General features: G+C 31.1%; 43 protein-coding genes, 1 pseudogene and 2 other annotated features. Of the genes and pseudogenes, 9 read left to right on the top strand and 35 right to left on the bottom strand.

Annotation, left to right across the window (positions count from 1 at the left end; translation table 11 throughout):
- Positions 1 to 216 precede the first annotated feature (216 nt).
- Together ABV008_RS10090 and ABV008_RS10085 are read left to right on the top strand one after the other, a co-directional pair.
- Positions 217 to 696 (top strand): Lrp/AsnC family transcriptional regulator, encoded by a 480-nt coding sequence (locus ABV008_RS10090; RefSeq protein WP_352419699.1) that lies wholly within the window; start codon positions 217 to 219, stop codon positions 694 to 696.
- The gene (locus tag ABV008_RS10085; RefSeq protein WP_352419698.1) at positions 693 to 1862 is read left to right on the top strand and encodes an aminotransferase class I/II-fold pyridoxal phosphate-dependent enzyme; all 1170 of its coding nucleotides are present in this window, start codon (positions 693 to 695) and stop codon (positions 1860 to 1862) included. Before ABV008_RS10090 ends, ABV008_RS10085 begins: the two co-directional genes overlap by 4 nt.
- Positions 1863 to 1920: 58 nt before the next feature.
- Here ABV008_RS10085 and ABV008_RS10080 read toward each other — a convergent pair whose 3' ends face one another.
- Complete coding sequence (locus ABV008_RS10080) at positions 1921 to 2205, bottom strand: hypothetical protein (protein WP_352419697.1); 285 nt, start codon at positions 2203 to 2205, stop codon at positions 1921 to 1923.
- Positions 2163 to 2408, bottom strand: a complete 246-nt coding sequence (locus tag ABV008_RS10075) for a pyridoxamine 5'-phosphate oxidase family protein (RefSeq protein WP_352419696.1) — start codon at positions 2406 to 2408, stop codon at positions 2163 to 2165. The genes ABV008_RS10080 and ABV008_RS10075 overlap by 43 nt, the downstream gene beginning before the upstream one ends.
- Positions 2409 to 2587: 179 nt before the next feature.
- Between ABV008_RS10075 and ABV008_RS10070 the strand changes: the two genes are divergently transcribed.
- Positions 2588 to 3535 (top strand): Na/Pi cotransporter family protein, encoded by a 948-nt coding sequence (locus ABV008_RS10070; protein ID WP_352419695.1) that lies wholly within the window; start codon positions 2588 to 2590, stop codon positions 3533 to 3535.
- Between the two features lie 151 nt (positions 3536 to 3686).
- On the opposite strand, the gene ABV008_RS10065 is transcribed toward ABV008_RS10070, so the two are convergent.
- Positions 3687 to 4811 carry a polysaccharide deacetylase family protein gene (locus ABV008_RS10065; protein WP_352419694.1) on the bottom strand — a complete coding sequence of 375 codons (1125 nt, stop codon included), beginning with the start codon at positions 4809 to 4811 and terminating at the stop codon, positions 3687 to 3689.
- Positions 4812 to 5180: 369 nt separating this feature from the next.
- On the opposite strand from ABV008_RS10065, the gene ABV008_RS10060 reads away from it, so the two are divergent.
- Complete coding sequence (locus ABV008_RS10060; RefSeq protein WP_352419693.1) at positions 5181 to 5384, top strand: alpha/beta-type small acid-soluble spore protein; 204 nt, start codon at positions 5181 to 5183, stop codon at positions 5382 to 5384.
- A 159-nt stretch (positions 5385 to 5543) separates the two neighbouring features.
- Complete coding sequence (locus ABV008_RS10055) at positions 5544 to 6074, top strand: DUF4364 family protein (protein WP_352419692.1); 531 nt, start codon at positions 5544 to 5546, stop codon at positions 6072 to 6074.
- A 14-nt stretch (positions 6075 to 6088) separates the two neighbouring features.
- Here ABV008_RS10055 and ABV008_RS10050 read toward each other — a convergent pair whose 3' ends face one another.
- The 7 genes from ABV008_RS10050 to pgsA all read right to left on the bottom strand — a co-directional run bounded on the left by ABV008_RS10050 (position 6089) and on the right by pgsA (position 16952).
- Positions 6089 to 8725, bottom strand: coding sequence for a calcium-translocating P-type ATPase, PMCA-type (locus ABV008_RS10050; RefSeq protein ID WP_352419691.1), 2637 nt, complete (start codon positions 8723 to 8725; stop codon positions 6089 to 6091).
- A gap of 15 nt (positions 8726 to 8740) precedes the next feature.
- Positions 8741 to 9673 carry a YncE family protein gene (locus ABV008_RS10045; RefSeq protein ID WP_352419690.1) on the bottom strand — a complete coding sequence of 311 codons (933 nt, stop codon included), beginning with the start codon at positions 9671 to 9673 and terminating at the stop codon, positions 8741 to 8743.
- Between the two features lie 388 nt (positions 9674 to 10061).
- Positions 10062 to 11360, bottom strand: coding sequence for a bifunctional folylpolyglutamate synthase/dihydrofolate synthase (locus ABV008_RS10040; protein ID WP_352419689.1), 1299 nt, complete (start codon positions 11358 to 11360; stop codon positions 10062 to 10064).
- Positions 11361 to 11447: 87 nt separating this feature from the next.
- Entirely contained in the window at positions 11448 to 13085 is a 1638-nt protein-coding gene (locus ABV008_RS10035) for a hypothetical protein (RefSeq protein WP_352419688.1), read from the bottom strand.
- 147 nt (positions 13086 to 13232) lie between these two features.
- Positions 13233 to 15872: a valine--tRNA ligase gene (locus ABV008_RS10030; RefSeq protein ID WP_352419687.1), complete on the bottom strand. Its 2640-nt coding sequence runs from the start codon at positions 15870 to 15872 to the stop codon at positions 13233 to 13235.
- A gap of 47 nt (positions 15873 to 15919) precedes the next feature.
- Entirely contained in the window at positions 15920 to 16093 is a 174-nt protein-coding gene (locus tag ABV008_RS10025) for a hypothetical protein (protein WP_352419686.1), read from the bottom strand.
- Between the two features lie 43 nt (positions 16094 to 16136).
- Positions 16137 to 16359, bottom strand: a binding site (T-box leader).
- Between the two features lie 47 nt (positions 16360 to 16406).
- The gene (gene pgsA / locus ABV008_RS10020) at positions 16407 to 16952 is read right to left on the bottom strand and encodes a CDP-diacylglycerol--glycerol-3-phosphate 3-phosphatidyltransferase (protein WP_352419685.1); all 546 of its coding nucleotides are present in this window, start codon (positions 16950 to 16952) and stop codon (positions 16407 to 16409) included.
- A 306-nt stretch (positions 16953 to 17258) separates the two neighbouring features.
- Between pgsA and ABV008_RS10015 the strand changes: the two genes are divergently transcribed.
- Positions 17259 to 18263 (top strand): ABC transporter substrate-binding protein, encoded by a 1005-nt coding sequence (locus ABV008_RS10015; protein ID WP_352419684.1) that lies wholly within the window; start codon positions 17259 to 17261, stop codon positions 18261 to 18263.
- 25 nt (positions 18264 to 18288) lie between these two features.
- On the opposite strand, the gene ABV008_RS10010 is transcribed toward ABV008_RS10015, so the two are convergent.
- The 10 genes from ABV008_RS10010 to ABV008_RS09965 form a co-directional block, all read right to left on the bottom strand.
- Positions 18289 to 20514, bottom strand: a complete 2226-nt coding sequence (locus tag ABV008_RS10010) for an ABC transporter substrate-binding protein (protein WP_352419683.1) — start codon at positions 20512 to 20514, stop codon at positions 18289 to 18291.
- Positions 20515 to 20637: 123 nt separating this feature from the next.
- The gene (locus ABV008_RS10005) at positions 20638 to 21738 is read right to left on the bottom strand and encodes an ABC transporter ATP-binding protein (RefSeq protein ID WP_352419682.1); all 1101 of its coding nucleotides are present in this window, start codon (positions 21736 to 21738) and stop codon (positions 20638 to 20640) included.
- A 22-nt stretch (positions 21739 to 21760) separates the two neighbouring features.
- Complete coding sequence (locus tag ABV008_RS10000) at positions 21761 to 23161, bottom strand: ABC transporter permease (protein WP_352419681.1); 1401 nt, start codon at positions 23159 to 23161, stop codon at positions 21761 to 21763.
- 18 nt (positions 23162 to 23179) lie between these two features.
- Positions 23180 to 24460 carry an efflux RND transporter periplasmic adaptor subunit gene (locus ABV008_RS09995; protein WP_352419680.1) on the bottom strand — a complete coding sequence of 427 codons (1281 nt, stop codon included), beginning with the start codon at positions 24458 to 24460 and terminating at the stop codon, positions 23180 to 23182.
- Positions 24461 to 24475: 15 nt separating this feature from the next.
- Complete coding sequence (locus tag ABV008_RS09990) at positions 24476 to 25339, bottom strand: carbohydrate ABC transporter permease (RefSeq protein ID WP_352419679.1); 864 nt, start codon at positions 25337 to 25339, stop codon at positions 24476 to 24478.
- Between the two features lie 15 nt (positions 25340 to 25354).
- Positions 25355 to 26227 carry a carbohydrate ABC transporter permease gene (locus ABV008_RS09985; protein WP_352419678.1) on the bottom strand — a complete coding sequence of 291 codons (873 nt, stop codon included), beginning with the start codon at positions 26225 to 26227 and terminating at the stop codon, positions 25355 to 25357.
- A 54-nt stretch (positions 26228 to 26281) separates the two neighbouring features.
- The gene (locus tag ABV008_RS09980; protein WP_352419677.1) at positions 26282 to 28510 is read right to left on the bottom strand and encodes an ABC transporter substrate-binding protein; all 2229 of its coding nucleotides are present in this window, start codon (positions 28508 to 28510) and stop codon (positions 26282 to 26284) included.
- Between the two features lie 310 nt (positions 28511 to 28820).
- Complete coding sequence (locus tag ABV008_RS09975) at positions 28821 to 30254, bottom strand: HAMP domain-containing sensor histidine kinase (protein WP_352419676.1); 1434 nt, start codon at positions 30252 to 30254, stop codon at positions 28821 to 28823.
- Between the two features lie 4 nt (positions 30255 to 30258).
- Positions 30259 to 30927, bottom strand: a complete 669-nt coding sequence (locus ABV008_RS09970) for a response regulator transcription factor (protein ID WP_352419675.1) — start codon at positions 30925 to 30927, stop codon at positions 30259 to 30261.
- A gap of 38 nt (positions 30928 to 30965) precedes the next feature.
- Positions 30966 to 32240: a hypothetical protein gene (locus tag ABV008_RS09965; RefSeq protein WP_352419674.1), complete on the bottom strand. Its 1275-nt coding sequence runs from the start codon at positions 32238 to 32240 to the stop codon at positions 30966 to 30968.
- 343 nt (positions 32241 to 32583) lie between these two features.
- Here ABV008_RS09965 and ABV008_RS09960 point away from each other — a divergent pair, with 343 nt between their 5' ends.
- Positions 32584 to 33321, top strand: a complete 738-nt coding sequence (locus tag ABV008_RS09960) for a DUF6199 family natural product biosynthesis protein (protein ID WP_352419673.1) — start codon at positions 32584 to 32586, stop codon at positions 33319 to 33321.
- Between the two features lie 241 nt (positions 33322 to 33562).
- Here the strand turns inward: ABV008_RS09960 and ABV008_RS09955 are convergent, their stop codons facing one another.
- The 4 genes from ABV008_RS09955 to ABV008_RS09945 form a co-directional block, all read right to left on the bottom strand.
- On the bottom strand, positions 33563 to 34336 hold the full coding sequence (locus tag ABV008_RS09955; RefSeq protein ID WP_352419672.1) for a CAP domain-containing protein: 774 nt from the start codon (positions 34334 to 34336) through the stop codon (positions 33563 to 33565).
- Positions 34337 to 34457: 121 nt separating this feature from the next.
- On the bottom strand, positions 34458 to 34763 hold the full coding sequence (locus ABV008_RS16300) for a GlgC family sugar phosphate nucleotidyltransferase (RefSeq protein WP_502929772.1): 306 nt from the start codon (positions 34761 to 34763) through the stop codon (positions 34458 to 34460).
- A 140-nt stretch (positions 34764 to 34903) separates the two neighbouring features.
- Positions 34904 to 35842, bottom strand: a complete 939-nt coding sequence (locus ABV008_RS09950; protein WP_352419671.1) for a hypothetical protein — start codon at positions 35840 to 35842, stop codon at positions 34904 to 34906.
- 18 nt (positions 35843 to 35860) lie between these two features.
- The gene (locus tag ABV008_RS09945; RefSeq protein WP_352419670.1) at positions 35861 to 39094 is read right to left on the bottom strand and encodes a DEAD/DEAH box helicase; all 3234 of its coding nucleotides are present in this window, start codon (positions 39092 to 39094) and stop codon (positions 35861 to 35863) included.
- Between the two features lie 206 nt (positions 39095 to 39300).
- On the opposite strand from ABV008_RS09945, the gene ABV008_RS09940 reads away from it, so the two are divergent.
- Complete coding sequence (locus ABV008_RS09940; RefSeq protein ID WP_352419669.1) at positions 39301 to 40377, top strand: UvrB/UvrC motif-containing protein; 1077 nt, start codon at positions 39301 to 39303, stop codon at positions 40375 to 40377.
- A gap of 88 nt (positions 40378 to 40465) precedes the next feature.
- Here the strand turns inward: ABV008_RS09940 and ABV008_RS09935 are convergent, their stop codons facing one another.
- The 4 genes and pseudogenes from ABV008_RS09935 to trpS all read right to left on the bottom strand — a co-directional run bounded on the left by ABV008_RS09935 (position 40466) and on the right by trpS (position 43203).
- On the bottom strand, positions 40466 to 40849 hold the full coding sequence (locus ABV008_RS09935) for a metallopeptidase family protein (RefSeq protein WP_352419668.1): 384 nt from the start codon (positions 40847 to 40849) through the stop codon (positions 40466 to 40468).
- Between the two features lie 249 nt (positions 40850 to 41098).
- A pseudogene (locus ABV008_RS09930) lies at positions 41099 to 41152 on the bottom strand (Fe-Mn family superoxide dismutase); the annotation flags it as partial.
- Positions 41153 to 41259: 107 nt separating this feature from the next.
- The gene (gene arsM / locus ABV008_RS09925; protein ID WP_352419667.1) at positions 41260 to 42045 is read right to left on the bottom strand and encodes an arsenite methyltransferase; all 786 of its coding nucleotides are present in this window, start codon (positions 42043 to 42045) and stop codon (positions 41260 to 41262) included.
- Positions 42046 to 42207: 162 nt separating this feature from the next.
- Positions 42208 to 43203 (bottom strand): tryptophan--tRNA ligase, encoded by a 996-nt coding sequence (gene trpS / locus ABV008_RS09920; protein WP_352419666.1) that lies wholly within the window; start codon positions 43201 to 43203, stop codon positions 42208 to 42210.
- Positions 43204 to 43282: 79 nt separating this feature from the next.
- Positions 43283 to 43491: a binding site (T-box leader), on the bottom strand.
- Positions 43492 to 43638: 147 nt separating this feature from the next.
- Between trpS and ABV008_RS09915 the strand changes: the two genes are divergently transcribed.
- The gene (locus ABV008_RS09915; protein WP_352419665.1) at positions 43639 to 44496 is read left to right on the top strand and encodes a DegV family protein; all 858 of its coding nucleotides are present in this window, start codon (positions 43639 to 43641) and stop codon (positions 44494 to 44496) included.
- Between the two features lie 15 nt (positions 44497 to 44511).
- Here ABV008_RS09915 and pyrE read toward each other — a convergent pair whose 3' ends face one another.
- From pyrE to pyrB, 7 genes are read right to left on the bottom strand one after another with little or no spacing between them, the layout of a single operon-like run.
- Positions 44512 to 45075, bottom strand: a complete 564-nt coding sequence (gene pyrE / locus ABV008_RS09910; RefSeq protein WP_352419664.1) for an orotate phosphoribosyltransferase — start codon at positions 45073 to 45075, stop codon at positions 44512 to 44514.
- Position 45076: 1 nt separating this feature from the next.
- Complete coding sequence (locus tag ABV008_RS09905) at positions 45077 to 45982, bottom strand: dihydroorotate dehydrogenase (RefSeq protein ID WP_352419663.1); 906 nt, start codon at positions 45980 to 45982, stop codon at positions 45077 to 45079.
- Positions 45975 to 46715 (bottom strand): dihydroorotate dehydrogenase electron transfer subunit, encoded by a 741-nt coding sequence (locus ABV008_RS09900; RefSeq protein WP_352419662.1) that lies wholly within the window; start codon positions 46713 to 46715, stop codon positions 45975 to 45977. The genes ABV008_RS09905 and ABV008_RS09900 overlap by 8 nt, the downstream gene beginning before the upstream one ends.
- Positions 46690 to 47562: an orotidine-5'-phosphate decarboxylase gene (pyrF, locus tag ABV008_RS09895; RefSeq protein WP_352419661.1), complete on the bottom strand. Its 873-nt coding sequence runs from the start codon at positions 47560 to 47562 to the stop codon at positions 46690 to 46692. Before pyrF ends, ABV008_RS09900 begins: the two co-directional genes overlap by 26 nt.
- Positions 47552 to 48757, bottom strand: a complete 1206-nt coding sequence (locus ABV008_RS09890) for a dihydroorotase (RefSeq protein ID WP_352419660.1) — start codon at positions 48755 to 48757, stop codon at positions 47552 to 47554. The genes pyrF and ABV008_RS09890 overlap by 11 nt, the downstream gene beginning before the upstream one ends.
- A gap of 3 nt (positions 48758 to 48760) precedes the next feature.
- On the bottom strand, positions 48761 to 49192 hold the full coding sequence (locus ABV008_RS09885) for an aspartate carbamoyltransferase regulatory subunit (RefSeq protein WP_352419659.1): 432 nt from the start codon (positions 49190 to 49192) through the stop codon (positions 48761 to 48763).
- Entirely contained in the window at positions 49192 to 50118 is a 927-nt protein-coding gene (gene pyrB, locus ABV008_RS09880; RefSeq protein ID WP_352419658.1) for an aspartate carbamoyltransferase, read from the bottom strand. Before pyrB ends, ABV008_RS09885 begins: the two co-directional genes overlap by 1 nt.
- Positions 50119 to 50325 lie beyond the last annotated feature (207 nt).

Below are 50325 nucleotides of genomic sequence, written 5' to 3'. Positions count from 1 at the left end.
GGATGACAATTCCTTTCTAGGTTTTTATTGTTTTCGTCGACGATATTATAACCAATGAACGGAGATTTGTCATCCATTTTTGTTTATAAAGATATTAAAAAGATATCCCTTATGGGGGTAACTATTTTAATCAATATAAATATTCAAAAATCAAGGGTTGTTAGAAATCTCTATTAAGATTTTTGACAATACCCTTAAAAATAGGAGGAGTTAAGTATGGAAGAAATTCTAGAGATTTTAGAGGAAAATTGTAAGTATACTGATGAGCAAATAGCTGTCATGACTGGCAAAACAGTTGAAGAGGTAAGAGAAGCTATTCAAGATTTCGAAGAAAAGAGTATTATTGCTGGGTATACTACTCTTATTAATTGGGAGAATACTGGTAAAGAAACTGTCACCGCTTTGATAGAAGTAAAAATTACTCCACAAAGAGGAGTTGGATTTGATAAGGTAGCAGAAAGAATATACAAATTTCCTGAAGTTAAGGCTTGTTATTTAATGTCTGGTGGCTTTGATTTGACAGTTATTGTTGAAGGAAAGACCATGAAAGAAGTAGCACTTTTTGTATCTCAAAAGCTGGCAGTACAAAAATACGTTCTTAGTACAGCTACACATTTCATCCTTAAAAAATATAAGGATTATGGCACAATATTTAAGTCAAAACAAATAGATAATAGGGAGGTATTGATTATATGATAATAGAAAACATGATTTTAGATAATGTAAAAAACATGCCTCCATCTGGTATAAGAAAATATTTCGATATGATTAATGAAATGGAAGATGTCATATCTTTAGGAGTTGGAGAGCCTGACTTTGTGACTCCTTGGAATGTAAGAGACGCAGGAATATACTCTCTTGAAGAAGGACATACTCACTATTCATCTAATGCAGGATTCATTGAATTACGTAGTGAAATTTCAAAATATTTAAAAAGAAGATTCAATCTTTCTTATTGTCCTGAAAATGAAATGATAGTTACTGTAGGTGGTAGTGAAGGTATAGACATAGCACTTAGAGCTTTAGTAGGTCCTGGAGATGAGGTTATTATTCCAGAACCAAGCTTTGTCGCTTATAAAGGATGTACAGCTTTTACAGGTGCCACTGCAAAAGTATTAAATCTTAGGGCAGAAGACGAATTTAAGCTTACACCTAAAATGTTAGATAAGGCTATTACGTCAAAAACTAAAGTAGTTATAATTCCTTTTCCAAATAATCCAACAGGTGCCATTATGACAAAAAAAGAGCTAAGTGAAATTGTAGAAGTCTTAAAGCATAAAGATATAATAGTAATTTCAGATGAAATATACGCTGAACTTTCATACTCTGGAGAACATGTTTCTATAGCAAGTTTCCCAGAAATGAAAGAAAAAACTATAGTCATAAATGGGTTTTCTAAAGCCTATGCTATGACAGGCTGGAGACTTGGATACGTATGTGGGCACCCTGTTTTAATAGATGCAATGAAGAAAATTCATCAATATGCAATAATGTGTTCTCCAACAGTTTCACAGTATGCTGCAATCGAATCTTTAAAAAATGGTCACAATAGCGTAAAGAAAATGGTTAAAGAATATAATAGAAGAAGAAAAGTCATGGTTGATGGCTTTAGAAAAATAGGACTAGACTGTTTTGAACCTTTAGGAGCTTTTTATGTTTTTCCAAGCATTAGGTCAACAGGCATGACCTCTGATGAATTTTGTGAAAAACTTCTTATGACAGAAAAAGTGTTGGCAGTTCCAGGTAATGCTTTCGGAGACTGTGGAGAAGGATTCATCAGGGCTTGCTATGCTTCTTCTATGGATAATATAGTTGAAGCTTTAAAAAGAATAGAAAGATTTGTTACTAGTCATAAGCATTAGTAAATTAGCTAGGGACAGTTTTATTAATTTTAATGCAAAAAACGTCCCTAGCACATCCCTAATGAATTGATAATATTTTGTCTTCTTTTTCTATTACTTCATCATTTACTAATATTTGTTTTGTTCTATCTCCATTTAAGGCATCTAAATATACTATTTTATCTGGTACTATTTTAATTATGTTTATATAATCTTTTTGAATCTCTAATAATTGTTTATGAGGAGCAAATTTCTTAGCTTCATCTATAAGTTCTGAATGCTTTAGGCTAGTGTGAGCCTGCCCAAATACCTGTACTCCTTTTATTTTTTGTAATCTAAATACTCTGTATTTACTAGTAGACAAACATTTGGATTGTCTTGGATATTGTTGAATTTGTCTCCTCCACAAGACATTACATATATATCCATTTCATTCCCAGTAAAATATTGTACTGGACTACATCTAGGTATATTGTTCCCACATGTAGCTAATGAAGCCTCCTTGTGTTCATTTAAAAAACTTTTAATACATTGCTTTAATTCTGCAGTATTAAGCCTCTTTTCCATTCTTACACCTCTTCATGTATTGTTTTTATCACAATTATTATTTGCATTTCAAACAAATTTAATCTAAGTTTGCGATAAAAAAGGTTTATGATCTATCTTGCTCCTTTTTGTATTAGCAAAAAAAAATAAACATATACATTAAATAATACGCTTATTACAAATCAGTATAGGAGGAAGATATGTTATTTGAAAACATCTATTTTGTTTCTTTATTAGGGATATCTAGCGGACTCGCATTATTTTTATATGGTATACGACTCATGTCTAAATCCTTTGAAAAAATAATCTCATTTAAAATAAGACATAGAATAAATAAAATCACATCCAGTAAGCTTGGTGGTGTTTTCATTGGTATTTTTATGACAGCACTTCTTCATAGCAGTAGTACTACTACTATTATTGTAATTAGTTTAGTTCACGGAAACTTGCTGAGTATATACAATGCTATTCCTATAATAATGGGTGCAAATATTGGTACCACTTTTACAGCCCAATTATTAGCGTTTAAAATACAAAATCTTTCATTATATCTTTTAATTTTAGGAACAATGTTAATGTTTTTTTTAAGAAAGAAAAAGTACCATATTATATGGAAAACTGTATTTAGCTTAGCTTTAATTTTTGCAGGCATGGACGTTATTACGTATTCCATATCTAGAATAAAGACTACTAAATTCTTTTTTGATCTAATTCAGTATCTTAGCCATAGCAAGGGTATGAGTATATTAGCTGGATTTATATTAACTGCGGTTATTCAAAGTAGTACAACGGGTATTACTATTCTTCAAATTATGACTGCTAGTAATATAATAAATATTTATTCTGCAATTCCTATTATTTTAGGCCAAAACATAGGCACTTGTGTAGATACTGTAATTGGTAGTTTAGCAACTAATAGATTTGGTAAGCAAGCAGCTTTAGTTCATGTGTTATTTAATATATTTGGTGTTCTTATTTTTTATTTTTTTACAGATTATTTTTCCGCACTTATAATTAATTTGTCTCCTGATAACCCTACTAGACAAATAGCTAATGCTCATACAATCTTTAATGTAACTACTACTATTATTCTACTTCCTTTTTCTTCTGTATTATTAAATGTTGCGCAAAGAATAATAAAAGAATGATGGGAATTCATTCTAATTCAAGCTTATATATGAAAAACAAGAGACCCTTAGTTACACTCAGGGTGACAGGACTATTGTCGTACTAAATATATTAAAGAACCTCAAATTTGCTTTATAGTATTTTTTAACATTTTAAAAGGAGTAGATAAACCTACTCCTCGTAAATATAAAGTTCTTTTTCATTTAATTTTTCAGTATCTACTTTTTCTTCGAATTTCTTTGGAACTGTTACTATGTCAGGATTACCATCACTTATATATCTACGTTCTGGATTTTTATCGAATACTGCAAGCCAATCATACATTCCAACGCCATCTACCTTTGTTTCACTTGCCCTTATTCTATGTATTGAATAAGGATCAAAGGACTTATCTATAGGCGATACAGATGGATCCCAACCAACGTTTAAGACTGCAATGTTTTCATATGTCATTCCTTCATACTGTCCCTTTTGAAGGTATGGATATAATGTCTTATCCTTTGGTCTTGCACCATAGCTTAAAGCATAGGTATTTACTTTATAATCAGGTATATAACTTTCTAAAAATGAAGCTTGTTTTCCTAAAACTTTCTGTATTTCACTTGCATCCTTAATTTTTGACATATCATTATGTCCCAATGTATGGTTACCTATATGGAAGCCTTTTTCAACTAAATAATTTAGCTTATATTCTAATAATTCCTCTTGCCTAAAAGGATTTGAACCAAATACGAAAAAAGTTGCATTTAGTGAGAAATCTGGATTTTCTTTGTTGAATTCTTCTAAAATACCTACTGCACAATTAGGGTCAACTATTTTTTCTCCATCTTTTTCTATTATATTAAAATTGTTTTGATTTCCATCATCAAAGGTTATTACTATAGGTGTAAGTCCAGCTTCAACGTTAATATTATTATTAACAAAATCTTCAAGACTAATAGGTCGATAACCCTTATCATATAAAGTTTTTAAGTCTTTTTTGAAGTTTTCAGCAGTTCTAACCCATTCTGCTTCTTCTTCTCCTATATTATGGTACATGAGAACCATTATTTGCCCTGCTTCATTTGGTTTAAGGGACAAATCGATTTTTTCTTTTGAATCAATATTGTTTTTTTCTTCAATAGCTTCTTCTTGCTGATTCTCATTGTTATCTATTTTTTCTTCTTTATCTAGCTGAACCAGTTTATCTGATGTCTGGGTATTATCTGTACTTACTTTATTAGTATTCTCCGAGCATCCTGACAAGAATAACAAAAGAATTAGTGCAATTGGAATGAATTTAAAAGTTTTTTTCAATGTTTATCTTCTCCTTTGTAATAAATTGTGTAATAAATCTAAATAACTATATCTAATTATATTTGAAATTTGTAGGATAATCTATATTATATTAATGACAATTCGGTTACATTTCCAGAATCTATAGCATTTAATTACTTTTTTACCTTAACTTATAAATATAAATGTAATAAATGTAATTCTTTAAAGAAATAATATTAATATAGTGCTTTTATTCTATTTGATAATTGCTAAATCTTGTGAAGATTTTCTAAATACTGTCCTTACTTAGTATTAATTACTAGCATATAGAGTATTGTTGCAGGTTATATTAATAATACAACATCAAGATGATGTTGTATTATAAAAAATCTATTTGGAGGGAAAGACATGGCAAGATCAAATAGAATAGTTGTTCCTGAAGCAAGAATGGCTTTAAATCAAATGAAAGCTGAAATCGCTAGCGAACTAGGGTTAACTAATTATGAATCTATAGATAAAGGAAATCTAAGTTCAAGACAAAACGGATACGTTGGCGGTTATATGACTAAGAGATTAGTTGAATCAGCACAAAGAACTTTAGCAGGCAAATAAATAATATATAAAAAAAGAGAAGTGGCATAATACCGCTTCTCTTTTTTTTATGATATAATTACTTTATATTGCTATCTTTGCTTTTAGCATAATTCATTATCAGATGTATAAATGTTTTTGTTTTAAAAATATATCATAATAGTTTAGAAGGTGATTAATATGTTTATAGATAATAGTAAAGAACTAGCACAGTATAAGCTTCTTATTTTATACATACTAGATAATGCTGAAATTCCTATGAACAATTCAGAAATTACTCAGTTTCTACTAGAAAATAATTATATGAATTATTTTTTAGCTCAGCAATTTATAAGTGAGCTTGTAAGCTCAAAATTTATTGAGTTTTCTACTGAAGATGGACAAGAATACTATCATCTGTCAAAAGCTGGTAAAGATACTCTCAGCTTTTTCAATGACAGAATACCACACACACTAAAAGAGGAAGTAGATAAAAAATATCAAAAGAAAAAAGAAGAAATGGTAAAAGATAGCCAAATCATTGGGAACTATTACAAAAAAAATGATTCTGAATATATAGTGAACTTAAAAGTAATAGAAAAAGATATAACCCTATTTAGTATGTCCTTGAACGTGGTTTCAAATAAACAAGCTAAAATGATTTGTAATAACTGGAAAGAAAATCCTCAAGAAATCTACAAAAAAATTATTGACCTGCTAATAGATGAATAGCCTGCTAAAGCAGGCTATTCATTTCTAGCATTTTTAATTATCTTAACTAACTCTACTACTAATAAAATTATAAAGGATAAACCTACTACTATTCCCCATTGTGATGATGTTAATAATCCAAGCTTAAATATTTCCCTTAGAGCAGGAATTATTATTATACCAACCATCAATATCAGGGAGATAAAAATTGCACCTATTAATTTCATATTAGTAAAAAGCCCAATCTTAAATATAGATTTATCAATTGATCTAGTATTTAATGTATGAACTAGCTGAGATAATGACAAAGTTGCAAAGGCCATAGTTCTACCAGTAGTTAAACTAATATTGCTTCCAATAATAAAAGCAACTAGCGTAAGAACACCGATTAAAATTCCTTCTACAGCTAGCATTAATCCAAGTCCATCACTAAAAATACTTTTTCTAGGATCCCTAGGTTTTCTTTTCATAATATCCTTTTCTGCAGGATCTACTCCAAGAGCTAAAGCAGGAAGGCTATCAGTTACTAAATTAATCCATAAAATATGTATAGCTAATAAAGGTATTGGCATTTTTAAAACAATTGACACAAACAATGCCACAATCTCTCCAAAGTTACAGGATAATAAAAAGTGTATTGATTTTTTGATGTTATCAAATATTGTTCTTCCTTCTTCTACAGCGGCAACAATAGTTGCAAAATTATCATCTGTAAGTATCATATCTGCTGCTTCTTTTGATACATCTGTACCTGTTATACCCATAGCACAGCCTATATCAGCTTTCTTTAGTGCTGGAGCATCGTTGACACCATCTCCAGTCATGGCTACTATTTTCCCTTTCTTCTGCCAAGCCTCTACTATTCTTACCTTGTGTTCAGGAGAAACCCTCGCATAAACAGAATATTTTTCTACATTATTGAACAATTCATCAGCACTCATATTTTCCAAAGTTCTGCCTTCAATAGCTTCTTGATTTTCTTCTAAAATCCCAAGCTCTTTAGCTATGGCCATTGCAGTTATTTTATGATCTCCAGTTATCATAATTGGCCTAATGCCAGCTTCTTTACTTCTCTTAACTGCTAGCTTAACCTCTTCTCTAGGAGGGTCTATCATTCCTTGTACCCCAACAAAAATAAGGTCATTTTCAACTATTTCTGAACTAATAGTATCTGGGATACTAGAAATGTCTTTATAAGCAAGAGCTAGTACTCTTAATGCATTTGATGACAATTCTTCATTTATTTCTTTTATCTTTTCTACTATTTCTCTCGTCAATGGTACAACATCTTTTTCAACTAGCACTTTATTACAATGCTCTAGCAATACATCTAATGCTCCTTTAGTAAATACTCTATATCCATTTTCATAGGTATTTATAGTAGTCATTAATTTTCTATCAGAATCAAATGGAATTTCTTCTACTCTCTTAAATTGCTTCTCCTGTTCTTTTTTAAATAAACCATGCTGTCTGGCAGAAACTATTAAAGCTACCTCTGTTGGATCACCAAGAGTCTTTTTTTCACCCTTGTCCTCTTCAATTGAAGCATCATTACATAATAGACCTATTGTTATAGCAGCTAATTCAGCATTATTATCCATATCTGCATCATTTATATCCACTAATCTATCATAAGTGTAGAGTTTAGTAACTGTCATTTTATTCTGAGTAAGTGTGCCTGTTTTATCAGAACATATTACAGATGCAGTTCCTAAAGTTTCAACTGCAGGTAGTTTTCTAATGATTGCATTTCTTTTTATCATATTTTGAACGCCTATAGATAGTACTATAGTTACTATTGCAGGGAGTCCTTCCGGAATTGCAGCTACTGCAAGGGATACAGATGTCATGAACATGTCTATAACTGGCCTCTTTTGGAAAAATCCAATGAAGAATATAATAGCACAAACAATTATTGCACCAATCCCTAGTAGTTTACCTAGTTCATCCAGTTTAGCTTGCAGAGGAGTTCTAACTTCCTCTTGACTTTGGATCATTTCAGCTATTTTCCCAAGCTCAGTATTCATCCCAGTACCTGTTACAATAATCCTTCCTCTACCATTGGTCACTAAGCTAGAAGTATACGCGAAGTTTTTTCTATCTCCTAGAGGTATATTATCTCCTTCTAAAGTATGGCTGTTTTTTTCTACTGGAACTGATTCACCTGTAAGTGAAGATTCTTCTATCATAAGGCTTGCACTCTCAAAAATGACACCATCAGCTGAAACAAAATCTCCTGCTTCTACTATTAGAATATCTCCTGGTACTATTTCTTTAGATTTTATTTCCATAATCTTTCCTTCTCTAATAACCTTTGCAATAGGTGCCGAAAGACTTTTTAAAGCCTCTAATGACTTTTCAGCCTTATTCTCTTGAATAACTCCTAATAGTGCATTTAATATAACTACTAGGAGAATAATGATAGTATCGCTTATTTCCCCTAAAAATCCTGATATTATAGATGCTATGATTAAAATAATCACCATAAAATCCTTGAATTGCTCTATAATCATCATAAATAAAGACTTTTTTTCTTTTGTTTGAATACTGTTTTCACCATATTGGACTTTTCTTTTTTCAACTTCCTCATTATTTAGTCCAATACTAGTTTCTACATTTAACTCTTTGGTAATCTCTTCACCACTCATTTTATACCATTGTTTTTCTTCCATATGTTCCTCCTATGGCTAAATTATTATTAATCCATTAGGTTCAATGCCAACATTTATGCTACATATTATTCTACCCTGTTTATAGTTAAAAATTGCAACCCTTTTATTTAAAGCATCGGAGATAAAGAGTTCATCACCTCTTCTCACTATATTACTTGGCATTCCACCTATGAAGTGTGTAGTTCTTATTTTATATTCTACTAAATCAATTTCATACAAATTACCATCCTCTACATTAGTTACATAGGCTGTCTTTTTATCTTCTAAAGTGACTAAATCAACAATAACGCCTTTTACATCAATTTCTTTAAATATTTTTTGCTCATTTATTGAATATAATACTAGCTTACTATCAATCATGCCATTTGATGGTGGAGATAATACAAAAATAGTACTGTCCTCTACTACAATATGGACCGGATTATACTTTAATTCTATTCTTCTTTGAATATTTAGATTTAAATCAATCATATCTATACTGTACCCATTATTATTCGAAATATAGAGTTTATTATATAAGTAATCAAGCTTTATATCATGAGGTCTTTCTCCTACAGGAATATTCTCAATTACAACAAACTCCTTTTCATCTATTACAGAAATCGAATTTGAATCGCTATTGGTGACAAATATATAGCCCTTATGAAGAATTAAATGGCTAGGGAAGCTACCTACATAAACCATATCTTCTACTTTTTTAGAATAAAAATTTATTCTATATACACTATTATTATAGGAGTTAGCTGAGTAAATAATATTATCTTTATAAAAACATATGTGATGAGGACCTACCACTGGCCCTTTAGAGGTTTTTTTGTCCTTAATTTTTGTTGTTTCATATTCACAAAGGAATATGGTATCTGACAAAGTATAAGAATCAATATCAATTATTGATAATGAATCACTACCCGTATTAGCAACTACAAGCTTATTTTCAAGCAACTCCATACCTATCTCCCCCCTCACATTTCGCTTATATATCAGTTTATGCATTTAATTTATTTTTGTGATGAGGTGAAATTCAAAAAAAATAGATGCTAATAGCATCTATTCAAAATCTAAAAATATCTTTTTTATGATTAAACTCTTTTCAATAACCATACTTCTCAACTTGATTTCTTTTATCATACTGTTGAGAATTGTAATCTTTAACATGTATTTATTATCATCATATTCATAAGGTAACTGTTTTATTTCATTAATTCCTGTAAGAGTTTTTTCTAGTAATGCAGCATCGCTAAATTTCTTATACGGTCTAAATTCTAATACGATTTCTGTCCCCTCCCCATTGAATAAAATACATTATTATTTTATTCAATAGAAAGAATAAATATATTTACTTCATATTATTTACTATGGTTCTCACATCTCCAATTAAATAAAGTGAACCTGAGAATACAATAATGTCATTTTCACTTGCCATATCAAAGGTTTTTTGAACTGCTTTTTCTATATTGCTTTCTATAGTTATACTTTCATTGTATTTTCTAATCTTTGTAGCTAATTCCTCTGCCTTCATTGCTCTGAATATATTAGCTTCAGTAACCACTATCTTATCTGCAATCGGAGTCAACTCTTCTATCATGTGATCTACATCTTTATCTGCAAGTATAGCTACTCCAAGTATTAGTTTGTCATAATTGAAGATTTCTTTTAAAGTCTTTTTAAGTGCTTGTATACCTTGAATGTTATGGGCACCATCTATTAAAAACGTTGGTTTCCTATTTAAAACCTCTAATCTCCCACTCCATTTTGTATCTTTTAATCCTTTTTTAATAGCTTCTTCTGTTATAGAAATAATCTCTTCTTCTTTAAGAGCTAATATGGTTGTCAATGCAGTTACTGCGTTGTAAGTTTGATGTGCTCCTATGAGTTGAATTTCTAAATTAGTCATCCTAATGTCTTTATACCCAAAATTGAATCTACTACCAAATTCAGTAGTTTCAATAATCTCTAGTCTCTCAGTAGGAACTATTGTGACTCTAGCATTGTTCTTCTCTGCTACATCAGCTATTACCTCTTGTGCTTCTTTTTCTTGTGGATAGCTAATTACAAGCCCATTGTTCTTTATTATACCAGCTTTTTCATAGGCAATTTTTCCTATAGTATCACCTAATATATCTGTATGGTCCATTGAAATAGTTGTGATAACAGAAGCTAAAGAGTCTTCAATAACATTTGTTGAGTCATATCTTCCACCAAGGCCTACTTCAAGAACAACAAAGTCTACATTTTCTTCTTTATAATATTGCATTGCAATGGCAGTCACTATTTCAAACTCAGTAGGATGATTCATGCCTTTTTTAAGCATTTCCTCTACTTTTTCTTTTACTTTACAAGTTATTTTTGCTAAGCTTTCATCACTTATATCTATATTATTTATTTTCATTCTCTCATTAAAAATTTCTAAGTAAGGTGATGTAAATAACCCTACTTTATATCCTCCTTCTATAAGGATATTTGCAATAAATGATGATGTAGAGCCTTTGCCATTTGTTCCCGCTACGTGGATAAACTTAAGATCATTATGTGGATTACCTAATAATCTTAATAGCTCTCTAACATTATCAAGCCCAAGCTTACTACCGAATTTTTTTGTCCCATGTATATAATCTAAAGCTTCTCTGTAGTTCATTTTCTCACTCCTGTAAATTTAATCTACTATATTGTATACCTAAATATTATTTTGTACAAGATAGAAAAACACTAGTTTGATCAGAGTTTAAAATAAGTAAGGAACAAATAAGTAATTAATCATAACATGAAAATAAAGTAAATACATAACATATGTTTTATAAATTTCTGGTTCATCTGACTCTTTATTGTAAATATTTGCAAAAATAGTTGCTAACACTGCAAATAACAATAGTATCACATATTTAGATACACCTGTAGTAAGATACTCAGGCATTATATGAATTTTTTGATAGTAAAAATCCATGGAAGCAAGTTGAGATAAAAGGTAAATAATTATACCAACAAATAAGTATAAATTACTTCTTTTCTCTATTTTGCTATACCAGAAAAACATACATAAAGTCCAAATTATTGAAGGGAGAATACTGAAAAATCTTGCACCAACTAGAACAATTAAAAGGTTAGCTAAAAACGGGATTTCCTCTTCAATAGATTGCTTAATATCTTCAGTAGTTACCTCAGTATTGTTCTTTAAAACAATGTTATTATTACTTGTTCCCATGATTATAGTTGAGCCAAAACCACCAGCTTCATTCCATAATACATAATCACCATTATTATTTCTCAAGACAGTTACTTGATTAGACCATTTTTTTGTATTTGATACTAACTCAGCACTGTTAAATCCATTCTTTGTGAGATTAAGTTTAATTACATTTGAATTAGTAGCTCTAATATCTAAACTACTTGGTGCTGTAGTAAATACTGTTACCCCTTCTTTATTGCTGTCAAACATAACAGGCTTACTAGAAAAATCTTGAATCTTTAAATCCATTGCCCATCGTGTTTTTAGCTCATCAAGGAGTTCTTTACTTTCTTTATTGTATCCATTAATTATGTAAGCATAACTAGTTTTGACATCCCCTTGAATAGATGAAATAGAATATACATAGTCACTATCCATTGCAAAATCTATATCTTTTATCTGGTTCTTTAACTCAAGCATAGATGTCATATACAATGAATTATTCCATTTATTATTCTTATATTCAGTTATATACACTTCTTTTTTCGAGTTATTCTTATTAAATGTAGCGGTTTGTAAATAAACAATATTATCATTAACTTTGAGATTAACCATCTCTACCTTTCCTAAGTCAGAAGGTCCTCCTAGGTCATTATACTCTCCATTTACTTCTTCATACAAATTTACATTGCCATCTAAGAAAGCAACTGCCAAATATTTATTATCTTCTGTAACATCAAAGTCTATAATATTATGTTGAACTCTATCTACTCTGCTAATTTTTTTGTTTTTATTGTCTAAAATTGATGTGTATAATATGTTATCTTTATTGTCTCTCCAATAAAGTTTTTCTCCTACAAGTAAAATATCATCAGAGCTAATTCGGTTTATATTTAACTTATCTATAATTGCCTCATATTCCTCTTTAATTTGCATGTTTTTTCCGAGTTTTGTTACCTTCAGTATTTCTTTACCATCTTTTACGGGGGAAAGAATTATAATATCACCCTCTTCAGTAATATCAGCAACAATTTCTCTTGTATAAGAAAATGAACTAATAGCAAAGCTCCTACTCCAATTTGGTGATGGTTGCCTAGACATTATAGTCGCATTGAAGCTAATATGCATAAATGCAATAATTAAGAAAGAAATCATAAAAAATAAAAACAGCTTTAATGAAAATTTTCTTTTCTTCATTTTACCCCCTCCTTCACTATATTTTATCATCACTGGAGTTTTTTGAAAATTTAAAAATTAAAAATATAATATTAAGTTTTATTAATAACAAAACCCATTAGCTTAAAATTAAACTAACGGGTTTTGTATATAGCTAAAGTTTATCCTCTACTTTCTTAAACTTGCTAGCCTATCTAATACCTTCTCCATCATTTGCTGATATTTAATTTCTTTTTCTCTCTCTTGTTCAATTACTTGTTTTGGAGCCTTGCTAACGAATCCTTCATTTGATAGCTTACCTTTAACTCTTTTTATTTCACCCTCAAGCTTTTCTCTTTCTTTTTCGAGTCTTTCAATTTCCTTCTCAAAATCTACTAACTCTTCTAATGGTAAGAATATAGTACAATTACCTACTACTGCTGACATAGCATCATCGCTAATATTGTCTTTGCTTTCTACTATCTCAATTTCAGAAGCAGATGCAAGTGTCTTGAAAAATCTTTCGGATGTATTTAATATATTTCTCAGTTCATTGTCAGCTGTCATAAATATAGCTTTTGCCTTCTTTGAAGGAACTACGTTCATCTCAGCTCTAATATTTCTTATACTTTTAACTGCTTCCATAATAAATTCTATAGATTTTTCTGCATCCTTATAGTCTTTGTTTTTATCATATACAGGCCATTTTTCAACAATCAAGTCATTAGTTTTTCCTGGTAAGTGATCCCATATTTCTTCTGTAATATATGGGATAAATGGATGTAGAAGTTTCAATATATCTTTTAGAACTGCTAGAAGAACATATTTTGCTGTTTCTTTATCAGCTATATCATCGCTAAATAATCTTGGTTTAACCATTTCTATATACCAGTCACAGTACTCATTCCAAGTAAAATCATATATCTTTTGTGCTGCTATACCTAGCTCATATTTTCTCAAATTCTCAGTAACTTCTTTTGCCACAGAATTAGCTCTTGAAATAATCCATTTATCTTCTTCTGAAAGGTGGAGATTTTTTTCTTCTGCTATACTGCCTTCTTCTAGATGCATTAAAACAAATCTAGATGCATTCCATAGTTTGTTTGCAAAGTTTCTACTTGATTCAACTCTTTCAATATAAAATCTCATATCATTTCCTGGTGTATTTCCAGTTACTAAGGAAAATCTCAAAGCATCTGCTCCATATTGGTCTATTAAGTCTAATGGGTCAATTCCATTTCCAAGAGATTTGCTCATCTTTCTTCCCTGTGAGTCTCTTACAAGTCCAGTAATAAATACATTTTCAAAAGGTATTTCTCCAATATACTCCAAACCTGAGAATACCATTCTTACAACCCAGAAAAAGATTATATCATATCCTGTTACTAATACATCTGTAGGATAAAAATACTTTAACTCTTCAGTATTCTCTGGCCAGCCTAATGTTGAGAAAGGCCATAATGCAGATGAAAACCATGTGTCAAGAGTATCTGGATCTTGAACAATATTTGTGCTTCCACAGCTACATTTTTCTGGTTTTTCTCTTGAAACTATAACTTCATTACAATCTTGACAATAATATACTGGAAGTCTATGCCCCCACCACAACTGTCTTGAAATGCACCAGTCTCTTATATTTTCTAACCAGTGTAAATATATCTTTCCAAACCTATCAGGTATGAATTTGAGTTTTTCCTCTTTTAGTGCTTTAATTGCAGGCTCAGCTAAAGGTTGCATTTTAACGAACCATTGCTTTGATATAATTGGTTCTACAATAGTATTACATCTTTCACAATGACCTACATTATTAGTGTGATCTTTTATTTCTACTAAATATCCTTGCTCCTCTAAGTCTTTTACTATTGCTTTTCTAGCTTCATATCTTTCAAGACCTTGGTACTTTCCGCCATTCTCATTGATATGCCCATGGTCATCCATTATTTTAAGTTGACCAAGATTGTGTCTTGCTCCAACTTCAAAATCATTAGGATCATGAGAAGGTGTTATTTTAACTGCACCTGTTCCAAACTCCCTTTCAACGTATTCATCAGCAATTATTGGTATTTCTTTATTTACTAATGGAAGAATCAATGTTTTACCTACTAAATTACTATATCTTTCATCTTCTGGGTGTACTGCTACCGCTAAGTCACCTAGCATAGTTTCTGGTCTTGTTGTAGCTATAACAATATATTCTTCACTATCTTTAACAGGATATTTAATATGCCAAAGCTTTCCTTGTGATTCCTCATGCTCAACTTCTGCATCAGAAAGGGCAGTTCCACAACTAGGACACCAGTTGATTATCCTATCTCCTCTATATATTAAACCCTTATAATAAAGTCTTATAAAGGCCTCTTCAACAGCCTTGCTTAGTCCTTCATCTAAAGTAAATCTTTCTTTTGACCAATCACAGGAAACTCCAAGCTTTCTTAACTGATTTCTAATATTTCCTCCATATTTCTCTGTCCAATCCCAAGCTTCTTCTAGGAATTTTTCTCTTCCTAGCTCGTATTTGCTCTTTCCGTCAGATTCTATTTTAGCAACTACTTTTGCCTCTGTAGATATACTTGCATGGTCTGTTCCTGGAAGCCAAAGAGCCTCATAACCCTCCATTCTCTTCCATCTAATAAGAATATCTTGTATTGCACCATTTAAAGCATGACCCATATGAAGATTACCAGTAACATTTGGTGGTGGCATCATTATTGTAAATGGTTTTTTCTCCTTATTTACATCTGCTCTAAAATGCCCTTTTTCATTCCAATATTCATAAATTCTTTCTTCAAAATCCTTTGGATTATAAGTTTTAGCTAAACTTTCGCTCATACGAAAACCTCCTTTTGTAAATCTGTATCATTAATTTTATGAATAATCTATTTCCCGAAAATCATTAATATAGTTGCAGTAATAGTTAAGCCTAAGCCAATTAATTTAGTTACTAGCAATGACTCTAATGTAGTTATTTTCCCTTGCTTAGATAATATGTCTGCACCAAATATAAAGACTGTCCCTGCAATTAAAAATGCTACCCCTAATTTAAACATCATACACATCACATCCTTGGCAAAATAAAAAACCCTTCGTCATATATATAAGGACGAAGGGCCGTAATCGCGGTACCACCTTATTTCCAGATAAGAAAAACATCTGGCTCTCATTAGAATAACGGTCTTAACCGTTCAAGCTTACTATATTTTCAGCTTGAAAGCTCAGAAGCTACCTTCAGTAAACATTGCCCAGTAAAGTCTTTCAGCCTATGGACTATACTCTCTTTATAGGTTATCTACCTACTCCTCTTCTTCAACGCAATAGATTTATTGATTTTAATTATTTCTATAATATATAACAAAACAAAATTTGTCAATATGATTTAATATTTTTGTTATCCTTTCTCACTTTTTTAAAACCAATAAGATAGTTGATAAAAGCTGTTAAGGTAAGTAGAACAGCAACTAATACAAGAATGAAGTTTATTGTCTCAGGAAATTTAAATGCTATTGATAATATAGCCACATAAAAGGCTATCGTTGCAATCTTACCATATTTATTAGCAGGAATAACTGTTTTATCAACAAAGCAATAAAGAAAGAAGCCTCCTATTATCATTAGTATCTCCTTTATTCCTACTACTATTATTACCCATATAGGTAAATAAGCTCTACTAGTAAAGCATATTAATACAGTTAATTGCATAAGCTTATCTGCTAATGGGTCCATTGCAACACCCCATTTTGTTATCATATTATAAGTTCTTGCAATATAACCATCTAATACGTCTGTAATACCAGCCAAAGCAAACACAAGAGCAGCATATAATACACTGTTTTCCATTGATGAATAAAAAATAATTACGAAAATAGGAATAAGAAAAAACCTTATGGTCGTTAAAATGTTAGGTATGTTCATATGTCACCTCTTTAATGATATTTTTATAGGATTAAACTATATAAATATTAAAAGACTCTATATTATATTATATTTTTCTCTTGAGTTTTTGGAACAATATTAGTAATTGCAACGCATTACATGTACTATTAGGTTTTCATACTTATTACTATTCTATTCAATAATATGAAAATCCTGCTATTTAAAATAATTTCTAAAGCTTTTTATGCTTTAAAATATGTTTTCAAGTTAGATTTTCATTTTGTAACCTTTCCTTAGATATTGAATATTATAAAATTAAGGTATTTAATTTTTAGGAGGGGTAAGATGCCAAAACTAAAATTTATTTCAATAGTTTTACTTATAATAATATTAGCGTCAACATTTTTAATGGGCTGCGAAAAGAATGATACTAAGACCTTGAAGTTAATTGAAGTAACTCACTCAGTTTTCTATGCACCTCAATATGTAGCAATCACTAAAGGCTTCTTCGAAGAAGAAGGTTTAAAAATTGAGCTCATAAATGGCAAAGGTGCGGACAAATGTATGACAGCAATACTTAGTGGTGAGGCTGATATTGGATTTATGGGACCAGAAGCAACAATATATGTCTATAATCAAAACAAAGAGGATTATGCTGTCAACTTCGCACAATTAACACAAAAGGATGGTTCTTTTTTAGTTGGTAGAGAAGAAGATCCAAACTTTACTTTTGATAAATTAAAAGGAAAATCATTGCTAGGAGGGCGTAAAGGCGGTATGCCTGAAATGACTCTTGAATATGTACTTAAAAAACACGGACTACAACCAGGAGTAGATTTGGAAGTACGTACCGACATACAATTTGACATGATGGCAGGTGCTTTTACTGGTGGAGAGGGTGATTATGTAACACTATTTGAGCCAGTAGCTTCTCAATTAGAAAAGGAAGGAAGGGGCTATATAGTTGCATCTATTGGTAAAGAAGGTGGATATATCCCGTATACTTGCTATAGTGCTAAGAAAAGCTATATAGACAAGAACCCCGAAATAATTCAAAGCTTTACAAATGCTATTTATAAAGGTATGCTTTGGGTTCATTCTCATTCAGTAGAAGAAATTGCAGATGCTTTACAGCCTCATTTTATTGAAACAGAAAGAGAAATATTGATAAAACTAGTGGAAAGATATAAAGAGCAAGACACTTGGAAACCAGACCCTGTGCTAACAGAAGAAGGTCTAAATCATATGATGGATATTATGGAGTTAGCAGGGGAACTAGATCAAAGAGCAGATTATAATAAAGTAGTAACTACTGAATTTGCGAAGAAGGCTATGGAAAATATAAAATAGATGAAAGCCTCGGCTATGCCGGGGCTTACTCATGCAAATATATATCCGCCTTGTTTTGCAACTGTTTGGCTAATTCTTCTGCTGTCTTTTCACCGTTGAAAAATGGCTGAATTTCTTCATATATTATCCCTTCGAAAGGATCTGATACTGAAGGCTTATTTAGATTGCCTATTATCTTGTTAAGTCTTTCAACATCTTCTTCTGTTACAAAAAATAGACCCTGTTTTTCCATATAGGCTTTATTTTTTTCTTGTTCTTTAAATACTAATTCATCTAGTTGTCTTTTACTTGCATTGTTATTAATGCGAAAACTTTTTTGGAATATATAGCTATCAATAGTTTGCATCTCTTCTGTTATCATAAATTTGATAAATTCCCAGACCAGCTCTTGATGCTTGGAATTAGCATTTATAGCTAAAAAACTGCTACCATATTCTCTGTTACCTGTATACTCTCCCTTAGGCACTGGTATTGCATTAAAACCATTAAATACAGCTCCAATGCTGTTTATATAATGATATGCATGGGTTTGGCCTGTATATATTGCAATGTTTTTTAAATCTTCATTATTATGCTTGTCATTGGCTATATCAATCCACTGTAAGTCTGGATGCATTACATTATCTTCTTTTATGGCTTTAAACAGTTCTAAGGTTTCGATAAACTCTTCGCTATCAAATCTTGCCTCTTTTTTATCCCAGTCTATATAATAATCCAAATCACTGAGAACAATCCAATCAAACAGCATATAATCATCAATTTTAGGCAGCACATATATCTGTTCTGTGCTATTTTCATTTAGTTTTTTTGAAAGAGCATATATATCCTTCCAAATTAGATCCTCACCTACAGTTACTCCTTTTTCATCTAGTAATTTCTGATTTAGTACAAAGCTATAAAACATGTAGTAGTCTATAGGCATAGTATACAATTTTTCCTTGTATCTTAAGTTGTCGATCATATGTGTATTATACTCTTCTATATTAAATTCACTATCCTTTTCCATTATCTCATCAAGGTTTACTAGCATGCCTTTTTCTATATATGTTCTTATTGGCTCCCATCCCCGAAAATATAAGATATCTGGCCCCTTGCCTGCTATTAGCTCTGCATTTAGCTTATCATTATATTGAGCCCCATCAAGGTCAGGATATAAATTAACTGTAACCTTTACATCAGGATTTAATTCTCCAAATTTCCTCGCTGCTCTAGTTAATTGATTGCCGTAGTCTTGAGTTACTTCAACAACTACTTCGGTCCTTTCTTCTTTAGCCTCTTCATCTTCTTTTATTTCAGGGGCTGATGTTGTATATTTAATTAGCTTGTAACTTCCCCCTGCATCTGCTGTTATGTATACTTCTTCACTATCATCAACTACAAAATCAAATATAAATTCTATGTCTGACAATTCGCCTGTATTTAACAATCTATTTGTCATATTTCCCTTTGAGTCATACTTCACTATCCAGCCTGTGCTTATTCCATATAGACTCTTAGTGTTTTTGTTGTAGTATATGCTTCGTGGCAGCTCATTATAGTCGTATTCCTTGCTTAATATTATCTTATAATTACTTGTGTTTATCTTATCTAGAACTCTTTCCTCTATGTTTTTGCGTATTGCTAATAGATTGTCTTCTTCGTCTATATCTATATCTGTGTATAGTGTTGAATCTAGTATTTTTTTAGAATTGAATTTACTATCAAATACTTCTATCTTTCCACCTAGCTTTAAGGCATAAATATTGCCCTTGCTGTCTATTCTTATCTTTTTTGTGATTTCTTCCGTCGACCTTGCTGTAGTGTCAGTTAGCTCACCTATTGCATTGTTTTCAGTAATTGAGCTAGATTCATTGTCATAGGAAAAGAGCTTTTTAATTATCTTTACTATGTCTTTTTTCTCATTTGTCTCTGACATTTCTGACAGTATGTACATATTATTGTTGCTGTCAATAGTGAAAATATTTGCCCTTCCATCAAAGCCAATGTTTATCTCTTTTTTCACCTCTATATTTTCATCTAGAACTACATATTTTCTACTATCCCCTGCAATGTATGCTACTAGCTCATTATTTTTATTTAGACCTATGTTTGTTATATGCTCTGCTTCTAATACATCATTTAATATGATTTCTCTATATGTTGCTTCGGTATTCTTATTTACACCTGCTGTCTTATTCTCTGTAGTACACCCATAAAGTGTAACTATTAGTAAAAGTGCTAATAAAATAATTATTACTTTTTGGGGTTTCATTTTACTCCTCCTTAAGATATTATTTGGAGCTTGCCATGTTCGGCCAAGGGGACAGGAATCTTGGCACAATAAAACGGTTGGGACTTTGGAAGCAAGAAGAACCGTCCCTACTGTTTGCTGCTTCTACTGCTTTACCAAGTTATGTCCTGTCTCATTGTCAAATAAATGCAGCTTATCTGTCTTGAAGGATATGTTTATTGTGTTATCAGCTTTAATATTTATGTTAGATTGAGTTTTTATAATGATGTTGTTGTTATAAAGTTTACTGTGAATTAACATTTCGTCTCCCATAAGCTCAGACACATCTACATTTATTTCAAAGCTTTCTGGTATTTTTTCTGATATTATTATGTTTTCAGGTCTTATTCCAATCCTAACGGATTGAGGTTTTATGCCTTTAAGCTTCAGCATTTCCCTATACTTGTCTGGTATATTCATTTTATGCCCGTATAGGGAAATCAAATATTCATCATGTTCCATAATTAGCTCTGCATCAAATAAATTCATTTCTGGTGTCCCTATAAATGTTGCAACAAACTCATTTGATGGATTATTATATACTTCCTGTGGTGAAGCTATTTGTTGAACAAATCCGTCCTTCATTATCACTATCCTGTCGCCTAATGTCATGGCTTCAGTCTGATCGTGGGTTACATATATAAATGTGGTTTGTAGTCTTTTATGCAATTTAATTATTTCTGTCCTCATTCCATTTCTAAGCTTAGCGTCTAGATTTGAAAGTGGCTCATCCATTAAGAATACCTTAGGATTTCTCACTATTGCTCTACCTATGGCAACTCTTTGTCTCTGTCCCCCAGACAATGCACGAGGCTTTCTTTGTAACAGCTCTTCTATATCTAATATTTTTGCAGCATTTTTAACTCTGTCATTGATTTCAGCTTTATTCATTTTTCTTATTTTCAGTCCAAATGCCATATTGTCATAAACAGTCATATGGGGATATAGTGCATAGTTTTGAAACACCATTGCAATATCTCTGTCCTTTGGCAAAACATCGTTAACTAGCTTATCATCAATATACAATTCTCCCGAGCTTATTTCCTCTAATCCCGCCACCATTCTCAAAGTAGTGGTTTTGCCACAGCCAGAAGGCCCTACTAAAACTATAAATTCTTTATCCTGTATTTCTAGATTGAAGCCCTTTACAGCAACTACTTCTTTATCATATAATTTGCATATGTCTTTAAATGTAATAGATGCCAAGTGACTACCCCCTTTTAGTTATCTATGCTCCTTTAGTGCTATTTTGTATTCCCTCGAAACCACCAAAGAATAGTCTTAAATATTCTCCTTGTTGATAAAAATATACAATAACAAAGCTAATCCATATAAAAAGTAAATCTACCATTGAAATCATAACCGGTAATCCTAGTAAGTATATAAACATAACAGACAGCCAAACTGAAACTATCACACAAATTCCAGTACTAAGCAACACATTTATACTCTCTTTGATTTTGCTTGATTTCTTTCCTTTTATAGATGCTAAGCATAATATTTCAAATATTAAACCTATCCAAAATACTATAGTGCTAAGCTTCTGCAAAAAACCATATACTTTAATTTCATAAATAGGATGAGCATAATTATAATTAAAAAATTCAGTTATATACTTTGTCGCCACACTTAAAATTTGTGTGATGCTAGCAGGATTATCAGGAATCTTATCTGGTGCTACATAGAGTCTAAATGAGGATTTTTTCCAGATAAATAAACCTAAAACTAATGCTCCAGCTATAGCTAATATCCCTTTTATATATACTTTTTTCCCATTCTTTATCATGGCAAAAAAGTAGTTATCCTCTAATCTGTTTCTCGAATAAGACACAATGTATTTAATAATATCTATAATCAATCTAATAAGCACATATAAGCAATATACTCCTAATACAAATAATAAAATATCGTACTTCTGCCTTTGCTGACTGCCTACTATATTTAAATCTTCAATTAAAAAATCATTATAACCCTTCCCTATCAAAGCTATTTTGTCTTTTATAACGTCAATGTCTAAGTTGCTTCCCTCATTCTTATACTCAACATTCCCTATGTAAGTTTCAGTTAAGTCATCCATAGTATTTAGCGGTATATAAATACGTGAGCTTCCTATATCAATTAGTTTTTCTATTGCTGCTCTCCCTGTAGAGATTATTCCAATTATCTCAAATTTTCTATTATATACCTCAATCTCTAATCCTAAGACCTCTTTACTGCCAAATAAGCTTTCTGCTACTGTATCTTCAATTACTACAACATTTCTTTTTAGCCTATTGTCATTTTCGTCTATAAAAGAGCCTTCTATTAGCTTAACTCTGTTAAACTCATTAAAGTTTCCTAATACTCCATATATTTGAGTCTGTCTAATCCCTCGAGCTGAAGACACTGCTGAAACTTTGAATGCATAGTATGTAGCCATGTCTGGTGATATAATTCTATTTAGCTTACTTATTTGGTCAACATTAAATCCCCTTTCAGCAGGTAGCTTCTCTTTTAATCTGATTGCCAGCTTTTCATAGCCTACGCTGCTATTTAAATCTTGTATATATAAATATATTGATTGGCTTAAAAATAATAAAAGGATGAATAAAAATATAAACATATGTCTTTTCTCAAATCTAAATTTCATATCACCTTCCTCCCTATGTTATTCTATCGTAACTAGACTGCCCTCAGATATAGGTTTGCTGCTTCTTACAATTATACGTTCACCACCCATTAGTCCTGAAAAAATACCTACATTGTTATTGTCAGAATCACCCTCTGTGACGCCATTTCTAACAACATAATACTCTTTTCCTAATGGTCCTTGCCTTTCTTCAAGAATAAAAACAAATTTCCCTTTTTCATCTGTTCTTAAAGCCTGCCTAGGCACAAGGTATTTATATGAGCCTATAGGTTTTTTCATATAAAACTCAACTATTTCTCCACCCTTAAGGTTATGGTCTTCAAGTCCTACTGTCACTAGTTTTTTGTCCGTATTTTCAGCATCTTTTATAGATTTTATTTCCCCCTTTAATGCGCCGCTGTTTCCACTTTTCAATAATACTTGAACACTATCTCCAGCCTCTAAGTATTGACTCTCCTCATTGTTTACCGTAACGGTGGCTTCAAACCCTTTATCTGGGCTGTCTAAAATATATAATGGCTTTGAATTATTTGTAATCATTCCCTCTTTAAAGTTGATTTCTTTAATTGTTCCATCACTTGTGGCGATTACAGTACAGTTTTTAATCATCTTTTTAAGCTCTTCAATTTCTATTTCAGCACTTGATATATCAAGCTTCATAAGCTCTATTTCTCTTTCCCTATTTTCTTTTTCTCTCTCTGACTTCTCTAATTGCTTTTCTAAGTCATTGTTAGCATTTTCAAGTTTAAGTTTTGCTAGGTCAAGTTGACTAATAGCGTTGTCTAGTTCTTTTTTAGCGATAGCCCCTTCATTATATAATTGTTCTTTTACTTTAACTTCTTCTTCTATTTTTGAAAGTTCAGTTTCTGCTTCTTTTATTTTTTGTTCATATGTATATAGTACGTCTTCTACATTTCCTGCTATAGACTTGTCATATTGAAGTTTTAATCTTTTAAGAGCAATTTCTTTTTTTACTAGGTCAAGCTCTAAAGGCTCTTTATCTAAAACTAATATAGTATCTCCCGGGACTATCACATCACCCAAAGAAGCTTTTACTTCTTTAACCGTTGCAGAAAAATCAATATAATGCTCTACCCTTTTTACAGCATTTACTATACCATCTGTGGCTATTTCTACAATTAAACTTCCTGATTTTGCATCCATAGTGCTAACCTTTGGAAGGGTTAAATTGCGAATGCTTTTTGAAGTAAATGTGAGTATTACAATTATTACAAGAAAAATTTGACCTGCTTTAAGTATTTTTTTCTTTCTTATATCGATTTTTTTAGTATCTTCCACTATAATTAGCCCCCCTTATTTCTTAATTGTAGAATTAGATATGCCCTCGATTAGATAATTTTGTCCATATAAGAATACCAAAAGAGCAGGTATCATATATATAACACTGGCTGCAAAGGCAATACCTAGTTCAGAATTATTTATTACAGAAAGATATATGGATAATGGATGTTTATTTGTATCCTTTAAAAATATCAATGGCTGTTCAACCATATTCCAATTGTCTATAAATGATAATATGGCCAGTGAAGCTACTCCTCCCTTTGACTGTGGAAGAATAACCTTAAAGAAAATCTGTGCCAATGAGCATCCATCAACCATTGCTGCCTCAATATATTCATTTGGAATTGATATCATAAATTGTCTCAAGAGAAAGACTCCAAATGCCCCAAAGATTCCAGGAAGTATTATAGACATGTAATTGTCTAAAATACCTAGCTTGTCTAATACTAAATAATTTGGTACGAGAGTAACCTGAAATGGCATCATCATAATTATAATATATATAAAAAAAAGCGTATCTCTTCCTCTAAACTTTATTTTAGCAAATACAAATGCAGCTGCTGATGATATTATTGTCTGGAAGATCACTATAGGAAGTACTAGAAAAACGGAATTCCAAAACATTCTTAAAAACTTTGATTTTCCTACTAAAACTTCATAGTACTGTTCAAACACAATACTATCCGGAATCAATTTAACGCTTCTAAATTTTTCTTTTTCCTCCTTAGTAGCCTCTCCTGTAAAGACTCCATGGCTTTCCATAATTTCAGAGTTTCTCATAAAGGAATTAGTAACTGTCACTATAAGAGGCAAAAGTATCAACAAAGCAAATGCAATTAAGAATATAGTGACTGCTAGTTTTTTATTTTTCCTCATGCATATCCCCCCTCGCTAGCCTTCGATATATCTTTCTATTCTTTTTTGAATCCTAAATACTATAAATATGACTAAATACAATACTACAGCCATCAATACTGCTGATGTGACCAGCTTATGGTAATCAAGCTTGCTGAACATATTGTTGAGATAGTGTTGAAGCATATATATACTTTCATGTGGATAACTTCCTGATAAAAGATATACTTCCTTAAATACCTTAAAGGAGTTGATTATGGATATAATTATTACGAAAAAAGTAGTAGGCATTAAATAAACTGTGGTTATATTGAAAAACTTAGTTAGAGTTCCAGCTCCATCTATATCTGCAGCTTCATAGTATTCTTTAGGTATGCCTTGAAGTCCCGCTAAAAATAATATCATGTTATATCCAAGGTTTTTCCATACATATATTATGATCACTACAACCATGGCAAAAGATGAATTTAGCCAATCCGTAGGATTTAAACTGAATACACCCAAAATTTTATTTATAACACCACGATAATCAAATATATATTCAAAAAATAATATAATAGATGCCACTGGCACAACTAATGGTACTATAAAAGAAGTCCTTAGTGTAGATTTAAAATGTATTTTTTGATTTAACAATATTGCCAATATTAAAGACAATATTATTACCAATGGTACGCTGATTCCTGTAAATACAGCAGTGTTTAGCAGTGCTTTCCTATATACTCCATTGTTTATTAAATCAATGTAATTTTTGAACGCTACAAAACTTCCATTTACAGGCTTGTCAAAGAAAGAAAATACTACCATCCATGTGAATGGTGCCACATAAAACACCAATATGCCAATTATACTTGGTGCAATAAGTAGCAAAGCTACAATCTTATCTTTAATGCTAAATCTAGAAAGCACGGTATGTTCCCCCTTTCTACTGCAATTCATAATTGAAAAGCGAGATTCTTCGTCCTATTCATGCAAATATATATCAGCCTTATTTTGCAGTTGTTCAGCTACTTCCTCTGCTGATTTTTCACCACTTAAAAATCTATTAACCTCTTCTTGTATTACATCATATATAGGTTCTGATGTTTTAGGCTTGTTTAAATTGCCTATTATCCTGTTAAGTTCATCTATATCTTCTTCATTTGCAAAATAACTTTTATCCTTTTCCATTTGGTCTGGGTACTTGTTTTGATACTCGAACATCCCATCAATTTGTTTTTGGCTTGCATTATTATTAATACGGAAAGTTCCTTGTATTATCCTATCATCAAAAGTTTGAGCTTCCTCTGTTATTATAAATTTTATAAATTCCCATACCTCTTCTTTGTGCTGAGAATTAGAATTTATGGCTAAATAATCGCTATAATATAACCTGTCACCTGTATACTCTCCCTTAGGTGCTGATACGGCAGTAAAGCCATCATAGAAAGACCCTAGACCCTGTATATAGGCATACGAATGGGTTTGCCCTAGATATATTGCTATATTGCTTAAATCTTTTATTTCGCCATAGTTAGTTGCATTCATTATCTCATACCATAACAAATCTGGATGCATTATATTGTCTTCTTTTATGGACTTCATTAGTTCTAAGGCTTCAATAAATTCTTCTGTATTGAATTTAGCCTCTTTTTTATCCAAATCCAAGTAATGGTCTATATCCTGCATTAATATAAGTTCATTTAGGCTCCAATCATCCATTTTAGGTAAAACGTATATTTGTTCATTACTATTTTCATTTAATTTTTCTGAAAGAGCGTATACATCCTTCCATGTTAGATTATCATCTAGAGTTATTCCCTTTTCTTCTAGTAGTTTTTCATTTAGTACAAAGGTATAAAATTGGTAGTAGTTTATAGGCATAGTATATAATTCATCATTATACCTTGAATTGTCAATAATATGTGTGTTGTAACCTTCAATATTAAATTCATTATCTTTTTCTATGACCTCATCTAGGTTAACTAATATACCTTTTTCTATGTATGTTCTTATAAAGTTCCATGGACGTAGATATAAAATATCTGGTCCCTTTCCTGCCATTATTTCTGTATTTAGCTTATCACTATACTGATATTCATCAAGGTCAGGATACAAATTAACTGTAACCTTTATATCAGGATTAATTTCCCCAAATCTCTTTGCTGCCTTAGTAAATAGATTGTCATAGTCTCTAGTTAATTCTACAATTATTTCGGTCTTTTCATCTTCGACTCCTGTATTTGCCACCGTTTCAGAATTTGATTCTATATATTTGATTAGCTTGTAGCCATCCTGACTATCTGCTGTTAAATATATTTCTTCACTATTATCCACCATAAAATCAAGTATCATATCTATGTCTGATAATTCTCCAGTGTTTAAAATTCTACTTGTTAAATCTCCCTTTGAATCATATTTTGCTACCCATCCTGCATTTATTCCATACAGGTTCTTAGTGTTTTTGTTATAGTAGATTTTATTTGGTCCATCTGTGTAGCTATACTCTTTGCTCCATATTGTTTTATAGCTGTTTGTGTCTATTTTGTCTAGTTTATTTTCATCTCTACCATATTTTAGCGCTAAAAGATTGTCTTCCTCATCCATTTCTATGTCCCAATATGGTGTTGAATCTAATACTTTTTTTATATTTAAGTTGCTGTCAAAGACTTCTATGCTTCCGCCTAGCTTTAGAGCATATATGTTGCCTTTACTATCTACTTTTATTTTTCTCGTAGTATCTTCTATTGACCTTGCTGCAGTATCATTTAATTGTCCTATTACATTATCTTCAGTAATAGAATCGGACTCATTATCATAAAAAAGAAGCTTTTTACTTATTGACGTTATTTCTCTATTCTCATTTAACTCTGGTTTATCTGCTAGTATGTACATATTATTGTTTTTATCAAAAGTGAAAATATTTGGTCTTCCACTAAAGTCAGTATTTATCTCCTTATTTACATCTCCGTTTTCATCTAGTACTACATACTTTCTACTATCCTTACCAATAATAGATAGGACTAGATCGTTATTATTATTTAAGCACACGTCTAGTATATTCTCCACTTCTAATGCTTCACTTAATATAACTTCTTTATATGTTTTGATATCCTTAGCTACATCTGTGGTCTTATTCTCTTTAGTACACCCATAGAATACAAACATGAGTGAAAGTGTTAGCAAAATAATTAATACTTTTTTATATCCCATTTTTTCTCCCCCTTATTATAATTTGCATAGTGTGAAATATAGAGATATCTTAAAGCAAATTATATCAGTTAGTCTTTGCCAAATATGACCTAGATGTTTCCAAGTTGTTAAATATATTTCGCAAAAGCGTCCGAAACAATCGGGTTAGGCATTTCGCAGTCAAGCAACACAAATTTATTTGTTCGCTACCGCTCACATAAATTTGGTGCTTGGTGCGTTTGACCTACCATCGATTCTTTCGGAAAAGCGTCCGAAACAATCGGGTTAGGTCATAAAAAAATAGATGAGGACTTTTAGCTCCTCATCTATATTAATTGGTCACTATGGGTAGTTCTATTGTAAAACTAATTGTATCTACATCTAAATTATAATTTATTTTACCATTATTTTTTTCAATTAATTCTTTACATATATATAGCCCTAGTCCAGAGCTAGCTTGTTTTTGATTGCCATGATTATATTTTACAAATGGTTCAAATAAGGTAATTTTTATTCCCTCTGGTATAGGTAATGTCTTGTTTTCTAGTGTTATATATGCATGGTTATCTAAATAAACTCTAATTTTTATTTGTCCATTTACACTATATTTTATAGCATTGTCAATAAGATTTAAAATAACTGCCCGTATTTCTTCTTCACTTCCAAAGATTATCATACTTTTGTTTTCTAAATTAAGTTCTATCTTTCCTCTATTATATATTACTTCATATTCTTTAATTATTTTGCCTATCAGTTCATTTAAGTCAAAGTATTCCTTATGTTCATTTTTTATTTCTTTACCTTTAGCTACAATTAACATGTTTTGAACCATTTTACTCATTCTATCAGCTTCTGTTATTATCCTTTCATATGCTCTATCTTTTGTTTTATCATCTATCTTACCCTGACTTAATAACTGTGCATATCCTGTAATTGAAGTAATTGGAGTTTTCATCTCATGTGTTGCATAGTTGAAAAAGTTCCTAGTGGATTTCTCCAGTCTCTCTGTTTTAATTTTCTCCTGTTGTAAATATTCCATTTGTGATACTATTTGATCCTGCATTTTATTGAAATGGTGAATGATGATAGCCACTTCGTCATTACTTTTTGCTTCTAATCTATTAGAAAATTCCCCTTCACCTATAGACCTTATTCCTTTTAGCAATGTATTGAGTGAATTAGTTGACCTTTTTAGCCAAATAAAGTTTACTAATATCATTATAATAAATAAAATAGATTGAATGACTAATATTCTTGCCATCAAATCTTTATAGTTATTATATTGAGCTAAATAATCCTTTTGGAATACGAATATACCTATGTATTTATTCTTTATATATACTGGATATGAGTAGGTAGCAAAATATCTATTATCCCCATTGTGAATATATAGTAGTGACGATTTCTTGCCACTATCTTCTATAATTTTATCCATGCTCTTTTTATCAATGAGCTCACCTGCAAACTGTATATAATCATCACTATCATACATTATTGATAAATATATGTCGTATTGGAGATTTTCCTTATTCATAATTGACCACAAATTACTTCTATTATATAAAGTTATATCTCCCTGTGGATTTAGTATTTGTCTTTCAAGTCCATAATGTATTATTGACATAATTCTCTTCATGTCATTTAAAATGGAGGTTTGTAAATTACCCTCAAATATCTGCCATATTGTAAGGTTTATTATTATTAAGATTATGAAGCTAATTAAAATTATTCCAGTGGTTATCTTACCTCTAATAGTATTTAACATCATTCTACCTCATTACATAGCCTTTCCCAAATACAGTCTCTATAATGGTGGGTGTTTCTAGTTTAGCTCTAATCCTTCTAATATGAACGTCAACTGTTCTAGAATCTCCATAATAATCATATCCCCATACACCATCTAAAAGTTCAGCTCTAGTAAATACCCTATTTCTATTTTTCAATAGAAAGAAAAACAAGGCAGATTCTTGTCTCTTTAATTGAATATCCTCTCCATTTTTAAATACTCGTTCACCAAGCAAATCTACTTCTATACCTTCCCCTAGTTCAATAAACTCTTCTGATAAAATTTGTTTTTCTTTTTCAATACTTCTAAATAATGCTTTTACTCTAGCTATTACTTCCTTAATCTCAAATGGCTTAATTATGTAGTCATCTGCTCCCAACTCTAACCCTATAATTTTATCAAAAATACTATCCCTAGCCGTAATCATAATAACTAAATGGTCTTTAGATATTTGCTTACAGATTTCAAAACCGTCTATATCAGGAAGCATTAAATCTAAGAGTACCAAATCAGGTTTAAATACCTTTATCCTTTCCAATGCAGTTTTACCATCAAAAAAACTTTCCACCTCATATCCTTCATTTATTAAAGTTATTGTCAAGATATCATTAATTGAGTATTCATCTTCGACTACTAAAATCTTTTTAGTCATTTTTGTCCCCCCCATTTCCCTAGTTTGGTTTCAGACTCCTATTTGGACGGAGATATATTAATTCTCTGGTAAATAACGCTTTTAGTAACAGGGATACCATCTATCATTTTCTTTATTTCCCTAGTGGAAAATATTTCATTTCCAGACTCATTAACTAATACATTTATTTCTGGATAAATTTGTTGTGATTTTTCTTGAAACTCTTCATCATGAACTAGGAGAGGTTCAGTATAATTATAGTAATATATCCTTCTCCTAGTTAATTCAATATAGTCACTAAACATATCAAAACTTTCTTCTATAAAGATATTATTTCCTAAGTATTTCATGTATAGGTTTTCATCATTAGGTTTATTAAATAAATCAGAGCTTTCTTTTATAACGACTCCATCCCCTAAGTCTTCCATATGTAAGTTTTTATCAATAGGTTTATTAAATAAATGAACATATCGCTTAGTCGCAAAATTATAACTTGTAACAGCAGATGTCCCCATTAAATTCCAGTCATCTTTATTTCCTAATCTAACATCATGGAAAAGGATTAACTCATAACCATTCTTCATAATTCCCCTTATCCTGCTTATATCTTCATCTATTCCTAAATCAATATATTCTTCTAAGGTATAATAACCACCTTTAAGAAGGACTTTATATATCTTAAAATCTTTTTGATCTATCCAAATTAATGATCTTAGCTCAAAAACATAGCATATTTCACCATAACTATTGTTGTTATTTTTATAGAACATTTGCCCAACTAAATCATATAAGAAAACATTTGTTATGTCCCCATTGGAGGATATTTCATTTATAACTAAGTATCTATTACTTCCAGACACATAAGATATTTCATATTGGTTTTCCTTTTCGTCTTCTCCTAGTTCATTAATTATTCTAGACAATTCACGGATTAGAGTTGGTTTATTTCTTATAGTGTAATCTATGATGTAAACCTGATCCTCCTTAAATCCAACATTGTTAAACCCTGGTTTGGAGTCTATGTCTTCCTTCAATGTTTCCGTTAATTTATTATTGTTATCTAATTTATATAAATATTTTCTACCAATACGATCATTACCATGGCCTTTTTTTAGATATCCATATATTTCTTCCCGATGATAGAAGGCTGGGTAAAAACAATCGTTGCCATCTATATCCAGATATACTTGTCCAAAAATAGAAGAATCTATAGGGGTTTCCTTTTCTAATCCTACATTTTCTTCTATTATTATTCTTCTATAGTCTTGTTTTTCACAACTTAGTAGAAAAATCAGACTAAAAATGAATACAAAAAAAATTATTCGTTTTTTCATAGTTTATTCTCCAAATCTTTATCTTAAAAATTTTTAATCAAAACCCTTGTTAATTTTTTTATCTTATTATTTATTTTAACAAAAAAGGCAACATTTGTCCAAAGTAAAAGCTTAGAAGCTCTGAAGAGTATACTTTTTCATCCTTTCCTTTTATTGTGGCTAAACATGTAACTAAATACACATATTTGCATATGCTCATTTTGTTTTTTTGCCAAAAACATTAATTTAAGACTGCTATTTGAATTCTGTAATTGTATTGAGTTAATCCGTTATTTCTAATTAAGGAATAATATGGTATACTTATTATGTATAGAAGTCTTAATTCAATTATGGAGGGGACCTAATGAATATTGATTTAGTGAAGCAAAGGATTTCAAATAAAAAATCCCTCAGATTTTTGCTAGCAATATTAATAGTAATTTTACTTTTCTTATATCTAAAATACTTCTTCACTACTGGAGTCTTTTATGATGATGCTTTTCTTAAAAAACAAGGTGAATATCCCAATATACAATATATCGGTAAAGCAAAACAAGGTATAATTCAAATTTCTGTCAAAGCCTTAACCAATAAACAAGATAGCATAGATGTAAATTTTAGATTGCCAAATGATATTAACAAGCAATACAATGTAAGCTTTAAAGACGTTGATTATTGGGGATACAGTAATTTGAATATCAAAGATGAAAATGGTAACACTGTCTTTCATGGGCAATATATAAAAGATAGCCCATTTCTGTTTGATGAAAATGGTACGCCATTTTGGGAAGAAGCAGGAATTATAGTAAATAAAGAAATAAATTATAATGAGGACTATAAAATATTCTTAAAAAGTATTGCAGATTTTGCAGCTTTAGCAAATGAAGGCATTCGAGGGGAATTTGGGTATTTAGTGCTAGCCATAATAATATTCGCCTTAACACTAATAGACATAAAATATCCCTTACTTTTCTTTAGTCTCAATCATATGTTCACTGTAAAAGATCCAGAGCCTTCAGATTTTTATATTTCCATGCAACAAATATCATGGGTTGTTATGCCTATAATTGGATTAATCTTATTAATAGTTGCAGTTATTTAATTAATAAATAAATATAGCAATCAATCAAGATATAATGTAAAATAATCTGTGCTTTTGTGAAAAATAATGCCCTTTTCTGGCAGGAATCTAAATAATATAAAAACCAGAAAGGAGCGTTTTTTATGTCAACATTACCACAAGAAATATGCAAAAAGAACCGTCCCTACTGCATACTACAAAACAGAGGTGTGAAAACATCCACACCTCTGCATAATGACTTATTTCGTTGTGCTTATCTAAATTAATAAGGTTTAATGAACATTTGTGTCCAATATGGACTTCCGTTGCTACCTTTATAGTATCCAACTCCGATTTTTGTAAAGTTTTTTGATAAAATATTAGCTCTGTGTCCTTCAGAGTTCATCCAAGCTTTTACTACTGCTTCTGCTGATGGCTGACCCATAGCTATATTTTCCCCCGCAGCAGAGTATTTAATTCCAAACTGCTTCATCATATCAAAAGGACTTCCGTAAGTTGGTGATGTATGACTAAAGTATCCTTTAGTTGCCATGTCTTGTGACTTTATTCGAGCAACTCTTGATAATTCTACATCTAGTTCAAGTGGACTAAGGCCATTCTTTTGTCTTTCTACATTTACCAATCTAACAACTTCTTTTTCAATTGAACTAACATCGCCTAAATTAGATTCTTGTTTATCGTTACTTGGTTGGTCTACTGGTTTTTGTTGTGTATCATTATTTACTGGAGCTTCTTGCTTTGGTGCTTCTGTTTTTGGTGCTTCTGTTTTTGGCGCTTCTGTTTTTGGCGCTTCTGTTTCTACAGGTTTCCCTGTATTAGCAACATCCCCTTTAGTCGTAACCTTAATAACATTTCCATATTTGTTAAGGCAATCACTAAGGTTAAATGTATATGTTCTAGTAGTTGTCCATGTACAATTTTGATTGTTTGATAAATTAACTCTATAGCTTGCGGCATTAGCTATACTAATGTTTGAAAGTACAAATAGTGCTGCTAAAGATGAAACTATTTTAATTTTTGTTGAATTTCTTTTCATAAGTTTACCTCCTTATAACTTTTCTTTTTTTAGATATGATGTTAGGGGAAGTACTTCTAAGATTGACCTTGTTGAAAGTATAACATTAATGACCTGAAGTCTAAAGGCTTAATATTTACAATTAATTGTGAATATTGGACAAGTCCCATATATTTGGAAATAAATATAAGTATAAACTACAAAATGCAATGGGTAATTCAAATAGTTCATATGAGCCTATTACTTCACCTTCAAATATTCTTATCCTTTCGTTTAATAATACATCGTTACACAGTACAGCTTTTCTAATTTTACAATTCTTTGATATATTTACATTATCCCAAATTATACTTCTTTTAATAGAAGTACCTTCTTCAATAATAGTACCTTTTCCTACCCATATATCTTCATTAGTTGTGTCTGATAAATAATAGTTCTTACTGTTTATTAATGTATGAATTTTGTAAGAAATGCATGAATTGAAAATTTCTGTATCAATACTTCTGGCAATACAGCATCAAACTTAAAGCATGCCTGATAAATATTTGTAAGAACATAACATTTGTTATGAAAAAAACATATACAAACTTAAGCATTTTCAATTAAATTATGAATCTCTTTTTGTAACCCCTCTAGCTTTAGATTTAAGTCATTCAATTCTTTTGTTAATGTACTTAAGGTTTTATTTAGATTTCTGCTTACATTGTTAACGTTATTTAGTGAATCATTTATTTTACTTTGAACAATCCAATCGGAAATAAGTCCATCAAAAAAATAATCAGCAAAAGTATCAAAAGAACCTATGTTTATCTTGATATCTGTTGAAATATTTACATCAAGCAGCTCTTTATTAAATATTCTTATTAGTCTTTGAACCTCATTTACTTGCCTTTTCGCATCATCTATTCTAGAATGCTTTGCAGCTGTTGCTAATAATCCTCCTCCGAACATATCCCACTGTCCCCAACTTCTAGCACTTTCTAGGGTATCTGTTAGTTGTTTTAAGGCTTTCATAGCAATATTTCCCGCATTAATTGCCTCATTTATTTCCTTAGCATTCAATTCTAAATCAGTAACTCCATCTAAATTATCTGCTAATTTACGAGAATTTTCGTCAGATTTATTTAATATTAAATACCGTTTTTCTTTAAGTAAGTTTTTATATTCTTCATCTAAACCTAGGTATTTTCTTAGTTCTTCTTCATAGGAGCTGATTTCTTCCTCAATATATTTTATAGAATTACAAGACTCATCATATTTAAGTTTTGCTGCAAGATACTCTTGTCTTTCTTTGTCTAACTGTTCCTCTTTGCTTCTCAATATAGAGTAGAAAAGTCCTGTTAAGCTTAAGGCTTCAAGTTTTTCAACGTCTCTTTTTTCCTTATGTAAGATTCTTACGAACTCCTCATTTTTGCTTTTTAGCATTTCTAATTCCTCTTTAGATCGTTCTAGCATAAGCTTAACTTTCTGTTTTCTTCTTAAATTCTCTTTAACTTCAAAAAGCTTTTTATTTAGATCTAAAAACATTTTCACATCCCTCCCACCTTAGAATTCAAACAACTCTCTAATCTCTTCTTCGCTCATTTTTGAAACAAGTGTTTCACCTGGTTGAATTACTGAATCTATTAATTCTCTTTTTCTTTCCTGAAGCTTGAAGATTTTATCTTCGATTGTTCCTTGTGTTATTAACTTCATTACATGAACTACATTTTTTTGTCCTATTCTGTATGCTCTATCCGTAGCTTGCTCCTCTACAGCAGGATTCCACCATGGGTCAAAATGAATAACCGTATCTGCTCCTGTAAGGTTTAGACCTGTACCTCCTGCCTTTAAAGAAATAAGGAAAACATCTCCACTACCTTTGTTGAAGCTGTCAACTAGCTGTCCCCTTTCCCTTGTCTCTGTTGAGCCATCAAGGTAAAGATATTCTATGCCCTTGCTTTCAAGCATACTTCTTATTATTTGTAGCATACTTGTAAATTGTGAAAACAAAAGTATCCTATGACCGCCATCTATAGTATCGTCAATAATCTCTTCAAGAAGCTGAAGCTTACCACTTTCACCATTAAAGTTTTCAATAAACAAGGATGGATGACAGCAAATTTGTCTAAGCCTTGTTAATCCAGCTAATATCTTTATATGGCTTCTTTCATAGCCTTTATCTTTTATCTCTTCTTCTATTTCGCTCTTTATTTGATTAAGATATGCAAGGTATACCTTTTTCTGCTCTTTAGTCAATTCTGCTACAAGCTTATGCTCTATCTTATCAGGTAGTTCTTTTAGAACTTCCTTTTTAAGTCTTCTTAATATAAACGGTTTTATATATTTACTAAATTCATCTAATGACTTTTTATCATTTTCCTTGATAATAGGTCTTTCAAATTTCTTTGTAAATTTACTATGTGAAAATAAATATCCTGGCATAATAAAATCAAATATTGACCATAGTTCTGTTAGAGAATTCTCTATAGGAGTCCCTGTAAGTGCAAAGTAGTTTTGTGCCTTTATTTCCTTTACTGATTTTGCATTCTGAGACATTGGATTTTTTATATGCTGAGCCTCGTCTAATATACAATACTTAAATGTGATATTTTCATATAGTTCTATATCTCTTCTAATAAGCGGATAAGAAGTAACTATTATATCATAGTTCATTATATCCTCAATATTATTTTGTCTTTCATCTTTATTTCCTGAAATAACTAAAGTATTTAATTCTGGAGTGAACTTTTCAACCTCAGCAGCCCAGTTATATACTAAAGAAGTAGGCGCTACAATGAGGTTTGGAAGCTTATTGCCTTCAATTTTTTCTGACAATATAAAGGTTAGTACCTGAAGAGTTTTACCTAATCCCATATCATCTGCTAATATACCTCCCATTCCATAAGCAGCTAAGGTCTTTAGCCACTTAAAGCCAAATCTTTGATAATCTCTAAGTATATATTCTAACTGTTCTGGTATGTTATAATCTATGTCTCCAGGCTCTCTGATGTTTTGCACTAGTTCCTTAAACAAAAGATTTCTTTTTATATAGCTATTCTCAGATTGCTTAAGCTTTTCATCTAAATATAAAGCTTTAAATTTAGGTATTTGTATAATATCCTTTTCAAAATCCTTCTTTTCTAGCTCTAGATATTCTAGTATTTCAGACATACTTTTTAATTCGTCCATTTCAAGAGGTAGGTATGAGCCATCTTTTAGTTTATAGTATTTTTTCTTTTCTCTTATGGAATTAAAAACATCTATTAACTCAGATTTACTTATACCACTTATGTCAAAGCTAAATTCTAGCATGTCATTTTCAGAATTCAGCCTAACTCCTCCTGAAAACGAAGACAAATCTTTTATTTTTACATTTTTAAAAGCATCAGAGTAAAATACTTCTGCCTTTTCCTGAAGCAAAGGTATTTTCTTAAAAACAAATTCAAATTTCTTCTCCTCATCATCAAGATAAATCTGATTATTTTTAACTTTAAATTCTGATGTTTCAAAAATGCTAATTATTTCTTTTTCCTTTTCTAAATCTCTTATGAGTATCCTATCTTCCTTTGATTTCTTTTCTTCATGTGCAAATGGGTTAATAACTATATCTCCATAAATATATCTTAAATTGGCTAATATAGAATCATCTTTAGTATCTAAATAAACTTCAGGTTTTATCTCAGGCTTGTATATAGATGATTGAACTTTTTGGTCTATTTCTACTTCTCCTATTTTTTCTATGAATGGATATACTTCTGACACAAAATTATCGTTATACTCTTGTGGAATTTTAATAGAATTATCTTTCTGCCTCACAAGTGCAGAGTAAAAAGGAACAAAATATTCTCTTTGCTGTTTTGAGGTTTTATAAATTGTATCCTGTCTAAAGAAATATTCTCCATCCATTACTAATGGAATGAGCAGTTTTCCATAATCTACATTTAAAACTAAATCTCTTCCCTTCTTATCTAGCTTAAACTTTAAAGGGATGTCTTCTTCTAATATTTTTACATTTTCATATTCTCTATTCATTATTATTGCCTTAAAGCTTCTATTCTTCATAATTTCAAAAAATCTTTTTGTGGTAATTGATGTGAAGTTTACTCTTTTCCCTTTAAATAAGCTTGTTTTCCCAAATCCATATACATTTTCATTGATTATTTTTTCTGTATCGTAAATTTCTTTTAATAGGTTTATTATAGGTTGATCATTTGGTTTAAATTTATGAATTTTAGGATCAAATGTGAAATCCTTTCCAAATTGCAATTCTTCTTTACTTTCTATGCTTTCTAATAGTTTTTTTATGCTTTTTACTACATAAAGCTTATTTTCCCCTATACGAAAACTTACATAAGATGCATTTTCCATGTCTGTATAAGGATTTGGTTCAAATTCATAGGTTATTTCAAGTTGAACTGGATTTTTTATATCAAGTTGTTTATATCTAAAAAAGTCTAATATATTTTTAGCTATTCCATGTGACTTAGCTATGTCATATTCTCCTCTTCTATCTCTTTCCCCAATTTCATATAGTGTAGCTACAATATGTTTACAATATCCCCAGTATTCATCATATGCTGGGCATGTACATGATCCTCTGTGAAAATCTCCATCTTTATCAAATACTACTTTCACATTATATCTTTTAGTACCTGAAACAATAGCATTAAATGACATTGTTTCACTGTTAAATTTGATCTCCCTTACTCTATTTGCTCTGTAATACTGTTGTCCTTTTATATGCGTAGTACGAAGTGGGGATAAATTTCTGATTACTTCTTCTGTAATATTAAACATAATTCACCTCTAATGATAAAAACCTATCTTTATTTATTTTTACGCTAGATTGAAAAACTAAGACTATTATATCATAACTACTACCATATGAATTTCCTTTTTACTTATTTTCCCTAGATATGAATTTGACTATTTCAGCACATTGCACAGTTCTTTATATGATGTTAAAATATAATTGATTTATTATTTAAGAAAGGAAAGCAGATATGGATTTTAAAAAAAAGGTAAAAAATCTTCCTTCAACACCTGGAGTTTATCTTATGAAAAATTTTTCTGGTGATATTATTTATGTTGGAAAATCTAAAAGCCTTAAAAATAGAGTTAGCTCTTACTTTCAAAATTCAAGAAACCATCCTCCTAAAGTTGAAAGACTTGTGAAAACCATAAAAGATTTTGACTATATACTTACAGATACAGAATTCGAAGCATTTATACTAGAATGCAAACTAATAAAAGATATAAAACCTATATATAATAAGCAAATGAAAACTCCATCTTCTTATATCTATATAGGAATAAATACTGATGAAGAAAATACAGGTATAAAAATTGAAAACAATATTAATGAAAAGAACTCAAGTATTTACTTTGGACCATATACAAACAGAAATACTGTAGAAAGAGCTATCAAAGGTATAAAAGAATTCTGCAAAATAGACTGTAACAGCACTTCTAAAAAAAAAGCTCCATGTTTAAACTATTCCTTAGGTTTATGTATTGGCATGTGCTTGGGTGGTACTGCAGCTAAGGAATATGATAAAATCATTGATAGAATAGTAGAATTGCTAAATGGTACCGACATGAGCATACTTGAAGAAATGAAGCAAAAAATGCAAAAAACATCTGAAAACTTTGATTTTGAAGTTGCTGCAAAATATAGAGATTATGTAATTGCAATTAAAACTCTCATAAGCAAAGAAAAAGTAATAGAATTCACAGAAGATAATAAAAATATCGCAGTAATTGAACATTTAAACAATTCAAATGTAAAACTTTTTCTTATTAAGGGAAATAAGGTTCTTTTTAATGAAAAATATAAACTAGATAACTTAAGCATGGAACAAACACAAATCCAATTAAAGTCCAATATTTTAAATTGCTTTAAAGATAATGAACTAAGTCTAACTATAGAAATTAAAAAAGAAGACATAGACGAAGCTCAGATAATATATAGCTATCTCAAAAGCAATAACTGCAACTACATTATAATTCCAGATGAATGGCTGGATTCTAGGAACTATGATCATATTGACCAAGCCCTTTTAAATTTGCTGAGTTTTTAAAAAATAGATGTAAAATGCTTAGATTCTATCTAGATGGAGTCTTTGTTTATTCCTAGCTACAAAACTATTGTTAAAATGTAGAATGTTATTAATCTGTTCTTTTTTTTCTATATATCTGTATATCTTGAAAGTCCTTTATCTCTAATCCTCTCTCTCCTGCTAATGATTCAAGATGATGTGTAAATTCGTGCAACAGTGTATCTTTTAGTTTTTCACGCAATGTTCTCATAGATACTCCATTATAGACTTTTTTAAAAGAACCATAGTAGATTACTATATGTCTACCAGTTATGCTTCTAGAATATTCTCCCATTATATATAGTCTGTCCATTTCTCTACTTTCAGGATGGATTTTGTACTCTGGTATAAGAATGATTCCTTCATTTAATTGTTCAAAAAAATATTCAGGTATTTCTTCTGCTATTTCATCAAGTATTTCATGAATTTCTTCTATTGTTGGGAATTTATCCATTTATTTTAATTCCTTTCTACAAAATTTTTATGATTTAAAACTCTACTTTCAATTTAAAAGTTGATTATTCAGCTTATTTATATATTTAATTCTACACTATAAAAGAATGTTTCTGCAAACCATATAGCGTTTAGCTTGTGTCAAAAAAATTAAATAAGCCCTGCGTTGCAGGGTTTAAACTAAATTCAAATTAAAAATCAATTTTAGTTCTTCAAACCTTTTAACTACCTTCTTCCAATCTAGTACATTTCACCAGGAGTCTATATAATCTGCTCTTCTATTCATGTATTTTAGATAATATGCATTTTATTTAATCAACTCTTAATATATAGCAGAAGTTATATAAGAATATTATGCACGTATTATAAAAAGCGACAGGGGAAGCTTTTACTCTCCTCTGTCGCTTAGTTCTATGATTTTACTGCTTTTATCTCCCCTGACATGATATATTCTCCTACTTTTAAATCCTGTCCCCATCTTTCTGTATATTCCTTAGATAATTCTTTTGTTGTTATACTTATTTCTTTGAATCCAGCCTTTTGTAGATATGATTCTAGCTCTTCAACTGAAGAAGCTCCTGTTACTCAGCCGCAATAAAGTTTTTCATCCTTTTTCATTTCTTCTGTTAACTCTCTCATGAGAACTACATCGGAAATTGCAACTCTTCCACCTTTTTTAAGCACTCTATAGGCTTCGTTATAGACTCTTTGTTTATCTGGTGACAGATTTATTACACAATTAGAGATTATGACATCTACAATATTATCTGCTACTGGAAGATTCTCGATCTCCCCTAGTCTAAATTCTACATTTTTATATTTTCCTTTTCTTGCAAGCCTACGGGACTTACTAATCATCTCAGGTGTCATATCTACTCCAATTGCATGACCATTATCTCCTACCTTTTTTGCTGCTATGAAACAGTCAAATCCTCCACCACTTCCAAGGTCTAAAACAACTTCACCTTCTTTTAGGTTGGCGATTTCTAAAGGATTGCCACATCCAAGCCCCATGTCTGCATCTTCTGGTGCTAAAGATATTTGTTCTTTAGAATAACCTATACTTGTGGTTACACTTTTTGAAAGTCCTTTTAGTGTTGCTGCGCCACAACAGCCCGTTCCTTTTTTTGCAACTGCTACCTTCCTGTAGCTAGAACGAACGCTTTGCCTTATTTTATCTTTTTTAGATTCATCCATAGTTATAATTTTGTCTCCTTTCTAATCAATAGTAGTTATTTGAATCTATGCAGAACATGGGCTGGCATGGAAGCCAGAATCTAAAAACCTTCTTAAGATGGCAATAATCTTAGTATTTGTTAAACCAACGTTAAGATGCAAAAAGAACCGTCCCTACTGCATTTATCTTGGTATAAATCCAACCTTCTTATATACTTTTCTTAGAGTTTTATTTGCTACATATTCTGCTTGTTTTGCTCCTTCTGTATATATTTTTTCTAGGTAGTCTTTATTATTCATTAAATCCATGAATTTTTCTCTAACAGGTCTTAGTCCTTCAACTACCACTTCAGCTAAATCTGTCTTGAACTTTCCATATCCTTGACCTTCATATTTGCTTTCAATCTCAGATAAACTATCTCCAGAAAGCTTAGAATAGATTGTAATAAGATTTTTGATTCCTGGTTGTTCATCAGAATATTTAACAACTCCAACCGAATCTGTAACAGCTCTTTTTATTTTTCTTACTGTAGTATCATTATCTTCAATTAGTAAAATATAGTCATTCTCGTCATTACCTGATTTCGACATCTTGCTTGAAGGATCTTGTAATCCCATTATTCTACTACCTACTTTTGACATATAAATATCAGGTACTTTAAAGGTTTCGCTATATCTATTGTTAAATCTTATAGCTAAGTCTCGTGCAAGCTCTAGATGCTGTTTTTGATCTTCTCCTACAGGAACAAGGTCAGCTTGATATAATAGAATATCGGCAGCCATTAAAACAGGATATGTGAATAATCCTGCATTTAGATTTTCTTCACTTTTTTGTGATTTTTCTTTATACTGTGTCATTCTTCCCAATTGTCCCATATATGATATGCAACTTAGCACCCAGGATAATTCAGCATGGGCGCTTACATGGGATTGAAAAAACAAGATGTTTTTTTCAGGCTCTATACCAGATGCTATATATTGAGCCAATATCTCTAGAGAACGCCTTCTTAAGTCTTTAGGTTCTTGTGGTACGGTGATAGCGTGTAAATCTGCTATACAATAATAGCAGTCATAATCATCTTGCAATTCTACCCAATTTTTAAGTGCCCCTAGATAATTACCTAAAGTAGGCTCTCCTGTAGGTTTCACTCCACTAAGAATAACTTTCTTTTCACTCATACTATTACCTCCATTTTCTTGAATCTATTTAATATTTTAATATTGCTTATATTTACAAATAAAAAAGCCTCCCATCCCAATAAGAGACGAAAGGCTGTTTCCGCGGTACCACTCTAGTTAGTCAATAGACTCACTTAATCTATAACGGTAGATATCCGTCAAGTCCTACTATTATTTCAGACTTGAACTCATGAGTCCATTCAACAAATATCAAAGCTTCAGGCTTTCACCATCCCTGAATCGCTATGGCTTGAATAGATGTCTACTATTCTCATTCATTGATTTAAATATATTATTATAACTATTATATATAATTATTAGAAAAAGTAAACCTATTTTTATAACAATTGTGATAATATAATAATAATTGTTATATTTACTGTTATAGTAGTATAATATTTAGTAGAAATAATATAGAAGGGGGAGAAAATACAAGTGGGTGAGGTGAAAATATTTGCTGACAGCACTTGTGATTTAAGCAGGGACCTTATTGAATCCAATAATATTTCTATAGTCCCTCTATATGTTAGCTTTGATGATGATACCTACAAAGATGGAGTTGATATAAGGACTAAAGAACTGTATTCTAAAGTAGATAAGCATGACAAGCTTCCTAAAACTTCTGCTCCATCGCCATTAGACTTTATCAATGCCTTTAAACCCTTTATTGATGAAGGAAGAGACATTCTTTATATAGGACTTTCAACAAAGCTATCATCCACAATACAAAATGCACGAATAGCAGCATCTGAATTTCCAAATGCAAATATTGAAATAGTAGACTCATGTAATTTATCTACTGGAATTGGGCTGCTTGTCATGAAAGCAGTTGATTTAGCAAAAGAAAATTTAGGTGTAGAAGAGATTGCTAAAAGAATACGAGAACTAGTTCCTAGAGTAGAAACTGCATTTGTACCTGATACCCTAGAGTATCTACATAAAGGTGGAAGATGCTCATCTCTTCAGGCCTTAATGGGAAGTGTACTTAAAATTAGACCAATTATTAAGGTAGTAGATGGTGGTATGATTGTTGGTCAAAAAGCAAGAGGAAAGAGAGAAAAAATCCTTGAAACTATGCTTGAAAATGCTCTAAAGGACAAAGACAATATGGATAGAAAAAGAGTATTTGTAACTCATACTGAAGGGCTGGAAGATGCCATGTTTTTAAAGAAAGAGTTAGAGGCAAATCTAGATGTAGAGGAAATAATAATTACTGATGCAGGTTGTGTAATATCAAGTCATTGCGGGCCTAATACTATTGGAATATTATATATATTAAACGAAAAAAAATAACGGCTATACTAGCCGTTATACTTTTTTCCTACTACCTAGTTTTATATATGGCAATCCTTTTTTACAAAGTGGACAATCATCCTTTTCATAGCTTTCAATATTCAGCTTTATTGCACTGTATATAGGATAATGTAATTTTCCTTGGCTTCTGTCTGCTATACATGCAATCCCAACCACTTCTCCGCCTAGACTTTGAACTACATTTATAGCTTCTAGGGCAGATTTTCCTGTAGTCACTACATCTTCAGTTATTAAAACCTTCTCACCTTTTTTTATCTCAAAACCTCTTCTTAAAACCATTGAATCATTTTCTTTATCTCTCTCTGAAAAAATTGCCTTCTTTCCTAGCTGTCTTCCAATCTCATAGGCTACTATGATTCCACCCATTGCTGGTCCTAATACCACATCTATCTCTATTCTCTTTAATTGGTTTACAACTGTCATTAAAACTTTTTCAGCCTCTTCTGGGTATTGAAGAATTTTGGCACATTGAATATACCTGTCGCTATGTTTACCTGACGATAATAAGAAGTGACCTTCTAATAAAGCTTCTGTTTTTTTCAAAATGTCTATGACCATGTTATTGCCTCCTCGCTATTCCTTTAATTTCCTTAATGGATTTAATTCCTTCCTGTTTTAGAAACTCTTCCACTCCATTAATTATATCTAAAGTTATATCTGGTTTCACAAAATTGGCACTTCCTATTTGTATAGCATCAGCCCCTGCCATTATAAACTCTATAACATCTCTCCAATCCATTATGCCTCCTATTCCAACAACGGGCACCTTTACTTCTGCTGATACTTCATAAACCATTCGTAAAGCTATAGGCTTAATTGCTGGGCCAGATAAACCTGCAGTGATATTATTAAATACTGGTTTTCTCTTATATACATCTATGGCCATAGCCTTAAAAGTATTTACAAGAGATAGTGCATCTGCGCCTGCCTCACAGCATTTTACTGCCATATCTACAATATCCTCTGCATTTGGCGAAAGCTTTACGATAATTGGTTTCTGTGAAGCTTTTTTCACTTGCGATACAACTTCATATGCTACCTTAGACTTTATACCAAATGCCATACCTCCTGCTTTCACATTTGGGCATGAAATATTTAGCTCTATAAAGTCTAAATGAGTATCATTAAGCCTCTCTATCCCTTCTAAATATTCTTCCATACTACTTCCACCGAGATTAGCAATAATAACTGTATCAAGCCCATTCATAAATGGTAATTCATTGGCAATAAAATTGTCTATCCCAGGATTTTGAAGTCCTATACTGTTCATTAAGCCTCCAGTTGTTTCGTGAATTCTAATTCCTTCATTTCCATATTTCTCATTCAAAGTTAATCCTTTAGTACATATCCCACCTAATTTAGAAACCTCAAAGAATTTTGAGTATTCTTTACCAAATCCAAATGTTCCAGATGCTGCTATTACAGGATTTTTAAATTCGACACCACAAATATTTACTTTAAGCATGAATTATCACATCCTCACCACTAAAAACTGGTCCGTCTTTGCATACTGTCTTCGCTCCACTGTTTGTCTTGCAGGTACAACCTAGACAAGCTCCTATTCCGCATGCCATCCGATTTTCCTGGGAAATAAATACCTTTTTATTGTTCTCCTTGCAAACACGTAAAATTATATCCATCATAATACTTGGTCCGCAACAAAGAACAATATCATATTTCTTTGGATTAAAGATTTCTGTTATAAATCCCTTATGTCCAAATTGTCCTGTATCCGTCGATACATATATTTCATTTGCAAAATCTTTTATTTCATCTATTAAATATACCTGGTCTCTGAATCCAGCATAAAATTCAATTTCACATGTTTCTAATTGTTTTGCTACATAATACATTGGGGCTATGCCAATTCCACCTGTAACAATAGCCACTTTCCCTTTTATACTGTCTATGTCAAATCCATTACCTAGCGGTCCTAATAGTTCTATGAATTCATCTTTTTTTAAATTGCTAAAAAACTCTGTCCCTTCTCCTCTTACTTCATATAGAAATTCTATTTTCCCTTTGTCTAAATTGTGGATACTAATAGGCCTTGATAGGAATGGTTGTTTATCCCATGCTCTCAGCATATAAAATTGTCCTGGCTTACCTTCAAAGCTACCTTGTATAGTTAGCTTAAAGATTCCTATTGATATTTCTTTATTTTCATAGACTCTAACCTTTATATGCTTTGACTGCATTATTTATTGCCTCCCTCATAGATAAAACTTCTTCTCTCGCATAGATATCAAATTTATTATCATCATTATGCTTTTTATAAGCTAGTAGTATACCTCTAGAAGAATTAACTATCCCTCCATTCCCTTGTTTTAAGTATCTAGCTACATCTTCTGATTTTCCACCCTGTGCTCCGTATCCAGGTATCAGGAAAAACATATTGTCTAGATTGTCTCTAATACTTTTAGCTTCGTCTGAATGAGTACATCCTACAACTCCTCCTATGGAGCTATAACCATGTTCTCCAATGTATTCGCTCGCTATATTTTTAATTTTATCTCCCACAATTTTATAAACAGGTTTATTATTTGAATCCTTTATATATTGAATATCATGTGCTCCTTCATTTGATGTCCTAATTAGAATGAATAATCCTTTTTCTTTTTCTCTTACATAGTTTAGATATGGTTTAATACTATCCATTCCCATATAAGGATTTAATGTGATGAAATCAGTTTCAAAATCGCCTTCAAAATGAGACTTTGCATACATCTCAGCAGTTTTTGAAATATCTCCTCTTTTTATGTCTGCTATTACTAGGCATTTTTTATCTTTGGCATATTGAATTGTCTTTTTATAAGCTATTAATCCTTCAATACCCAGGGCCTCATAGTATGCAATCTGTATTTTAAAGCATGCTACAATATCATAAGTAGCATCTATTATTCTTTTATTAAATTCAAATATGGTATCTGATATTGTTGAAAACTTTTTTTTAATTTTATCTGGTATATAATCAAATGAAGTATCTAATCCTACACATACTACGCCTTTCTCTGCTACTGACTCATACAGTCTATCAATTATCATAATTTATCTCCTCCCTTGTATATACCACTTCTCCAGCCTTTATAGTTGCCACTACATTTCCCCAAACTATAGTTTTATCAAAAGGAGTATTTTTACCCTTGGATAAAAAGTGAGTTGAATCTATTTCACACATCTTTTCTATGTCTACTAAAACTAGGTCTCCATCATAGCCTTCCTTTATTTCTCCTTTATTTAACCCCATTAACTTAGAAGGATTTCTTGACATAAGCTCTGATAACTTATTTAGAGAAATATGTCCTTCTCTCACTAACTTGGTATAGCATACTGGAAAAGCTGTCTCTAATCCAGATATGCCAGGGGCTCCTTTTTCTTTATCTGAAGAACTATGAGGCGCATGATCTGTAGCTATTACATCTACACAGCCATTTTTAATACCTTCTATCAGAAATATTACATCCTCTTCAGCTCTAAGTGGAGGATTTACCTTATATTCAGTTCTATGGTCTAGAGCAATGTGGTGCGGAGCTACTTCACAAGTAATCCTAAATCCCTTTCTTTTCCCTTCAATAACATATTGTAAAGCCTCTTTTGTGCTTACATGAGCCATATGAAGTCTTGCATTAGTTGCTCCTGCTAGTTCTATATCTCTAACTGTAGATATATTTTCTGATAGTCTAGTATCATATTTACTTATTTCTCTATCCTCAGCATGGGACATCACTATAAGATTTTTCTCTGAAGCTTTTAGCATTGCTTTAAGCATTATTTCATTGCTTTCTACTCCATTTCCATCATCAGATATAATCTTTACTCTTTCATCAATATTATCTAGATGATGTGTGTCTTTCCCATTAAAATCTTTGGTTATGGATAGGGATTGATGTATATCTACTAGTCCAATTTCTTTAGCTCTGTTTAATACATAGTTAACTGTTTCCATACTACTACATACAGGCTTAGTATTTGCCATTAGATTGACTGCTGTAAATCCTCCTTTTATTGCTGCAAGGCTTCCAGTCAATAAGTCTTCTTTATACTCAAATCCTGGTTCTCTAAAGTGACAGTGCATATCTACAAAAGAAGGTAGAAGGACAAGTCCTTCTGCCTTAATTGTATTGCACTTTAACTGAATATTTGGTCTCACCTCTTGTATGATGCCATTTTTAATATATACATCTGATATACAACTTCTGCTCCAGTCAATTACCCTAGCTCCCTTTATTAATAACTCCATAGTCTACACCTCTAAAAAGTGATATATTTCGTCACAGTATTCACATCTATATTGTCCTTTTTTCCTATCTACTAGTACAAATCTATGAACAATATCTCTTTCTACTGAAGTGACACATCTAGGATTTTTGCATTTTATTATGTCTTCTACTCTCTTTGGAAGCTCTGGTTTTATCTTTTCAATAATGACTTCCTCTTCTATTATGTTTATAGTTATATTTGAATCAATAAGGCCAAGAACTGTTAAATCAAAGTCTATAACATTTTCAATTTTAATAATATCCTTTTTCCCATGTTTTTTACTAGTAGCATTTTTAATTAGAGCTACAGTAAAGTCTGCTTTATCCAAGCCTAAATAATTGAATATTTTTACTCCTTGACCTGCCTCTATATGGTCAATTACTATTCCTCTTTTTATGCTATTTATAGTAACCATTATTCAACCACCCCCAATAATTTTGCCATAAGAGCCATTCTTACAAACATTCCAAATCTAGCCTGTTTGAAATAGTAAGCTCTAGGATCATTATCAATGTCATATGAAATTTCATTGACTCTTGGAAGAGGGTGTAGAACAATCATATCAGACTTTGCTCGAGTCATCTTTTCAGCATTTAGAATATAACTGTCTTTAAGTCTTACATAATCTTCTTCATTAAAGAATCTTTCTCTCTGAACTCTTGTCATATAAAGAATATCTAGTTCATCTATACAATCTTCTATTTTTTCTACTTCTATAAAGGGAATATTATTTTTTTGAAGTATTTCTTTTCTTATATATTCTGGAATACGTAATTCTGGTGGGGAAATCAATATAAATCTGTTGTTTTCATATCTTGACATTGCTTTTATTAAGGAATGAACTGTTCTTCCAAATTTAAGATCTCCACATAGGCCTATGGTTAAATTTGAAAGACGTTTTTTTACACTTCTAATAGTGAGAAGATCAGTTAAGGTTTGAGTAGGATGATGATGTCCACCATCTCCTGCATTTATTAATGGAATATTGGAATACATTGAAGCAAGCTTTGGTGCTCCTTCTTTTGGATGTCGTGTAACTGCTATATCTGCATAGCAGCCAACAGTTCTAATAGTATCTGCTATACTTTCTCCTTTTGACACTGAGCTTGAGTTAGGTTCTGAGAATCCTATTACTCTTCCTCCTAATCTTAGCATAGCAGCTTCAAAACTTAATCTAGTTCTTGTACTTGGTTCAAAGAACAATGTTGCTAGTATTTTCCCATCACATACATGGGCATATTCTTTAGGATTATTAATGATGTCATCTGCTAAATCAAATATTCCTTCAAGCTCTTCATTAGTAAAATCCATTGGTTCAATTAAATGTCTTCCTTTTAACATATTATTCCTCCTTTTCAGCCTCGCTGGACTAGTTTAAAGGCATAAAAAAAACCTCCATTAGGAAGGTGGTATTGTCAAAAATCTTAATAGAGATTTCTAACAACCCTTGATTTTTGAATATTTGTATTGCTTAAAAATCCTTACCCCTTGCAAGGGATAATTATTTTAATATCTTTATAAACAAAAATGGATGACAAATCCCCATTT

The organism is Proteiniborus sp. (assembly GCF_040308045.1).
GTDB lineage: Bacteria > Bacillota > Clostridia > Tissierellales > Proteiniboraceae > Proteiniborus.
The sequence above is the reverse complement of the archived record's forward strand: the minus strand, read 5'-3'. Positions and strand labels throughout refer to the sequence as shown.

Bases quoted from the DNA above. Each gene is read 5' to 3' on its own strand.
- ABV008_RS10090 (WP_352419699.1), top strand. From the start codon at position 217: ATGGAAGAAATTCTAGAGATTTTAGAGGAAAATTGTAAGTATACTGAT.
- ABV008_RS10085 (WP_352419698.1), top strand. From the start codon at position 693: ATGATAATAGAAAACATGATTTTAGATAATGTAAAAAACATGCCTCCA.
- ABV008_RS10075 (WP_352419696.1), bottom strand. From the start codon at position 2,408: ATGGAAAAGAGGCTTAATACTGCAGAATTAAAGCAATGTATTAAAAGT.
- ABV008_RS10070 (WP_352419695.1), top strand. From the start codon at position 2,588: ATGTTATTTGAAAACATCTATTTTGTTTCTTTATTAGGGATATCTAGC.
- ABV008_RS10060 (WP_352419693.1), top strand. From the start codon at position 5,181: ATGGCAAGATCAAATAGAATAGTTGTTCCTGAAGCAAGAATGGCTTTA.
- ABV008_RS10055 (WP_352419692.1), top strand. From the start codon at position 5,544: ATGTTTATAGATAATAGTAAAGAACTAGCACAGTATAAGCTTCTTATT.
- ABV008_RS10050 (WP_352419691.1), bottom strand. From the start codon at position 8,725: ATGGAAGAAAAACAATGGTATAAAATGAGTGGTGAAGAGATTACCAAA.
- ABV008_RS10045 (WP_352419690.1), bottom strand. From the start codon at position 9,673: ATGGAGTTGCTTGAAAATAAGCTTGTAGTTGCTAATACGGGTAGTGAT.
- ABV008_RS10040 (WP_352419689.1), bottom strand. From the start codon at position 11,360: ATGAACTACAGAGAAGCTTTAGATTATATACATGGGACAAAAAAATTC.
- ABV008_RS10035 (WP_352419688.1), bottom strand. From the start codon at position 13,085: ATGAAGAAAAGAAAATTTTCATTAAAGCTGTTTTTATTTTTTATGATT.
- ABV008_RS10030 (WP_352419687.1), bottom strand. From the start codon at position 15,872: ATGAGCGAAAGTTTAGCTAAAACTTATAATCCAAAGGATTTTGAAGAA.
- ABV008_RS10025 (WP_352419686.1), bottom strand. From the start codon at position 16,093: ATGATGTTTAAATTAGGGGTAGCATTTTTAATTGCAGGGACAGTCTTT.
- pgsA (WP_352419685.1), bottom strand. From the start codon at position 16,952: ATGAACATACCTAACATTTTAACGACCATAAGGTTTTTTCTTATTCCT.
- ABV008_RS10015 (WP_352419684.1), top strand. From the start codon at position 17,259: ATGCCAAAACTAAAATTTATTTCAATAGTTTTACTTATAATAATATTA.
- ABV008_RS10010 (WP_352419683.1), bottom strand. From the start codon at position 20,514: ATGAAACCCCAAAAAGTAATAATTATTTTATTAGCACTTTTACTAATA.
- ABV008_RS10000 (WP_352419681.1), bottom strand. From the start codon at position 23,161: ATGAAATTTAGATTTGAGAAAAGACATATGTTTATATTTTTATTCATC.
- ABV008_RS09990 (WP_352419679.1), bottom strand. From the start codon at position 25,339: ATGAGGAAAAATAAAAAACTAGCAGTCACTATATTCTTAATTGCATTT.
- ABV008_RS09980 (WP_352419677.1), bottom strand. From the start codon at position 28,510: ATGGGATATAAAAAAGTATTAATTATTTTGCTAACACTTTCACTCATG.
- ABV008_RS09975 (WP_352419676.1), bottom strand. From the start codon at position 30,254: ATGTTAAATACTATTAGAGGTAAGATAACCACTGGAATAATTTTAATT.
- ABV008_RS09970 (WP_352419675.1), bottom strand. From the start codon at position 30,927: ATGACTAAAAAGATTTTAGTAGTCGAAGATGAATACTCAATTAATGAT.
- ABV008_RS09965 (WP_352419674.1), bottom strand. From the start codon at position 32,240: ATGAAAAAACGAATAATTTTTTTTGTATTCATTTTTAGTCTGATTTTT.
- ABV008_RS09960 (WP_352419673.1), top strand. From the start codon at position 32,584: ATGAATATTGATTTAGTGAAGCAAAGGATTTCAAATAAAAAATCCCTC.
- ABV008_RS09955 (WP_352419672.1), bottom strand. From the start codon at position 34,336: ATGAAAAGAAATTCAACAAAAATTAAAATAGTTTCATCTTTAGCAGCA.
- ABV008_RS09950 (WP_352419671.1), bottom strand. From the start codon at position 35,842: ATGTTTTTAGATCTAAATAAAAAGCTTTTTGAAGTTAAAGAGAATTTA.
- ABV008_RS09945 (WP_352419670.1), bottom strand. From the start codon at position 39,094: ATGTTTAATATTACAGAAGAAGTAATCAGAAATTTATCCCCACTTCGT.
- ABV008_RS09940 (WP_352419669.1), top strand. From the start codon at position 39,301: ATGGATTTTAAAAAAAAGGTAAAAAATCTTCCTTCAACACCTGGAGTT.
- ABV008_RS09935 (WP_352419668.1), bottom strand. From the start codon at position 40,849: ATGGATAAATTCCCAACAATAGAAGAAATTCATGAAATACTTGATGAA.
- trpS (WP_352419666.1), bottom strand. From the start codon at position 43,203: ATGAGTGAAAAGAAAGTTATTCTTAGTGGAGTGAAACCTACAGGAGAG.
- pyrE (WP_352419664.1), bottom strand. From the start codon at position 45,075: ATGGTCATAGACATTTTGAAAAAAACAGAAGCTTTATTAGAAGGTCAC.
- ABV008_RS09905 (WP_352419663.1), bottom strand. From the start codon at position 45,982: ATGCTTAAAGTAAATATTTGTGGTGTCGAATTTAAAAATCCTGTAATA.
- ABV008_RS09900 (WP_352419662.1), bottom strand. From the start codon at position 46,715: ATGCAGTCAAAGCATATAAAGGTTAGAGTCTATGAAAATAAAGAAATA.
- pyrF (WP_352419661.1), bottom strand. From the start codon at position 47,562: ATGATAATTGATAGACTGTATGAGTCAGTAGCAGAGAAAGGCGTAGTA.
- ABV008_RS09890 (WP_352419660.1), bottom strand. From the start codon at position 48,757: ATGGAGTTATTAATAAAGGGAGCTAGGGTAATTGACTGGAGCAGAAGT.
- ABV008_RS09885 (WP_352419659.1), bottom strand. From the start codon at position 49,192: ATGGTTACTATAAATAGCATAAAAAGAGGAATAGTAATTGACCATATA.
- pyrB (WP_352419658.1), bottom strand. From the start codon at position 50,118: ATGTTAAAAGGAAGACATTTAATTGAACCAATGGATTTTACTAATGAA.